Below are 57,671 nucleotides of genomic sequence, written 5' to 3' on the forward strand. Positions count from 1 at the left end.
ATCTGGGAGCAGGCTGGCGAGGTGGAATTTACCTCGGGAATCATTGATGATGTCTGGGTGGAGCCGGAATTCCGCAAAATGGGTATTTTCCGGGCTCTGCTGCACAGACTGGTGGCGTTCGCAGAGAGTCGCGGTGTCTATGAGTTGATTCTGGAGTACGCCGCATCCAACAAGGAGGCCAGGGTAGCGTGGACCCGTCTGGGTTTCAAAACCACCGGTATTCGCGCAGCGGCATTTACAGACACTGTGCGGGACGTACTGGGCGAACAGCAGTGAGCACGAGACACGCACGGCACCGAGAGCTAAACGCAACAGGGAGACTTCAGTGACAGGCGATCGAAAGGTGAATGTCTTTTTTGACAAAGTCATGCTGGGTCACAACCCCGAGGTGGATCTGCCCTTTGTTGCCAGTCGGGTAGAAAAGCGTGTCAGGCACCTTTTGCAAGGTCTGGATTTCAAATGGAGCTATCCGGAGCATCCTGGGCGACTGTCTGCGGTGAAGAAATATCTGGAGGAAAACCCAATACCCGGCGTGCGCTTCAAGGCAGGGAAAACCGCCACTTACAATCAGCTTGCGCGCGTCCATACTACCTCTTACCTTGATCACATTTTTTCCCTGGCCGGCAAGAGCGCCTGGCTGGACTCGGATACCACCGCCGTCTCACCTGAGAGTATCAAGGCCGCCAGGGCGGCTGCTGGCAATGCCATAGCGGCGGTGGAAAGCGTGGTTAATGGCGATTGTCATAGCGCCTTTGCCCTGGTTCGCCCGCCCGGTCATCATGCCGAGCCGGTGCGAGCGCGGGGCTTCTGCCTGTTGAACAACGTGGCGGTTGCTGCAGCCCACGCCCAGGCCAAACTGGGCTGTGAAAGGGTGCTGATAATCGACTGGGATGCCCATCATGGTAACGGTACCCAGGATATCTTTTGGGCTGATCCCGACGTGCTGTTCTTCGACACCCATTGTGCGGCGCCCTTTTATCCGGGGTCAGGTCATCTGGAAGAGGTAGGTGCCGGCTTCGGTGAGGGTTATACCATCAATGTGCCACTGCCGGAGGCTGCCGGCGATATAGCCTTCGAAAAAGTATTTCGGGAAATTCTGGTGCCCGCGGCGGAGCATTTTAAACCGGATCTGGTGCTGGTTTCTGCAGGCTTTGATGCGCACCGAAACGACATGGCCATGAACCTGAGCTATGACGGCTTCAAGGTGATCACCAGTATCGTTCAGGAAATTGCCGAGCGGCACTGCGCCGGCAGGCTGGCACTGGTGCTGGAAGGCGGTTATAACCTGACTTCCCTGGCCTGCGGGGTACATGCTGTGCTGGAGGTGCTTGCCGGCGGAGACGTACCGGAACTACTGGATACGGGCGTCAGGGAAGCCGCCGAGGCAGCGGAATTTCATCGCTCAGCCTTCAGTGCCGACGACGGGGATTGAGCGGTCTGGTCGGGCTCCCTAAACGGTTTCTGCGCCTTTTCCGTGCTATGGTGGTGAATCAATCAGGCGATTTGTCTGAATTTACCAGCACGGAGGACATCGTATGACGATAGCACCAAAAGGCAAGCTCCCCGCGGAGATTGAAGCCTGGAAGGACCCGACGCTGGATTCCGTTCGTGGCACGGAAACACCCAAAGATCCGAACAAGGGCTATATCGCGTTGCTCGGCTGGAGTGTCAATGCCATCAAGGCCGCCCAGAAATTTGATCGCCGTTATGTGGTGGTTGCGCCTGAATGGGCTGCCGATTTCTGTACGGCCAACAATATTCCGTTTATCCCCTGGGATTTTATCCGGCTCAATGACCGGTCGCTTGAAATTGCCGAAACGCTCAAGGCGAAAGGCGTGGACGTGGCATTGCCACTGTTCGAGGAGACTGTTGAATGGTCAGGTGCCATCAACTCTGTGTTGATGGATAACCCGCGCATGTACGGCCAGTCCATCCTGTTCCGTGACAAGGCATTGATGAAGCGCCGCGCGCAGCTTGGCGGCATTCGCGTGGGTATCTTCGAGGAAGCCCACGAAAAAGACGACATCATCCGCTTCATGAAACGGGTTAACCAGACGCTGCTCAAGCTTGACGGCGATCCGGATGACCCCATTCACGTGAAGGCTTTCGACAAGGCTGGCTGTCTTGGCCATCGCATGATCCGTAAAATAGACGAGATCGACAGCATCCCGGCGGAAGAGTATCCGCTGTTGATGGAGAGTCATCTGGACGGCTGGGAGTTTGCCGTCGAAGCGTGGATACATGATGGCAAGATCAAATTCCTCAATATCTCGGAATACGTAACGCTGGGGTATTCGGTGTTTGTCCCTGCCACAAAGGAACTGGAAAGCTGGCGCGATGCGATTACCAAACAGATCGAGAAACTGATCAAGACTTTCGACATCAAGTTCGGCCTGATTCATCCGGAGTATTTCGTGACTGCCGATGGCGAGATGTACTTTGGCGAAATTGCTTACCGGCCGCCTGGATTCAAGGCTTTTGAGCTGATCGAGCGTGCCTATGGGTTCAGCGCCTACCAGGCGTCCATGCTGGTGTTCGACCCCAAAAGTACGCAGGAGGAGGTGGATGCTTTCTTTCCACGCGAAGTGGTCGATGCCAAGGGTTATGCCGGTTGCTTTGGTGTGTATCCGCGCCGCCGGGTTGTCAGCAAGCTGGAAATGCCCAAAGAAACCGTTGAACATCCATACTTCGAGTCACACGAGTTGCGTGAACCTGCCGAGGAAACGGTTCCGGACCGGTCAGCCTTCGGCACACACTGGGGGCTGATATTCTTCTTTGGTGACGACCCCATCAAAATGCGGGACCTGCTCAAAGCCCAGGAGGAACTGGACTTCTATGTTTAACTAGCCCATTCAGTGGCTTAAACTCGCCAGACCTCGAAGGCACCATGCTGCCAGTCATCCTCCAACTTGCTTAAGCGGGGGGGATGGCTTATGCTTTCCAGGTCCTGATCCTGGCCTCATGCGACTGCCCGCTGATAAATTCAGTCGGCGCCAGAGGAGCCCAAAGGGGTGATCAACAAAGGGCCATCAGCACACGAGCGTAGCACAGCAAATGCTCGCATGGGACAAGAATTAAAGACTGAAACCGGGGAATTAAGAATGATAAAAACCAGAAGATTGATTTCGGCGTTCATTGTGAGTGCCGGCGCGATTACGTGTGCCTCACCGGCACTGAGCCAGTCCGGAACCGACGTTTATGCCGGCGACTGGCCTGATTACAACGGCAACATGGCTGCTCAGCGCTACTCGCCGCTGGATCAGATCAATGCAGATAACGTCGGCTCCCTGGAGATTGCCTGGCGCCTGCCAACGGCCATGTTCGGTTCGCAGCCCGAATTCAATGCCACCTTTACACCACTTGAAATTGATGGTGTGTTGTACACCACCATTGGCGCGCAGCGCGACATCGTCGCTCTGGATGCCGTGACCGGCCAATTGCTCTGGCAATGGCGCGCCCAGGAAGGCGAGCGCTTTGATGCCGCGCCCCGCAAAGGTTCTGGCCGTGGCGTTGCGTTCTGGAGCGACGGTGACAAACGCCGCATTCTGACCATTACCCCCGGTTTTTTCCTGGTGTCCCTGGACGCCGACACCGGCCTGCCGGACCCTGAATTTGGCAACAACGGCGTGATCGACATGCAGGAAGGCCTGCGTGTGGCGCCCAATCGGGATGATCTTGACATCGGTTCCTCCATGCCGCCATTTGTCATGAATGATGTGATTGTAGTGGGCCCGGCCATGGCCGTGTCCATGCGCCCGCCATCAATGGCCAACGTCAAAGGTGATGTCCGGGCTTACGATGCAAGCACCGGCGAACACCTTTGGACATTCCACACCATTCCGCGTCCCGGTGAGTTCGGTTACGACACCTGGTTGAACAACAGTGCTGACTATACCGGTAATACCGGTGTCTGGGCGCCGATGTCGGGTGACCCTGAACTGGGGCATGTGTATCTGCCTGTTGAGGCTGCTACCGGTGACCGTTACGGTGGCGATCGCCCCGGCGACAACCTGTTTTCAAGCAGCCTGGTGGCGGTCGATATCAAGACCGGTGAGCGTCAGTGGCACCAGCAGATGATTCATCACGATATCTGGGACTGGGATAACCCCGCTGCGCCGATTCTGGCAGACCTGCCCAACGGTCGTGAAATTGTCATGCAGGTGACCAAACAGTCTTTTGTATACACTTACGACCGTGCCACCGGCGAGCCAGTCTGGCCAATTGAAGAGCTGCCAGTGCCGGCCGGGGATGTTCCGGGCGAGTGGTACGCCCCGACCCAGCCGTTCCCGACCAAGCCAGCCGGCTTTGATCGACAGGGCATCACCGAAGATGACCTGGTTGATTTCACCCCGGAAATCTATGCCGCAGCGCTGGAAGCCATCAAACCCTTCCGGTTGGGCACTAACCTGTATTCACCCCCATCAGTAAAAGACGCACCGGACGGCACGCAGGGCACACTGAGCCTGCCGTCAGCCACCGGTGGCGCTAACTGGGAGGGTGCTGCCATGGATCCTGAGACCGGCATGCTGTACGTGCCCTCCAGGACAGTGGCGACCGTCCTGTCAGTGGACAAGGACCAGAATTCCGACATCGACTTCAGCATGGCGCTGGGTGTGCGTGTGCCGCGAGCCATGGGTCTTCCCATTGCCAAGCCGCCGTATGGTCGTATTACTGCGATCGACATGGTTGAGGGCGAGCATGAGTGGATGATGGCCAATGCCGATACGCCACCGGCCATTGCCAACAACCCGGCACTGGAAGGTGTGGACATTCCGCGCACCGGCGTTGAAACACGCTCAGGCCTGCTGCTTACCAAAACCCTGCTGTTTTCAGGCGAAGGCACAGGTGGCGGCCCCACACTGCGCGCTCATGACAAGCAGACCGGGGAAATCGTGGCCGAAATCGAAATGCCCGGCACCCAGACTGGCCAGCCGTTCACTTACGAACACGACGGCAAACAGTATATCGGCATGGTTGTCAGCGAACGCGGGAATCCGTCCGAGCTGGTGATTTACACGCTGCCGTGATGGCGCTGTGCTGACATTGATATCTAGGAGTAGAAGTAATGATGAGTAAACTATTTTCACAGGCGGCGCTTGCGCCGTTGATGTTGGCTGCCACTGTCTCTGCGCATGCAGCGACCTGGGAAATCGATCCCGAAGACTCGAAAGTAATTTTCAAGTATTCGTATTCGGACACGCCGTACCAGGGTGAATTCAGGAATGTACAGGCTACATTCGAAATTGATCCGCTGAGCCCGAGCAACTGTCAGATTGATGTTGTCATTCCAATCATCGATCTGGAAGTGGGTGACGAGGAAACCGAAAGTTACATGTTCGACATTGAGCTGTTTGATGTCGACCAATTCCCGACAGCTACCTTTACGGCCGATCAGTGCGAACTGACCGGAGTCGATTCATTCACCGCCAAAGGTATGTTGACGATTCGCGATCAAACCCAGCCAATTGATTTCCCGTTTGAGCTCAGCATCGATGGCGCGCGATTTAACCTGACCAGTGAAGTGACGGTGCAGCGCCTGGACTTTGGTGTTGGCCAGGGCTATTTTGCCAATACCTCAGCCATCCCGAACGAGGTGGTTGTCGAAGTCGATGTCTACGCTGACATGCTGCAATAATAAGAACCAGGACCAAGGAAACTTTCATGCTTTCAAGATTGTTTTGTAAATATCGCCAGGCTTTGCTGGTCATCGCCGGCTCGGCATTGCTGGTGTCATGTGATCGGCTGATTACACCGGACTTTAATACCAGTGTCGCCGAGCTTAGGGGCGGGCAGTACACGCTCGACAAAGAACACGCCACATTGTTGTGGAAAATCGACCATCTGGGTTTTTCACGTTACATCGGTCGTTTTAATGACTTTGATGCCACGCTGGATTTTGATCCCGAGAATGTCGAGAACTCCAGTCTGGAAGTGATCATTGATACAGCGACGCTGGATGTTAACAACGAGGCGTTTGCCGAAGACCTTCGCGGTGGCGACTGGTTTGATGTGGAAACCTTTCCCCAGGCTGTGTTCAGAACGACATCATTCGTTGAAGCCGTGGATGAAGATACCTTTATCTTTGAAGGCGACCTGACCCTGCTTGGCACGACCGGGCCGGTAACAATGACGGTGAACTTTAACGGCGGCGGTCGCAACTTCCTGACCCGTCGTTACACGCTCGGGTTCTCGGCCACGGCTGAGTTCCTGCGTTCCGATTTTGGTCTGGATAACATGGTGGCCTTTGGTGTTGGCGATGATATCCAGGTGGAAGTGCATGTTGAGTTCCAGGATGCCTCGCAGTAAATAGTAAGTCCCGTTCCGGGACGATTGTCATGTCGTCCCGGAGCCTTTTCCCTTTTTTTCGCTTCCTTTCCTTTCCCTTCCTTGAATTAATCAGATAGCTCCCGCCTGTATCCGTATACGCGTTTATACGCAGTTTTATTTATCACCTCAGTCATAGAGCGCATTCTCTGCCCCCGTTGCGCCTAACTGCGTATGTGCGCATTTTCCTAAGTATTCCAGCGTATTCTGCGAGATTTTGCTCTGGGTTATATTATCATTATTTTAGCCGCTATATTTTTTACCTATAAGTAATAAATGCTCTGTAAGCCCATAAAATAAAAAGACTTTTTTGCTTCGCGTGCACAATAATGTGATCTCCGTCTCATTTTGTGCCCCGAAATGAATCGTAAAAGAATTCGGATAATCAGTGAAAATTTTTAAGCGCATGATTTGTATTGATAAAATTTAATGGCACACAAATTGCTCCCCCTCCCCGGTAAGCCCTGATTAGTTGCATGCTCTGAGTAACGCACTCAACAAAATGCACCAAACCCAAGGGCAGATAAAACACAAAAACTGGAGCCAGATCTTGGCGGTCAACTGCTAGAAATACCGGGGGGTATGACACCTGATGAACACCAAACCACGTAAAGCCTTTACACGCAGTCGCTTGAACTACGCCATCGCCATTCTGGCGGGCGTCGCATCAACACCGTTCACTTACGCGCAAGAAGCCGATGCACCGGTCATTGAAGAGCTGGTTGTTACCGGCAGCCGGATTCAGCGGATCGACAACGCAACATCCACGCAGCCATTGTCAGTGATCAGCGCCGAAGACCTGTCGAGCTCGGCCGCGGTCGATATTGGCGAAATCCTTAACGAGAATCCTGCGCTGCTGTCATCAGTTACCAGCACCAACTCTATCGGCGGCACGGCGGCAAATAGCAGTCGATCCAGCAATGTCGGCGGTAGCGCACTGAATCTTCGGGGCCTAGGATCGCAGCGTACTTTGACGCTGGTTAACGGCCGCCGGCATGTGTCTGGCATCGAAGGCACGTCTTCCGTAGACGTGTCCACCATTCCATCCGGGCTGATTGAGCGCGTGGAAGTGCTTACCGGTGGCGCGTCCGCTGTATATGGTGCGGATGCGGTGACAGGTGTGGTGAACTTTGTACTGCGAAATGACTTTGAAGGAGTTGATATCGATTTCCGTACCGGCCTGGCTGAAGAAGGTGACGCCGGTACCGCCAGTCTACGGGCTTTGATTGGGCAGAATTTTGATGACAATCGCGGTAATTTCACAATCGCCCTGCAACATGATTCCAGTGATGGTCTGCGTGCCGGTGATCGCGAGGGACAGCGTAACGGTGGGCGTTATGGCAATGACGTCAACCCCGCATTGCGTTTCCAGAAGGGTGACATTACCGATTCCAATACACCGAACCTGGCGCAATACTACAATTTCAATAACACGGGGCTTTTCCCGTTCGGCCTGCGCATTCCGAACGCTGACACCTTTGTCAGCAATTACCAGAGTGAGTTTGGTACTGCCCCCAATCTGACAGCAGCCGAGCGGGCACTTTTTGATCGCGCCGCGACAGCAACCCCGCGGGCATTGCTGCCTGGTCGTACATTCAACGTCACCTCACCCTATGGCGTTATTGCATTGGGTGATTTTGGCACCGTGGTGCCGCTGGGTCAGGAGCCGGATCTTGATGGCAATGGTACCTCTGACTGCCTGGACAGTTTCACAGGTTACAATTCCAGCCTTGATGGCGCTGGTTCGTATGGCGCTGCGGGTGGCTGCTGGCTGGTCAACGAATCGGGACAACTGGTACCTTACAGCGATGGTCTTGTTGCCGGCAACTTCAACCAGTTTGGTGCTGCGGCCAGCTATATTGCGCCTAATCGGCCCTACATCATTCCCAAGGACGATAAGTACTCTATCAACCTCAATGGTCGTTACGAACTGAGCCCCACCATGGAGCTCTTCGCTGAAAGCAAGTATGTCTACCATGAGGTGGTTTTTGGCGGTGGCGGAAACCAGGCCACCGATTATCTTTACGGTGCGCCGGACAACCCCTTCCTGCCGGCTGCGCTTGCGCCGTTTGCCAATAACCCCGGTGTTGGTTTTGTCGGTCCAGGTGGACTGTATATCTCACGCGACTCCGATGACTGGGGTGACAACGAGTCCATCAACAGACGCACGACCTATCGTTTGGTCGGTGGACTTCGCGGCAGCCTTGATCAGTGGGGGCTGGATTATGAGGTGTCGGCCAACTACGGCAAATTCAACCGTCATTACAAATCACCCTTTACGCCCGTGACCGACCGGTTCTTTGCCGCGATTGACGTGGTCACGGATCCGGCCACTGGTCAGCCAGTGTGTCGTTCCGATCTGGACGCATCTGCCTATCCGCAGACGACTCCGTTCAACTTCCCGGCTTACCTGGGTGGCGGCGCGCAGTCTCCGTTCTTTACCTTCCAGCCCGGAGATGGTCAATGTAAACCCGCCAATATCTGGGGCGGCAAAAACTCCATCAGTCAGGAAGCCATCGACTTCTTCACTTACACGCGTACCGTCAAGGAAGAAATCGAGCAGTCGGTGATCAGTGGTTTTGTCAGCGGCAACAGCAGCGAGTTCTTCACGTTGCCAGCAGGTCCGGTGTCTTTTGCCTTCGGTGGTGAGTGGCGTGAAGAGAAAAGTGCCCAGGAATACGACAGCTACGATCAGGGTATTGTTTCGGTCAGCGGGATTACGCCTGATGGTGTTGAATTCCAGCCAGGTGACTGGTCAGGCGATGTGAGCAATGCCAAAAGTCTGGGTGGCTCGCCAGGTAACCGTGTCCTGAGCACCGGCTCAAGCTACGATGTCTGGGATATTTTTGGTGAATTTGAAATTCCGTTGCTGAGCAATCTGCCAATGATAGAAACGTTGACCCTGGACGGTGCATTCCGTCGGGCTGACTACTCGACATTCGGCGAAAGTGACACCTTCAAGGTCGGGGGTCTGTGGGCGCCCGTTGAAGACGTCCGTTTCCGGGCCAACTACAGCAAAGCAGTTCGTGTACCGAACCTGTTTGAATTGTATTCACCGGAACAGGGCCAAAACTTCCGCCCCAACGATCCATGTGACGTGTCACAGTTGAGCAGCGCGCCTAACCCGACGTTGCGTCAGTCCAACTGTGTCGCGGATCTGCAGTCCAAAGGTGTGTTGAACGAAAATATTTTTGATGCCAATGGTAACTACATTTTCGTCGATCCTTTGTCAGCAGGTTTCCCGGGTGCCATTGGTGGTAACCCTGATCTGCAGCCAGAAGAGGCCATTACCAAGACCTTTGGTGTGGTGATTCAGCCACGCTTTGTCGAAGGTCTGACAGTCAGCCTGGACTACTGGGACATCGTGATTGAAGACGCGATTTCGGAAATCTCTGCCCAGAACATCGTGACCAGCTGTTATGACTCACCATCACTGGACAACCCGTTCTGTGAGCTGCTGGATCGTAACCGCGAACCCACTTCTGCCCAGTCTGGTGGTTTTACCTTCCTGCGACAGGTTCAGTTGAACTTTGGTGAGGCACAGGCAACCGGTGTGGACCTGAACATCAACTATGCATTTAATCTGGGCGATTTCCAGATTGGCGTGGGAGGCGCGGTGACCAAGCAACTGGATCTGGCCTTCATAGAGCCATCCAACCCGGGTGAAGAAGCCGTGGTGGACGATGATCTGCTGGAAATGAATCGTCCTGAGTGGGCAGGTCAGTTGAACCTCAGTGTTGCAACTGGTCCGTTCAGTGTGTCGTTGCGATCTCAGTACCTGAGCGAAATGGCATTGACCGGTGCGATTGAAACCGCAGTGCAGAACTTTGGGCCGGATATCTTCACGGATGAGTTCATGTCACACAACCTGTCCGGCAACTGGGACTACAGCTCCAATGTGCGACTGTACGGCGGTATCAGTAACCTGACCGACGAAAAGCCTTACGTCACAGAGCGTAGCTATCCGGTGAGTCCGGTGGGTCGGGCCTACTACGTCGGTATCAACGTTGCATTGTGATACAGCCACAGTAGTTGAGTAATCAGTGCGTTGCCTCGTTCATCATCGTCTCGCCAGTGCCGGACGATGATGAGCGAGGCCTCGTCGCTTGCTGTTGAGCAGACAGTCTCTTAGAGGATTCACCATGAAAACAATAAAGAGCGAGAAGTCCCGTGGCGTCCTCGCTGCGCTGGCGCTACTTTTGTGCACCCTGTCCATGCCGCTGGTCGCACAGGATGACGATGAAGAAGAACGTGAACCAATAGAATTCCCGAGTTCGCTGGACGAGAAATTGTCCACACTCACCGAAGCAGAACTGACGTTTTTGCGAACCGGCCCGACGCGTCGGTTTGCCAGTACCCCTGAAGAATTGATTGCGGCCCTTGAGAAGCGTTCGGCGGAGCAGGTGCGCGCTTATGTTGACGCCATGATATGGGTGACCGAACAGGAAAAGTTTCAGGAAGGTGATGATCTGGACCACATCCCCCTCAATACAGACAGCCCCGATTTTAATGCCTATGCCGTGCGTCGTCCGCGCAGCTTTGACCCGGATCGTGAACCGGGCCCGATAGATTTGTCACGCTACGGCGGGCGAAGTGGCATCCCGACGTTCGCCGGTGCTCCTATCGCGCTGACCCCTGAAGACCTGATTGCCGGCGAAGTTGATGTCGCCATTGTCGGTGCACCTCTGAATATGGGATCAGGCTGGCGTGGTGCTCAACACGGTCCACTGGCCTTGCGCCTGATCGGTCGCGTGGGCGGCAATGATCAATATACGCAAATCAGCCCCAGCCGTGAGTTGAACATCGTTGATTACGGCGATATCGCCATTGATCAGGACAGCACCGAACGCAGCATGCAGCACGTGCGCGAGGTCGTGCGGGAGATTGCCGAAACCGGCGCGGTGCCCTTCATTGTTGGCGGCGACCATTCACTTGAATACCCCAATGTCGCTGCTTTGGTGGATGTCTACGGCGAAGACAACCTGAGTGTAATTCACTTTGATGCGCATTATGACGTGGGCCGTGACCGTGCTCACTTCATAGACCACGGCCAGCCCGTTTATCGCCTGCTCGCTGACGGCCACATCAAAGGTGACGACTACATCCAGGTAGGGCTCCGATCGGGCAGCCCCAGCGAAAGCGGATACAAATGGATGCGTGAACAAGGGTTCAAGTATCACTCGATGGCTGAAGTCGAGCGCTATGGCTGGGATTACGTCATGGAACGTGTCCTTAAAGAAGCCAAGGCAGACGGACGCAAGTTGCATATTTCCTTTGACGTGGATGTGCTGGATCCTTCCTACATTGCCGGCACGGGGACGCCGGTTTCCGGCGGCCTGACGCCGCGCGAAGCCATACCCATCATCCGCAAGCTGTGCGCACAGCAGGAAGTAGTGGGCTTTGATATTGTGGAGATTGCACCGGAAATTGATCCAACTTATGTGACCAATCTGCACAGCGCTGCGATTGTGCAGGCCTGCCTGATTGGGGTTGCCATGCGCAAACTGGGACATGATCCGGATTACCTGAATCCGGTGACCATTGATCACGCTCAGGACAACTACCACGAGGAGAATCAACAATGACACACAGGACCAAAAGTCACCTGATGTCAGCGCTGGCCTTGAGCCTGGTCGTTTCAGCGTATTCCTCACCGCTGTTGGCACAGGCTCGCATACCATCGAATGTCATGGCGAAACTGGAACTTTTGACGGAGGCGCAAATCGAGTTCCTGGGCACGGAGCAGCCGCTGCGTGTTATTCCGTCGCGCGAAAAGCTGTATCAGGACATTGAGCGCCGGACACCCGAGCAGGTAGAGCAATATGTCAGCGACATGATGGAAGCCGTTGCAGCACACGCCTATCGGCCCGGTATCGACATGGCAATGATTCCGCTGAACCCGGAAGCCAGTGGTTTTAATAGTTTCAAAGTCGTGCGGCCTGAGATCCTCAAGGAACGCTTGCGCGACCCGGGGCCGGTGAATGTGCATCGCTACATCAATCAATGGGCTGGCATTCCGACCTTTGCCGGCGCCCCTGTTGCGGTTACCCCGGAAGACCTGATTGCCGGTAATGTGGAAGTGGCCATCGCTGGCATCCCGCAGAGCATGAGCAGTGGCAGCCGTGACGGGCGCAATGCACCCAATGTGCTGCGCGCCATGCATGTCACCGGCAACCTCGATGTCTACTCAATGGTGGACCCTGGGGCAGTTCTGAACATCGTCGACTATGGTGATATTGCAGTTGATCGCATGAGTCTGCAGCGCGGGCTGGACCATGTCTATGACATGGTGCTGGAAATGGCCAACACCGGCGCTATTCCCTTTCTGGTAGGAGGGGATCATTCCCTGATGTACCCCAATGTGAAAGCGGTGCAGGCTTCGGATCCGGAGCAGGATCTGACCGTTGTGCATTTTGGTGCCAATTATAATGCCGAACCAACCCGTGCCCACCTGATATCCGATCGTGACGCCGTCTACCGACTGGTAACAGAAGGGGTAATTGACGGCAGTGACCTGATTCAGGTAGGGCTGCGGGGCTCTCAGGCCAGCAGGGAATCCTTTGAGTGGTTGCGCGAAAATGAAGTCAGGTATCACACGATGGCCGCTGTCGAAGCCAAAGGCTGGGACGAGGTGATGGAAAATGTTCTGGAAGAAGCCAGTGATGCCGGCAACCCGCTTTACCTGTCTCTGGATGTCAGTGTGCTGGACCCGGTGGAGTTGACGGCAGCGGGCAGAGCGGTGCCCGGCGGTCTGACCATACGTGAGATTACACCTCTGCTCAGGCGTCTGTGTGCAGAGAACGAAGTCGCCGGTGTCGAGTTGATGGATTTTGCGCCCATGCTGGATCTTAGTTATGTCAGTGCCATGAACGCCAACTATATGCTGAATGCGTGTCTGTCAGGTATCGCCATGCGCAAGCAGGGTATTACTGAGGAAAATTATCTCGACCCTACCACAGTGGAACATGGTCAGAACTGACAGTCGCATTGCGGTCCGCTAACAGGAATCTGGTATGAAAAACTATTCTAAAAAATTCAAAATGCTCTGGCTGATAATGGTCGTTACCCTTGGCGCCTATGCGCCTGCTACGTTTGCCCAGGAAGAAGGCGAAGAGGAGGATGCGCCCGTCGAATTTCCCGCATCGCTTGATGCCAAGCTGGCAGGTCTGAGTGAGGCGCAGCTTGCCTATCTGAAAGACAGCAGCAAGACCCGACGCTACGCATCCACCACCGAGGAGCTGATCGAGGCATTGGAGAAACGTTCGGCAGAACAGGTGGCCGCTTACGTTGATGCAATGATGTGGGTGGAGGACCAGACCGGTTTTGAGCAAGGCCGTGATATGGCATGGCTGCCGTTAAACACAGATTCGCCTGACTTTAACGCCTGGATGGTACGCAGGCCTCGCAGCTTTGATCCCGACCGGGAGCCGGGCCCGGTCAGCCTGGCGCGCGGTATCCCGACCTTCGCCGGTGCACCGGTAGCATTGACGCCGGAAGACCTGATCGCCGGTGAGGTTAATGTGGCGATCGTCGGCGCACCCCTGAACATGGGTTCGGGCTGGCGCGATGCTGGTTACGGACCACTGGTCATGCGAACTTCCGGTGGCATGGCGGGCAACGACCAATATACCCAGATCAGTCCCGGTCGAGAGCTGAATATCGTTGACTACGGTGATATTGCCATCGACAACGACAGCACGGAACGCAGCATGCAGCACGTGCGTGAGGTGGTGCGGGAAATTGCCGAGACCGGCGCCATTCCCTTCATTATTGGCGGTGATCACTCGTTGGAGTATCCCAATGTCGCGGCGCTGGTCGATGTTTATGGCAAAGGTAATGTGAGTGTCATCCACTTTGATGCGCACCATGACGTTGGCATGGGGGACAGTCCTCATCATATTTCCCACGGTCAGCCTATTTATCGTCTGATGCGTGACCGGCACATTACCGGCAGCGACTATATTCAGGTCGGTTTGCGTTCGGGCGGGCCCAGCGAAAGTGGGTATCGCTGGATGCGTGAACAGGGATTCAAATATCACTCAATGGCAGAAGTCGAACGTTATGGCTGGGAATATGTCATGGAGCGGGTGTTGGATGAGGCCCGGCGCGATGGTCGCAAACTGCATATCTCGTTTGATGTCGATGTGCTGGACCCATCCTATATTGTTGGTACCGGCACGCCGGTATCAGGCGGCATGACGCCGCGTGAAGCCATCCCGATTGTTCGTAAGCTTTGTGCCCAGCAGGAACTGGTCGGCTTTGACATTGTCGAGATTGCCCCTGCGCTGGATCCTGGATACACCACTGCGCTGCACAGCGCGGCCATCATCAAAGCCTGCCTGGTCGGTGTTGCCATGCGCAAACTGGGCCATGACATTGATTACCTCAACCCGGTGACCATAGATCATGCTCAGGATAATTACCACGAGGAGAACCCCCAATGACGGCAACCAAACGACGTCACCTGTTTGCGGGCTTCACACTTTGCTCGTTGCTGGCAGTGGCACCGACAGTCAATTTCGCCCAACAGGCTGAAGCGGATATACCCGCGGAGATCATGACAAAACTCAGCAGCCTGAGTGCCGAACAAATGGATTTTTTGCGCGGATTTCAGCCTCTGCGGATTATCCCGACCCGGGAAAAACTGAATCAGGAGCTGGATCGCCGCTCGCCGGAACAGATCGAGCAATTTGTCAGCGACATGATGATGGCAGTGGAAGCCATGGCATTTCGCCCCGGCGTTGACATGGCAGAGATTCCCCTGAACCCGGAGGCCAGTAGTTTTAATGGTTTCAAGGTAGTGCGACCACAGGCGTTGAACGAGTACCTGCGCGATCCCGGACCGTTCAGCGTGCATCGCTATATCCATCAGTGGGGCGGTATCCCGACCTTTGCCGGCGCTCTGGTCGCCGTTGATCAGGCTGATCTGATTGCCGGTGATGTTGACGTGGCCATTGTGGGTATTCCGCAGAGCATGAGCAGTGGATCGCGGGATTCCCGAAACGCCCCGGAAGCCATTCGCGCCATGCATATCCTCGGTGAGCGCGATATCTACTCAATGGTGGATCCTCTGGCAGCCCTCAATGTGGTCGACTATGGCGATATTTCTGTCGACCGCATGAGCGTTCATCGCGGTCTTGAACATGCCTACCAGCGCATTATGGAGATTGCCGAGACCGGTGCGGTGCCTTTTGTGGTGGGCGGTGATCACTCACTGATGTATCCGAACGTGAAGGCTGTGCAAGATATTGATGCAGGTGAGCCACTGACCGTGGTCCATTTTGGTGCGCATTACAACGCGGAGCCTACCCGCGCGCACCTTCTGTCCGATCGGGATGCGGTTTATCGCCTGATCACGGAAGAGGTGGTCGACGGCAACAATGTGATTCAGGTGGGTCTGCGCGGTTCACAGGCAACCCCGCAGGCGTTCCCATGGTTGCGAGAGCAGGGCGTCAAATACCACACCATGGCTGAAGTTGAGCGCCATGGCTGGGACGAGGTCGCCGAGCGGGTGATTGATGAAACCAGGTCCGCCACCGACCGCGTCTACATTTCTCTGGATGTCAGCGTCCTGGATCCATCCCAGTTGCGCGCTGCCGGTCGCGCTGCGCCAGGTGGTCTGACTGTTCGAGAGCTGGCACCTTTATTGCGTAGGCTTTGTGCTGAAACGCAGATTGCGGGATTCGAAATCATGGACCTGGCACCGATGCTGGACCTGAGTTATGTCAGTGCCATGAACGCAAATTACATGATGAATGCCTGTCTTAGCGGCATTGCCATGCGCAAGATGGGTCTTGATGACGAAAACTACCTGGATCCTATGACAACAGATCATGGCCAGAATTGACGGACAACTCGTTGCCGACCTGCTCTGACGGGTCGAATGAATAGCGCTAAAGGGGTGGAAAATGAGTGACGCGAATATCACAGCAAAAGCGAACAGACTTCTGACAGAACCTTTGTCGATCTTTGTGTTGGTAGCGGTTGTCATCTTTGGCTACAACGCGATGGCCGGTGGCAGTGATGTCAGTGAAGCGACCAACGATACTGATGTTGTTGTCATTGATGACAGCACGGTCGAGATGCTGACGGAAAATTTTGCCTGGCTGGAAGGCCGGGAGCCGACCGCAGAGGAAACACAAACGCTCATATCCCATTGGATTGATGAAGAGGTGTTGTTTCGTGAGGCGCTGGCGCAACAGATGCATTTAAGCGATAGCAAAATGCGGGCACATCTTATCGAGAAAGTCCGGATGCTGTGGGCAGGATCGCCGGAACCGGCTGATGAGGCCGAACTGCTGGACTTCTATATGGAAAACATGGAGTCGTACTATACCGAGCCAACACTGAGCTTCACGCAGGTCTACTTCGAGGAACTGCCGGCCGATACAGCAGATATTCTGGCACGGCTGCAGGCGGGCGAAGCAGTTGAGGGCGAGCCGTTCTGGCTGGGTCAGAATCTTAATAGCTACTCCGAGAGTATTCTGCGCAGCAGTTTTGGTGGCGAATTTTATGAAGAGTTGAAGGCTGCGCCGGTAAACCAGTGGATAGGGCCGGTTGAGTCCGCACGCGGCTATCATTTCGCGCAGGTGACCAGGCAGGGCGAACCAGAACTGATGCCGTATCAGGCTGTGCGGGAACGACTGGGTCAGGACTGGTCCGACTACCACCGTCGGCAGAATGTCTCCGCCCGCACCAAAACCATCAAGGAGCGGTTTACGATTGTGATGGAGTCCACTGGTGGCTAAGCATTTGCGGTGGCAGTTGGCTGCGGCCCTGCTTTTTCTGTTGTCTGTCCCGGTAGCCGTTGCACACTATCTGGACCTCGCTCAGTTCACATTGGTGCAGCAGAATGTTGAAGATGAGGGGAACTGGTTTCGTTTCGACGCGAATTTGCCGGTTAATCTGGATCCGGATTTACCGGTCACCTGGCCGAACGGCTGCTCTGTGCTGGAGCGGGATGAACGGCCGGATACCGGCAATACCGTCACTGTCAGCTTTGACGTTACCTGTGAAGAAAGCAGTGGTGGCCTGATACGCACTCGATGGGGCCGCGACGGTGGCATGCTGGAGTTGCACTTGCTTGACGGCAGCATCGCATCGACCATGCTGTCTGGCGGCCGTTTTGGCGCCGAATTCAGTCTTCCCGACTGGGAGGCCGCCGCCGCACAGGAGCCCGATGGTTTCCTGGAGACCGCCTGGCGCTACCTGGTGCTGGGTACGGGACATGTACTGATCGGTCTGGATCACCTGGCTTTTGTACTCTGCCTGGCGATGCTGGCGCGCGGTGTCAGTCTGTTGTGGCTGATATCGGCATTCACGCTGGGACACTCCATTTCTTTGGCGCTTGCCTACCTGGGCGTCGTCAACGTGCCCATCGTGCCAGTGGAAGCCATCATCGCCCTGTCCGTTGTGTTCATGGCGCGGGAGGCCCTGGTGTCACACAAGGCTGAGAACAGCCCTGGGTCGTCGGCGCAGCACAGCACCAGCAATTCTCTGCGCTGGCGCATGGGCATCACGGCTGGCTTTGGCCTGATTCATGGCCTTGGTTTCGCCAGTGTGCTCGGCGGTCTTGGTGTGTCCGCTGCGGACACGGTGGTCGCCTTGTTGTTTTTTAACGTCGGCGTTGAGGTCGGGCAGTTGATGTTTGTGAGTGCCGTGCTGCTGTTACTGGGCTTACTGCGGAAAATACAACTCGATCAAAAAATGATTCGCGCCAGTGCCTTCGCTGTTGGTGGTATGGGTCTGTTCTGGACAGTGGAACGGGTCATGGGAATTTGAGCTCATCTACGTCAAATGACGTAGATGTCATGGTTAATCGCCGACTTGTTGTTGGCCCGCCTGAATCTCCAGAATGAGATCAGATTTATCAAGGAGCTTGTCATGCGCAACACATCTTTTCTGTCACGCACACTGCTGACTGCAACAGCCTGTTTATTGAGCCTGGGCGCCTACGCGCAGGACACCATCAAGGTTGGCGTGCTGCACTCGCTGTCCGGCACCATGGCCATCAGTGAGACAACACTGAAAGATACCGTGCTGATGATGGTAGAAGAGCAGAATGCAAAAGGTGGCGTGCTCGGCAAACAGCTCGAGGCGGTCGTGGTGGATCCGGCTTCAGACTGGCCGCTGTTCGCTGAGAGAACACGACAGCTGTTATCCCAGGATAATGTTGATGTCATCTTTGGTGCCTGGACCTCCGTGTCTCGCAAGGCCATGTTGCCGGTGCTGGAGGAACTCAATGGCTTGCTGTTCTATCCGGTGCAGTACGAAGGTGAAGAGTCATCCAAGAATATTTTCTACACCGGCGCTGCGCCCAACCAGCAGGCGATTCCTGCGGTAGATTACCTGATGAATGATCTGGGTATTGAGCGCTGGGTGCTGGCGGGTACAGACTATGTGTATCCGCGTACCACCAACAGAATTCTGGAAGCCTACCTGAAAGCGCAGGGTGTCGCTGACGAAGATATCATGATCAATTATACGCCCTTCAGTCACTCAGACTGGCAGAGCATTGTGTCTGATATCAGTCGCTTTGGCAGTGCCGGCAAAGCCACCGCGGTGGTGTCCACCATCAACGGCGATGCTAACGTACCGTTTTATCGCGAATTGGGCAATCAGGGCATTTCGTCCCTGGATATCCCGGTGATTGCGTTTTCGGTAGGCGAAGAGGAACTGTCAGGTATTGATGCACGACCTCTTGTTGGTCACATGGCTGCCTGGAACTACTTTCAGAGCGTTGATACTGATGCCAATGCTGAGTTCATCGCCAGATGGCATGACTTCATCGGCAATACCGATCGTGTGACAAATGACCCGATGGAAGCGACTTACATCGGGTTCAACATGTGGGTTAAAGCCGTGGAGAAAGCGGGCACCACAGATGTGGATGCAGTAGAGCAAGCCATGATTGGCATCGAAACCCCCAACCTGTCCGGTGGCATGGCGGTCATGAACAGGAATCACCATTTGTCCAAGCCGGTGTTGATCGGTGAAATTCAGTCAGACGGGCAGTTCGAAGTGGTCTGGGAAACAGATGGCGTGGTGCCAGGAGATGCCTGGTCAGATTATCTCGACGGATCAAAGGACCTGATCTCCGACTGGACAGACCCGATCCGCTGCGGAAACTACAACACTGTCACCGAGTCCTGCTCCGGCTCCAGTCTCTGAGCATTGATCCAACTCTTGTTTCAACACTGTCGGGGTCCCCACGGCCCCCGCAGACATCCGACGACATTCTGTGTCATGGAGTAAGCGCGTGAGAACCCTCTTGTTGTTGATCTGCTGCTTCTTTTTTCAAATGGCGGCAGCGCAGCAAGCCCCTGATACAACTGTGTCGACCTCTGACAATGGCGACACGGTCCTGCCGTCACTGTTACTGGAACTGACCCACGCCAATCTGCGCCGCATGCCGGAACTGGTTGCAGAAATCGAGCAGGCCGGCGGCCGCGCTGTGCTGCCATTGCTTGCCGCTCTGCAGAATGGCGAACTCTATTATCAGGAAGATACCCGACAGCTGGTGCTACGCCGGGAAAGTGGTGGTGGCCGTATCACGGTCACCGATGTCTTCAGTGGCACTGACTTAGCCGGCGTCGACACCGATACCCTGGAAAGTGTGCGCATCAACAACCGGGTCCGGGGTGTCCTGCAGGCCACAATCGCCAGGATCCAGCTGTTTGAAGGCACGGCTGCTGAACGGGAACACGCGGCAAGCATCATGCTCAGCAATCTGGATGAGAGCAATATCGATGTGCTAAACGAGGCCATTGCCGATGAACAGGTAGCGTCGGTTGCGGCGATGATCAATGTGGCACTGGCCATGAACCTGCTGGTGACCGATGCGCCGCAAAGCGAACGTCTCGCCGCTGTTGAAACGTTGAGCGGAAATCTGGAAAGCCCGGTGCGTAACCTGTTGCGAAGTTTTCTTGATGAGCTTGGTCGCAATGAACAGGACCTTGAGGTGCGCGCCGCCATGGAGTCCGCATTGGCGGGTATCGAGCGCAAGGTCCGCTTTTATGAACTGGTGGAGCAGGCCTTCTACGGTTTGAGTCTGGGCTCGGTGCTGTTGTTGGCAGCCATCGGGCTGGCTGTGACCTTTGGTGTCATGGGTGTGATCAATATGGCGCATGGCGAGATGTTGATGCTGGGCGCCTATACCACCTATGTCGTGCAGTTGCTCATGCCGGAGTTCATCAACTATTCACTGTGGGTGGCCATTCCGGCGGCCTTCATCGTGTCCGGACTGGTCGGTATGTTCATACAGCGCTTTGTCATTCGTTACCTGAACGGACGACCGCTGGAAACCCTGCTGGCAACCTTTGGCATCAGTCTGATTCTGCAACAGGCGGTCCGGACAATTTTTTCCCCGTTGAACCGACGGGTGGTATCGCCTGACTGGATGAGCGGATCATGGGACATTAACCCGGTGTTGTCACTGACCAATAACCGCCTGTTTATCCTGCTGTTCTCTATCATCGTGTTTGTTATCTTGTTGTGGATACTAAAAAAGACGTCGCTTGGCCTGCAGGTGCGTGCAGTGTCTCAGAACAGGGACATGGCCAAAGCCATGGGTATACGCACCGACTGGGTGGATGCCATGACCTTTGGCCTGGGCTCGGGGGTTGCCGGTATCGGCGGGGTCGCCCTTAGTCAGTTGACGAATGTCGGACCCAACCTGGGGCAGGACTACATCATAGACTCCTTTATGGTGGTCGTTTTCGGTGGCGTTGGTAATTTATTGGGCACACTGGTCGGTGCATTTTCGCTTGGTGTTGCCAATATGTTCATGGAACCAATGACCGGCGCCGTGCTGGCGAAGATTATCACGCTGGTCTTTATTATCCTGTTTATTCAATTACGGCCCAAAGGTCTGTTCCCGCAAAAAGGGAGGGCAGCGGAATGAGCCAGTTCAGCAAAATATGGGGCGAGTTGCGCCAGGGCGGCAATACCATCTCCCTGTTTGTAGTCATTCTGTTTTTAGCTACCGTGCTTGCCTCGCTTTCCAACATGCTACTGCCCGAAACGTCGGCACTGCATGTCAGCACCTATACCATTACCTTGCTGGGCAAATATCTGTGTTATGCCATGCTGGCCCTGGCCGTTGATGTCATCTGGGGCTACTGCGGTATTTTGAGCCTGGGGCACGGTGCTTTTTTTGCACTGGGTGGGTATGCCATGGGCATGTACCTGATGCGTCAGATCGGTGATCGTGGTGTCTATGGCAACCCTGACCTGCCTGATTTCATGGTGTTTCTTAACTGGGACACCTTGCCCTGGTACTGGTTCGGCATGGATCAGTTCTGGTTCGCGATGGTGATGGTGGCTTTGGTGCCCGGCCTGCTGGCACTGGTGTTTGGCTGGCTGGCGTTCAGATCCAGGGTGACGGGTGTCTATCTGTCCATTATGACACAGGCACTCACCTATGCTTTGATGCTGGCGTTTTTTCGTAACGAGATGGGCTTTGGCGGCAACAACGGGCTCACTGACTTTAAAGAGATTGCAGGCTTTGATCTCAGCGCCGATGGTACCCGACTGGGCCTGTTTGTGATTACCGCTATTGTGCTCGCCGCGGTGTTTGTCAGCAGTCAGTTGATAATGCGTTCACGTCTGGGCCGAGTGCTGGTGTCAATCCGGGACAGCGAGGCCCGCGCCCGGTTTCTGGGATATCGGACCGATCATTTCAAGGTCTGGCTGTTTGTCTACTCAGCATTGATTGCCGCGTTAGCAGGCGCCCTGTATGTGCCTCAGGTAGGCATCATCAATCCAGGTGAGTTCAGTCCGGTTAATTCCATCGAAATAGTGGTCTGGGTCGCGGTGGGCGGGCGCGGCACTTTGTACGGCGCGGTCGTTGGCGCGATTCTGGTCAGTTATGCGAAAACCCGGTTCACCTCACTGGTACCTGAAAGCTGGATTTTCATGCTCGGTGCCCTGTTTGTGTTTGTGACCATATTCCTGCCCAAAGGACTGGCTGGTTTGCTGAAACAAAAGTACCGGCACGATGACACAGACAGCAATGGGTCGGGCACTGTTGCGACAAAAATGGCAGGAGGGAGCAGCACATGAAGTTGAACAAACTGGCTACTCCGGACGTCTCGCACAACGTCATTCTGTATATCGAAGGGCTTTCGGTCAGTTTTGACGGTTTCAAAGCGTTAAACAATCTGAATCTCTATATTAACGACGGCGAGTTGCGTTGTCTGATTGGTGCCAATGGTGCCGGTAAGACAACCTTGATGGACGTGGTTACTGGCAAGACCCGCTGCGACAGTGGTCAGGTGTATTTCGGTCAAACCGTCGACCTGCTCAGGCATGATGAGGCTGCCATCGCCAGGCTTGGTATCGGGCGCAAATTTCAGAAGCCCACTGTGTTCGAGGCGCTCAGTGTGTTCGAGAATCTTGAATTGTCGCTAAAGACTGGCAAGGGTGTCTGGTTCACCCTGATGGCGAAACTGGACTCCGCACAGCGTGATCGAATTGATGCCGTGCTGGCGACGATTGGTCTTTCTGCACTCAGGTCGAGGCCGGCAGGGGTATTGTCGCACGGGCAGAAGCAATGGCTGGAGATAGGCATGTTGCTGGTGTCCGACCCCAGACTGATGCTGATTGACGAGCCGGTTGCCGGCATGACCGCTCAAGAGACGGAAAAAACTGCTGAACTGCTCACCTCGCTTGCCGGTGAACGCACCGTTGTAGTGGTCGAACACGATATGGCGTTTGTTCGCAGTATTGCGCGCACCGTTTCGGTGCTTCATCAGGGCAGTGTGCTCGCAGAAGGCACAATGGATCAGGTACAAAATAATCCGGCCGTGGTGGAAGTCTATCTGGGGGAGGAACCATGATAGAAATCAGGCAGCTCAGTCAGCGTTATGGCGGTTCCCAGATCCTGTGGGATGTAGATCTGAGCATTGAACGCGGGTCCTGCACCTGCATCATGGGGCGCAACGGTGTCGGTAAAACCACCTTGCTCAAATGCCTGATGGGTTTGCTGCCCATTGCCGGGGGCGAAGTTTTGCTTGATGGCAAGGCCATCCACGGGGCGCCAGCTCATCAGCGCGCCCGCATGGGTCTGGGATTTGTGCCGCAGGGCCGGGATATTTTTTCGACGCTCACCGTTGAGGAAAATCTGCAGATTGGTCTGCCATGCCGCCGTGACGGCGTCAAAAAGATACCCGAGCGCATTTTCGAATTGTTTCCGGTTCTGGCAGAAATGTTGCATCGTCGTGGCGGTGACTTGTCGGGTGGTCAGCAGCAGCAACTGGCGATTGGCCGTGCTTTGGTAACCGACCCGCAGGTACTGGTGCTGGATGAGCCTAACGAGGGTATTCAGCCCAATATTGTCAGTCAAATCGGTGATGTGATCATGAGACTTAATGGGGAAGGGCTCACTGTTGTGCTGGTCGAGCAGAAACTGGGTTTTGCGCGCCGGGTCGGCAGCGAATTTCGGTTGATGGAAAAAGGGCGCGTGGTTGCCAGCGACGTGATGGCGAATCTGAGTGATGACCTGATCAAACGTCATCTGGCCGTATGAGCGCGGTACTTGCGGAACAGGCTGTGCCAATGGGCTTCGCACCGGGTGCGGGAGAGGCAAGTGAGTGGCATGCCAGCCTGGCACTACAGTTCAGACAGCAATCGCGTGGGTGCCGTCTGGTCAGCAACATTCACCATGGCCCTCTGTATGTGCAGAAACCCTTTTATCCGGAAGGAGCCGATCTGGCGCATGTGTATCTGCTGCATCCACCCGGGGGGCTGGTGTCCGGTGACCGGCTTGTTATCAATATCCGGCTGGATACCGCCGCCCGCGTTCTGGTGACAACGCCGGGCGCCGGTCGTGTTTACCGGGCGCGTAGCGACCGCAGTTTGCAGCAGCAGCACCAGCACTTCGGGTTGGCAGCTGACGCCGTGATGGAGTGGTTGCCGCAAGAGATGATTGTTTTCCCGGGCGCCTTTGGTCGTATGGACACGACGGTCGATATGAGTGCAGGCAGTACGTATCTGGGTTGGGAAATCTGTTGTCTGGGCTTGCCGGCCAGTGACCTGCCATTCACCCATGGCGAGCTGCACCAGCGTTTGTTGATTCGCTATGACGGCAGGCCGGTGCTGCTGGAAAATCTGCACCTGAATGCCACCAGCTTTGAACTGGCTACTGCCGCTGTTGGTATGAATGCCTGTCCGGTCAGCGGGGTTTTTGTTGCCGGCAAATTGAGCGGGAAGGTTGATGACGGGGCAATGGAGGCCCTCTTGGCCGGGCTCCGCGAGATGCTGGTCACCGTCAACGGCCCGGGCCAGGCAAACGTAACAGTCATGAATGACTTTGTTATTGGTCGTTACCTGGGGCACAGCGCCGAGGATGCCCGACGTGTATTTACCGGCATCTGGCAGATGGTGCGCCCTCTTCTGACGGGACGCGCCGCTTGCGCGCCGCGAATATGGGCGACCTGAGGTCAGACTGTGGCAAGAAAAATGCATGACTTAATACCATAAAAATCAACTGACATGATCGATTCGGAACCACATGGAATTACTACCCAGAGAGAAAGATAAACTGCTGCTGTTCACGGCCGCGCTGCTGGCTGAGCGTCGACTGGCCAGAGGCCTGAAGCTGAATTACCCGGAGGCTGTTGCCCTGATATCCATGGAGATCATGGAAGGTGCGCGCGATGGCAGGACGGTGGCCGAACTGATGAGTTACGGCAAAGAGATATTGACGGCGGGGCAGGTCATGGACGGGGTTGCCAGCATGATTAGCGAGGTTCAGGTGGAGGCAACCTTTCCTGACGGTACCAAGCTGGTCACGGTGCATGACCCAATCAATTAGGGTGAAAAAGTTTTATGAACACGACAGAAGAACGAGAGGCCGGCCTGATCCCGGGCGAGATCCGCACCGCTGAAGGCGACATTGAGCTCAATGCGGGTCGGCAAACAATCAGGCTTGCCGTTGAGAACACGGGCGACCGGCCAGTGCAGGTCGGGTCACATTACCATTTTGCCGAGGTCAATTCTGCCTTGCGTCTTGATCGGGACATGGCCCGCGGATTTCATCTGAATATTGCGGCCGGTACTGCGGTTCGTTTCGAACCCGGGCAGAGTCGTGAGGTTGAATTGGTAGCCTATGCTGGCGAGCGCCGGGTATTTGGTTTTCGCGGTGATGTGATGGGGCCGTTAGACTAGTCTGTATTCGGCAGGCAGGAGAGTTATTGTGGCAAATATGGATCGCGCAACTTACGCGCAGATGTTTGGACCGACCACCGGTGACCGTGTGCGCCTGGCGGACACTGATCTTTGGCTTCAGGTTGAAAAGGATTACACCCGCTACGGTGATGAGGTGAAGTTTGGCGGCGGCAAGGTGATTCGCGACGGCATGGGGCAAAGCCAGCGTGGCGATGCACAGAGCATGGATGTTGTCATTACCAATGCTTTGATTCTGGATCACTGGGGTGTGGTAAAAGCGGATGTCGGTATCAAGCATGGCCGTATCATGGCTATCGGCAAGGCGGGCAATCCGGATGTGCAGGACGGCGTGACCATCAACATTGGTCCGGGCACCGAGATCATTGCCGGCGAGGGTGAAATTCTCACCGCAGGTGGTATCGACTCTCACATCCATTTTGTCTGCCCGCAGCAGGTAGAAGAAGCAACCATGTCCGGTATCACCACGATGCTGGGCGGGGGCACAGGGCCCGCGACCGGCACCAAAGCGACGACCTGTACACCGGGCATCTGGAACATTGGCAAAATGCTGCAGGCAACCGATGCCATGCCCATGAACTTTGGTTTTATGGGCAAAGGCAACGGCAGTTTGCCTGAACCGCTAATTGAACAATTGTTGGCGGGTGCTTGCGGTCTCAAGTTGCATGAGGACTGGGGCACAACACCGGCGTCAATCAACAACTGCCTGAACGTTGCTGACTATTATGATGTTCAGGTCGCTATTCATACTGACACCCTGAATGAGTCGGGTTTCGTAGATGACACCCTGGCCGCGTTCAAGGACCGGGCGATTCATACCTACCATACTGAAGGCGCCGGTGGTGGTCATGCACCCGATATCATCAAGGCCTGTTCGGTTGCCAATGTGCTGCCGTCATCGACCAATCCGACACGGCCTTACACTGTCAATACCGTTGATGAGCATCTGGACATGTTGATGGTCTGCCATCATCTGGATGCCGCGATACCTGAGGACGTGGCCTTTGCCGATTCACGTATCCGCAAGGAAACCATCGCAGCGGAAGATATTCTGCACGACCTGGGTGCTTTCAGCATGATCGCATCAGATTCACAGGCCATGGGCCGGGTCGGGGAGGTCATCACCCGAACCTGGCAAACCGCACACAAGATGAAAATTCAGCGTGGCCGCTTGGCGGAAGATACCGCTGAATCAGACAACTTCCGCGCTCGTCGCTATGTCGCCAAGTATACGATCAACCCTGCGATTACTCACGGCATTGCCCACGAAGTCGGCTCCATCGAGCCGGGCAAACTGGCAGACCTGGTGTTATGGAAACCGGCATTTTTTGGCATCAAACCATCACTTATCATCAAGTCGGGCATGATCGCTGCGGCGCCCATGGGTGATCCGAACGCCTCAATCCCGACGCCGCAGCCTTCGCATTATCGGCCCATGTTTGGCTCCTTTGGTGGTGCCGCGGCCGCGCTGTCGGTGACTTTCACCAGTCAGCTGGCGCTGGAGGCCGGAATGCTGAGCAAACTTCACCTGGCTCGCAAATTGGTTGCCTGCCGCAACACGCGATCAATTCGTAAACAGGACATGATTCTGAACGACTGGTTACCTGTGATCGAAGTCGATGCCCAGACCTATGAGGTCAGGGCCAATGGTGAACTGTTGACATGCGAGCCGGCGAGCGTCTTGCCCTTGGCGCAGCGCTACAGCCTGTTTTAACAACTGAACAGAGGAATAAGCATGTTGGAAGTGCATGAACGACTGGGCACGCAGTGCAAGGCGCCAGTAGATGTCCGGGTCATACTCACGCATGAACAGCGAGATCGCGGTCGCATGCGAATTTTTTCCACGGAGGGAGAAGAGGTCAGATTGTTTCTGGCGCGTGGCACACCGCTGCAGGTTGGCGAATACCTGCGCAGCCAATGCGGTCGGCTGGTGCTGGTGGAGGGTGCCATAGAGCCCGTGGTCATCGCTTCCTGCGACGACTGGGAAGTATTCAGCCGGGCCTGCTACCACCTGGGTAACCGACATGTGAAAGTGCAGGTGGGTTCGCGCACACTCCGCATTCTGCCCGACCATGTGCTTGAGGAAATGCTGGTGCTGCTGGGTTTGACCTTGCAGCATGCGCATCACGTTTTTGTGCCAGAGCAGGGTGCCTACACGGCTCACAGCGGGTCGGGGCATGGCGGGCATTCGCATGCACATGAGCAACCCGATCAACCGAAGGCTGGTCTGATTGCGGCGCTGGAAGTCTCGGGCAAACATGATCACCACTGACCTTGCCTTGTTGCGGCTATTGCACCTGAGCAGTGCCGGTTTGCCTGTGGGCGCGTATGCGTTCTCACACGGACTGGAGTACGCCATTGAGGCCGCCTGGCTTAAAACCGATGCAGATATCGAAACCTGGTTGAGCATGCAGCTTCGCTTTAGTCTGGCCGCTGTGGATCTGCCCGTGTTGTTCCGTCTGGACACAGCACTGGCGAATTCAGATCACGATGCGCTTCGGTATTGGAATGACCTCATACTCGCCAGCCGCGAAACCCGGGAGCTGCAATTAACCGATACTGCCACAGGCCTGGCATTGCAAAAACTGTTACCCGAGCTCGGTGTGCCAATCATTGATATGCACGGACCCGTAAGTTTTGTGACAGCCTTTGCCCAGGCAGCCCGGCATTGGCAGATCAGCGCCGAGACAGGTGGTCTGGGTTTGTGCTGGTCCTGGATCGAGAACCAGGTAAATGCTGCAACCAAGTTGTTGCCGCTTGGGCAGACCAGGGCGCAGCGCATGATGCATGCATTGCACGCCGAAGTGCCGGCGGCAATAGCGGCCGCTGCGCTTGTGCAGGATGACAATATCGGTGCCAGCCTGCCCGCGCTCAGCCTCGCCAGCATGCACCATGAAACACAATACTCAAGGCTGTTCCGGTCCTGACCGCAACAGCCGGTTTTTATGCACTAGATGCTTTGTTAGCCAAGAGGATGTCACTATGACGAATGATAAATCCGGTCAGACCCTGAGAGTGGGCGTTGGTGGTCCGGTTGGTTCCGGCAAGACCGCGCTGCTGCGTGCCCTGTGCAGCGCACTGCGTGATTATTATGATATTGCCGTGGTAACCAACGACATTTACACCAAGGAGGATGCCAACTTCCTGACCCGCCATGAAGCGCTGAGTGCTGATCGCATCATCGGTGTGGAGACGGGCGGTTGCCCGCATACGGCTATCCGCGAAGATGCCTCGATGAACCTGGCGGCCATTGATGAGTTGATTGCGCGTCACGGACAACTGGAAATAATATTTGTCGAAAGCGGCGGGGACAACCTGAGTGCCACTTTCAGTCCGGAGCTGTCCGATCTGACCATTTATGTCATTGACGTGTCGGCCGGCGACAAGATTCCTCGTAAGGGTGGACCGGGCATTACCCGTTCTGACCTGTTGATCATCAACAAGACAGATCTGGCACCGTTGGTTGGTGCGTCATTGGACGTGATGCGAGAAGATGCCACCCGTATGAGGGGAGAGCGACCATTTGTATTCAGTAACCTGAAATCCGGCAGCGGGTTGCCGGAGATTATCGATTTCATTATCGAGCATGGCATGTTGCCTGCCCGATTGGCGGACGGCATAGTTGCCAGTGGCGATGCGTTTGCAAACTCAGAAATATCCGGACCAGGAAGGAGCACACAATGAATTTCAAGAACTGTTTGGTAGCCGTTATTCTATTGTCAGCGCTGCCGGGATTGGCGTGGTCGCACCCCGGCCATGGTCTGGATGGTTTATGGATACACGATTTTCTGCATGCTGCGACCGCTGGTTTGGTTATAGCGCTGGTCGTGATGCTGTCCATACGCTTCATTCGCAGAAAACGAAGTCGGCGCAGTTGAGACGCTGACAGGTTGTTAGGCTGGCTGAGAGGTTGATAGGTTGATAGGTTGACAGTGCGGCCATCAGCCTCCCCGAGCGCGCCGGGCCGCCAAGGCCTCAGTCGCGCTCCAGGATGCTGATGGCTATGCGTGCAGCCGCTGTCCTGTTCTGCACATTGAGTTTCTTGAATATCTGCTCCAGATGTTTGTTGACCGTGCGTGGGCTCATTTGCAGAATCTGTGCAGTCTCCCAGTTCGTTTTGCCCTGACTGATCCAGGTCAGCACTTCCGATTCCCGTTTGGTCAGGTCAAGCTTTTCCCGCAACAGATCCTCACCCGTGCCTTCATTTGTTTCTGACAGTTTGAGTAGTTTTTCGTCAGGATTTATATGCCGGACAAATGTAACTGTCAGTCTTTTTTCCTGCGTTAAAGGACCGTTCTTGCTGCTCACGGTCAACGCAAGGGTCTGGTCAGCCTGTCGTTGTCTGGGCGACGGTGGCGAAAGCCATTCGTTCAGCGCGGAAACCAGCTCGGTTTTCTGCCAGCTTTCGCTGGCCCCTGCGCGCGCAAACAGGGCCAGTGTCTGTGGTGTTGCCCAAAGAATATTGCCCTGGGTGTTCACGGAGAACAGATGCTGTCCGGCGGAGTCCAGTGCGTTATAGGCACTGCTGGTGAGTCTGGCATTGCTGAGATGTACGGTCATGCGGGCGAGCAGTTCGTCCGGATTGATGGGTTTGGTCAGGTAGTCGACGCCGCCCGCTTCAAGGCCCCGCACCACGCTGCCTGAATCAGTCAGGCCGGTCATGAAAATGACTGGTATCGAGGCCAGCTCGGGAATGGCTCGCAGTTCCCGGCAGGTATCGAAGCCATCCTTGTGCGGCATGATCGCATCCATCAGAATCATGTCGGGGCGGATGCGCCTGGCTATGGTGAGCGCCTGCTTTCCTTCCAGTGCCACCAGCACGTCGTAGCCTGCCTCTTCCAGCGTGTCGTTGACAAAGCTCAGTGATTCCGGAGAATCATCGACGACCAGGATAACATTGGAATACGCTTTTTTGTTCATAGGTTTCTCGTAAATTCTCTGTAGTTCTGGCATATTCTTCTCACTCTGCATTGAACGCTTTTGCCAGCGCTGAAAACTGCATGGCGTTGGCAAGTTGCTGACAGTATGTCAGCGTGTTTTCGTCTATCAGACCGCTGTCGTTAAGCTCTTCAAGCTTGTTGTTCACCCCGCGCTTGTAACCCAGGTTGGCGTAGGTGATCAGTTCCCGCACCAGTACATGATCTGCGATTGCAATCAGTCTGGGATGGTAAATTGCTGCCTGATCAAAAACATGAACATGTGCTGTGTCGTTGCTCCGGACCCAGTTCAGCGACAGCAAACTGCCGATGCTTTCCAGCAATTGCTGATTGTTTATGGGTTTGACAAGGTATTCGTCATGCGAACTTGGTGATTGGGAGCCGCGATGCCGTTCATGAGCATCCGCCGAGATCATGATGATGGGCTGCTGGAAACCCTTTGTTCGCAAGATTTCAGCCAGTGCCAGGCCGTCGATGCCGGGCATGCTCACATCCAGCAGGAAAAGGTCAGGTGTCACGTTTCTGAGCGCATCCAGGCAATCATGCGCATCCCGTGCTTCAAAGGTCGTCAGTCCCAGCGGATGCAAAAGATCACCCATCAGTCCGCGATGAATCGGGTCGTCGTCCACAACCATTATTATTTTGCGTTGGCCACTGTAGCCGCTGATCAGGCGTTGGGGGGGCGTTTCTACCACGGGCTCACCGATACGGGAAAGCATCAAGGATACTTTGAAACAGCTACCCTCACCGGGTGTGCTGGTTATATCCAGTTCCCCACCCATGATCTCAGTGAGCAGCCGCACAATAGTCAATCCCAGGCCCGTCCCGGGCACGTTCGGGGCATTGGCATTTCTTACCCGTTCGAAGGGGTCGAGAATACGATTGAGGTCTTTTTCATTGATGCCTACGCCGGTGTCGATGACTGCGAATTCAGCGACTTCGCTGCGGTAGTGAATATGAAATTCGACGCTGCCGTAATGAGTGTACTTGATTGCGTTGGACAGTAGATTGATGAGTATCTGGCGTAATCGCTTTTCGTCAGTGGTGACGTAGTCCGGCAATCTGTTGTGGATGTGACAGCTGAATTCAATACCTTTTTCCAACGCCATGGTACGGAACATTTGAATCATCTGATCGATCAGGTCTGGCAGTTTTACCCGGTTGCGATAGATCTCCAGGCGTCCGGCTTCGATCTTGGAAATATCCAGCAGGCCTTCGATCAGGCCGGCCAGGTGTTCGCCGCTGCGTTTGATGATCTGGATGGCATTACGGTGTTTTTCAGGCATGTCGGCGCGCTGCGTCAACAACTGCGCGTATCCCAGAATAGCCTGCAAGGGTGTGCGCAGCTCGTGACTGATGCCTGACAGGTATCGGCTTTTGGCGTCATTGGCACGCTCAGCCAGGTCTTTGGCTTTTTGCAGTTCCATGTCAGTCAGGTTATGAGCTTCGATTTCCTGCAACAGGCGACTGGTCTGACGCGCCGATTCCTGCTGCGCAACTTCCCGGCTTTCGCTGGCCAGCAGGTGCAACCAGCACACAACGCCAAGGATGATCAGCAGAATAAAAAACAGCGTCCACAATGACTGCTGCAGCAGCGCAATTTCACCTGATGTTACCGGTTGCATCTGGTAGTAAACCACGGCCAACAAGGCGGCGCTGAAAAGATTGGCCGTGGTGAACATCACCGCGTACCTCACCATGCGCCGATTGACGGTGGTAAAGATGGCTGCCGGCAGCAGCGGGCGCAGCCACTGTTCCATTTGATTACTGAGGCGCCCATCGGGTTTGCAGAGATCCATACAGCGCGAGTCGAGGGAACAACACAGTGAGCAGATGGCGCCCTGGTATGCCGGACAATAAGCGATATCATTGCGCTCAAAACGGTTTTCGCAAATGCAGCACTCCAGTGTATTGTCGGTATCCTGGGCCTGCAGCAGATCATCAATCTGCGGTGACTGACGGGCCAGATAGAAGCGGCCACGGGTAATCAATGCGAGTGTTGGTACCGAGATAAAACATATGCCAAGGCTTATGAAATGCGCAAGATGTCTGGGTACATCGCCAAAAAGTCCCATGTAGCACAGAATGCCGGTAGCAGAGGCGATGATGACAGAGCCGGTACCAACGGGATTGATGTCATACAGGTGTGCGCGTTTGAACTCGACATAGGATGGACTCAGGCCCAGTGGTTTGTTGATCAGCAGATCCGCCGACAATGATCCCAGCCAGCTCAGGGTGACAATGGCAAACAGGCCAAGGATTGCTTCCAATGCCCGGTACATGCCCAGCTCCATCAACAGCAGCGCAATAGCGACGTTGAACACCAGCCAGACGACACGTCCGGGGTGACTGTGTGTCAGGCGCGAGAAGAAGTTGGACCAGGCAATTGAGCCAGCGTAGGCGTTGGTCACATTGATCTTCATCTGTGACACAACTACCATCAAGGCGGCGAGTACCAGCGACAGCGTAGGTGACTGGGTGACGTAGTTGAATACCATCTGGTACATGTAGGTGGGATCCGCCGCGCGCTCGGGTGTTTCACCGGCGGTGATGGCCAGATACGCGAGGAATGAACCCAGCAGCATTTTGATGATACCGATAAATATCCAACCCGGGCCTGCCAGCAACAACCAGAACCACCAGCGCCGACGGTTGTCCCGGGTTTTTTCCGGCATAAAGCGCAGGTAATCGACCTGTTCGCCGATCTGGGCAACCAGGGAGAACATGATTGCCACTGACGAACCAAACAGTGCCAGACTAAAGCCGTTGCTGTTGCTGGCGCCCGGGGTCACATCTTCCGGCATGTAGGCAGTCCAGTCGCTGACCCGGGCAAATTCGAACCAGGTGATTACCGCCAGTGCCGTGCATTGCAGCAACAACCAGAAAGTCTGGGTACCGACCTGAAACTTACTGATAATGGTGATGCCGTGGGTAACAATAGGTATCACAGCAACGGCACAGATGATGTAGCCGAGCCACAGGGGGATGCCGAGCAGGGCCTGCAATGCTGCCGCCAGAATGGCGCCTTCGATGGCAAAAAAGATAAATGTGAACGATGCGTAGATCAGCGAGGTGATGGTAGACCCCAGATAACCAAAACCGGCGCCACGCGTTAACAGATCTATGTCCAATCCGTATTTGGCGGCATTGTAGGCAATGGGGAATCCGGTCAACAGAATGACTATGCCAACTGCGACCATGGCAGCAATGGCATTGACCGTGCCATAGCTTATGGTCACAGCGGCAGCGATAGCTTCGAGGGCCAGGAAGGCCGTGGCACCCAGGGCAGTCTTGGCGACGTGTTCTATACTCCAGCGTCGCGCCTTGATCGCGGTGAAGCGCAGTGCATAGTCTTCCAGTGTTTCATTTCCGACCCAGACGTTGTATTTACGTCTGACCCTGAAAATATGTTGTGTTGCTTTCATCAGCCGCTTGTCCCGCAACAGCCATGTTTTGCTGTCCGTGCCTCATGACGGTTCATTCAAGTAGATCGCTGACCAAAACAGTTCGCTGTATATTTTTTGCCTGTTTTTGGCGCGCGCAAGATGCCGTCGCCCCGTTCCGGCGCATAACAAGCACAAAAAATCCGTTTTTAGGCGCTAAATGACCGGTTTGGCTGTGATATGGGCTGGCAAGGAGTACTACAGCAAGTTTCATACCGTTGTTGCAGGCAAAAAAAAGCCCCGCTCAGATGAGCAGGGCTTTTTTTTGGAGCATGTTACTTTTGTTTAGAACTGCTTGCGCACGCCTATTTCAAAAGTACGGCCCAGCGGGTTGCCGATACGTGGATCGTAGCCCAGTTCCTGACGAGATGCCGGTGGCATTTCGTCGAAGACGTTGACGATCGATGCTGTCAGCGTGGTTTCTGCTGGCAGGTCCACAGTGTAGTGGAAGTCAGCAACAATCCAGTCGTCACCATCAATACCGTAGGTGCTTGGACCAAACGGTGTGCGTGTGCCGGGCTGGAAACCAGCTGGCGTCAGTGCTGCATCACCTACGCGTGAGCCGTCTTCGTTGTAGAAACGCTCGTCTTTCACGCCGCTGACGTACTGCACAGAAAGGCGGAAGTTGTGAATGCCCTGTGAGTAGTTGGTGGTGAAATTACCGCGCCAATCGGATATTGCGTTGGCAATGGTTTCGTAGTTCAGGAAGCCCAGACGGTCACGTGCAGGTGCGACTTCAAAGCCGTCCAGCAGTGTTGGTGTGAACTTGAATTCCTGTACCTTGGTTGCCGTCAGCCGGAACTCCAGGTCGCCTGAAAATGCTGGCATACCATAACTGGTCTGGATGTCGAAACCTTTGGTTTGCTGGCCAGGACCGTTACCGAAGTCAGTGCGGATTTCGGCGAAATCAGAGGCAGTAGAAACGCCCTGTACACAAGGACCGCCGTTGAAGATAACACGGCCGATCAATGGGTGTGCGCAGTCAGCCAGTGCTGTTCCGTCGTTAGGCACAGCGCCTGAGCCAGTTGGCGGGATGCTGAACACGGAATTGGCGATCAGGTTTACGTTGGCCAGCAGACCCAGCTCTTTCTCCACTTCAATATCGAAATAGTCGACGATGAACTGGAAGTCGCTGCCCGGCGTGAAGCCTTCTGACTGCCAGATCGCACCCACGCTGGCTACCGTTGCCTCTTCAGGCTCGATGTCCGAACGGGTAAAGGTCTGCGAACCACGCCATGCGCCACCTGCGCGAGTGTAGTTAGTGGTGCCACTGGCAACCTCACCCGGGTTGATGTCGGCACCAGGCGCCTGATAGTTGGTGCCATAGGAACCACGGAGCGCAATATTTTCAGTTGCATCCCACTTGCCTGATACTTTGTAAACAGTCGCGTCCAGGTCGCCGGAGAACTGTTCATAGCGAACAGCGGCAGCCATGTACAGGGTGTCCAGGATAGGCAGGTTGAATTCCGTGAACACGGATTCCTGAGTCTGCTTGTTGGCATCCGGTACGTTGGTGTCAAAGAACTGGAACGGGCCCGGTGCATCCGGCGTACAGCCATCGAAGTTTGGCGCTTCCGGTGAGTTGGGTTCCTGCTCTGGCCATGCGCAAGGCTGGCTGCCGTTATAGAACGAGCTGGGCACAGTTTCGCGCTCTTTGGTATTACGCCATTGGGCACCCGCACCCCATGACACCATGCCGCCCGGCAGTTCGATTGGCGTTTCACCGCTGAATACGAGGTCAGCTGTCACGTTCCAGTTCACAGTTTCCTGGTAACGGTCATCAAACAACCAGCGAACCAGTTCGTCCGGGTTCTCGGCGCCCGGTACATAACTCGGGTTGGCCAGGCCGTAGACCGGTTGACCGGCGAAGTTGGACGCAAACGGGTTGTACCACATGCAGCCATTGGTGCCGGCGGCAGCAGGGTTCTGGGTACCAAATCGATCTGTACTCAGGTCGGTTGCGTTACAGTTTGGACCACCAAAACCGTTCAATGCTTCCTGTACACGGTACAGGGCGATATCGGGGTTGTCGTCCGTGGTGTGCGACTGGTTATAGGTCAGCGCCGCATCGTAAAAAATACCGCTGCCTATGTTCAGTTCGCCGTCAAAACCGGCGGTCAGATGCAGGAAGCGGTTGTCGATTTCACGCGGTGTGCTGTGACGGCCAGGTTCCGCAAACAAATCCAGGCCACCGTGAGCGAAAGCACGGTAGGTGATAGGCGTGAAACCCTGAGTTACAGCATACAGCGGGTTGTTGGCAAAACCGGTGCGCTGAGCGAACTCGTCTACGAACGGGTTGGCTTTCGGCACATACAGCTGGTAAGTCGCGCCTGAGGCTCGGGCGGGACCACGGATAACCGGCTGAGAAGGTGAGCCGTATGCATTGGGTGTGTGTACCTGAGAATAGGCTGCACGCGCAGTGAAGCTGTGCTGAGCGCTGATCTCGGTTTTTACCTGACCAAACAGACGGTATATGTCGTTGTCAGCAACCAGGTCATAGAAGGGAATGTAATTGTACTTACACGTGGTATAGGACGTGACGTTAACGATACCGCCGACTGCATTACAGGATTGGTCGGTGAAGTCGTTGGCCAGGCCGTAAACGGGGCCCCATTCGCTGTTTGCGGTGTTGCCGGGTGTTGCGGGCAGTGGGCCGCGGGCAATCCAGGCGCCCAGGTTGGTCAGATCTGACCAGGGAGCGGGGTTGACAGAGTACGGCTGGCTCGAAAAATCGCGCTCAGTGGTGTCCATCTGTGAGCGATGGTCCCATTGTGCGGCCCAGATGACGTCAGTGGTATCGCCGCCAAACCCGCCGATGATGCCGACATTGAAGTCGCCGTCGGAGCCATCAATGGCTTTGAATGAGCCTTGTACTTCAACGCCTTCGAAGTTGTCGCGGCTGATAAAGTTAACCACACCGCCGGTAGCGTCAGCACCGTAGGTTACGGCAGCGCCGTCCTTCAGAATCTCGGTACGCGCCAAAGCGATAGATGGGATGACGGAAGTGTTCTGCGTGACGCGGCGGCCATTGAACAGGGACAGTGTCTTGTCCGCACCGATGCCACGCAGGTTGTAGTTTACGCTACCGGTCAGCGCTGCGCCGCCGAAGTAGTAGGATTCACCGGAGGTGGCGCCGGAGATACTCAGGCTTTTGGCGAATTCCAGAGCTGAAGGCGAGCCGGACAGCTCCATGTCAGCAGCGGTGTATGTTTCCACCGGCAGTGCATCGTCTACGGGTGTGCCACGGATCAAGGAACCGGTGACGACAACCTCTTCGATTTCAGGTTGTTGCTGCGCAAAAACCAGCGTGGGTGCGACCAGTGATACGCAAGCGATGCACCGGTATAGTTCTTTTAATCTCATCGGGTTTCCCCCCCTTAATACTTATTATTACAGCGGTTAGATTGTTGCCTGCCAATTGATCAAAATCAGACATGCATAAAAAAACCACATAACTCCCCTGTGCTGCGGAATAGCAATACTTAGCTCTATTTCGTCTGCGTTCAGGAGCCAGGTGTGGCTCTCTTCATCAGTTTTGATTTTTCTTATTGGGTCAGACGTACTTCACATGTAGTTCGACTATTTTTGTCTCACACGTTTGATGTATCACACTTTCAAAGGCAGGTACTGCTGGAAAGTGTTACCAATCTTCACAGAATGAGCGGTATGTTACTTTTCATAACACTTTGTTTTGCCGCTACTTTCTAAGCGATCGATCGCTCGCAGCATAAACCATGCGTTTTCTCTGAGTCAAATATTTAATTGCAAATTATCTCTATTCGTTGCAAACATAAACGGGCAAGGTGAGTGATTCACCGGATCATGGGCAAATCGGGAGCAAAAAGCATGGGGTTAAAGCTTGTTCGCAGATTGACGTGGAGCTCGGCAATATTGACATTGCTGCTGATGGGTGGCCAGACAAGTGCGCAGACATTAATGCGCGCGGCCCCGAAAGACGCTGGGTTGGCGCCGGACAAACTGGCACTGGCAACAGACGCATTACAGGCGCAGATTGACGCGGGCGATATTGCCGGGGTGGTTGCGGCAGTGGTCAAAGATGGCAAGCTCGTGTACCACGAAGCCCTGGGTCATATGAATATTGAGACTGGTGCCGCCATGTCTTTCGACGCGCTGTTTCGCACCTATTCCATGACGCGGCCGATCACGGCGCTGGGCATATTGATGCTGCACGATGACGGCCTGCTTGACGTCAATGACCCCGTACAGAAGTACCTGCCACAATTTGCCGGTCAGCAGGTCCTGCAGGATGCCAGTGAGCCAGATGTGGCTGCTACGCGTCCGCGGGAAGGCGATATTACGTTGGCGCAATTGCTGACCCATACTTCTGGTATTGGCAGCCGCAGCAGTGCGTTTTATCGCGCCCACAACGTGCACGGTTATGATCAGACACTGACACAGGTGGTTGATAATGTTGCTGCCTTGCCGCTGTTTGAAGACCCCGGGACGCGCTATCGCTACGGCATGCATTCGGAGATTCTGGGTCGGGTGGTTGAAGTGGTGTCCGGCATGGATATCCTGACGTTTTATCAGCAGCGTATCTTCGCGCCGCTGGGTATGACTGACACCGTGTTCTATGTTGATGCGGCGCGCCAGAATCGTCTGGCAACTGTGTACCGACCTGATGACAATGGGCAGCTGCAGCCGATTGAAATGGAAACCATTCCGGTCACCGAGCCGCGTGCCCTGACCAGTACGGGTGTCGGGCTGGTGTCTTCAACCATGGACTTCCTGCGTTTTTCACAGCTGTTTCTGGACAATGGCCGGATTAATGGCGAGCAGCTTGTCAGCGCTGACGTTGTCCGCATGATGGCAGAGAATGCCGTGCCCGACGCGTTGCTGCCAATTGGCGGTTCCGGCTATTGGCTTGGTTCGGGCTGGAGTCTGGGCGGCATGGCGGTGGTCATGGATGCGACGACGTACAACCACCGCGTGAATCAGGGTGAGTACTGGTGGGATGGGTCGGCGGGTACCCGATTCTGGATAGACCCGCAGGAAAACATGATAACCATCATCATGGCCCAGGTGTCACCGGCCAGCGGCAATGGTTTTCGTGAACGTTTCAAAACACTGGTATATGACGCTATCGATTAGAGGTCTGTGCGATAAAATCTCAGTCGGCATCGCTCAATGCTGCGTAGCTGGCGCCGGTCAGTGCAGCCAGGTCGTCAGGGCTTAATTCGATCTCCAGGCCTCGGCGTCCGGCACTGACAAAGATGGTGTCGAAGCGGCGCGCAGATTCGTCGATGAAGGTGGGCAGGGCTTTTTTCTGTCCCAGTGGGCTAACGCCGCCCAGCACGTAACCGGTGCTGCGCTGAACATCGGGGGCAGCCGCCATGCTGGCTCGCTTGGCGCCAGCAGCGCGTGCGATCTGTTTCATATTGAGCATCGCCGACACCGGCAGCACGGCAACGGCCAGCGCTTTGGTCTCCAGCGCCACCACCAGCGTCTTGAATACCTGCTGTGGCATCACGCCCATTTTTTCAGCTGCCTCCAGGCCATAGGACTGAGCGCCGGCGTCGTGGCTGTACTCGTGGATGCGATGGCTCACCCCGGCTTTTTTGGCAATATTGATGCCTGGCGTCATGGCCCTGGTACAACCTGTTGACGCAGCTCGCCCAGCCCATCAATGCCGATGCGAATGGTATCACCCACCTTGAGGTATCTGGGCGGGGTAAAACCATCACCGACCCCCTCAGGTGTGCCGGTATAGATCAGGTCGCCCGGCATCAATGTCATGAACTGACTCAAATAGCTGACAATATCGGCCACGCCGAACACCATCTGGCTGGTGTTGCCCTGCTGGCGCATCTCGCCGTTGATCTCCGACCAGACAGACAGGTTCTGGATATCATCGACACTGGCGCGAGTGACCAGCCAGGGGCCGAATGGCGCGAATGAGTCGGCGCTTTTGCCTTTGACAAACTGCCCGGCACGTTCGCGCTGGAAGGCACGCTCAGAGACGTCGTTGCCCACGCTGTAACCGGCCACATGGTCAAGCGCATCGCGTACGTCAACATACTGGGCACGTTTGCCTATCACCACCACCAGTTCAGCCTCGTAGTCGAGTTTGGTGGCACCGCGAGGCGACACGACCGGGTCAAACGGATTGCTCAGCGCAGAGACCGCTTTCATGAATATTAATGGTTCCTCCGGCACTTCCACAGCCATCTCCGCGGCGTGGTCGATGTAGTTGAAGCCGATGGCGATGATCTTGCTGACCCCGGTGACCGGTGCGGCAAGTCGGACGTCAGCGCTGACCTGTGGCAGGCTGTCAGCGTCGAGGGCTGCAATGCGAGCCAGGTTATCGTCCGATAACTGATCGGGCGCGATGTCGTTCATATGGGCAGACAGATCCCGGATCTGTCCCTGGGCATCAATCAGTCCCGGCTTTTCCTGCCCCTCGGGGCCAAATCGGACCAGGGTCAGTTCCGCCGCCTGCAGTGGTGTGCTCAGCAGGAGGGCGCAGCCAAGAACTGCAATTGCGTAGTGGACTGTCCGGAAGGTTTTGCGGGTGGCGTGCATGGCAGCGTGTATCCTTGTTTATGATTGTTGTCGGAGCAGTATAACGTACCAAATCAAGCGTATACCAACCCTGATGTTAACGGTACACTTGCCAGAATGAGATTCAATAACACTGATCCGGAAACCCAGTTATGTTTTTTACAAATCGAACCCTGCGCCGCAGCCTGTTAGTTGCTTCAAGCCTGTTTGTTCTTCTGTCCTCAACGTTGACCGCGCAAACCACACTGCTGACCAACGTAAATGGTTACACCATGCTCGACGGCGACGGACCTGGCAGTGCCCGGGAGCGCATGACGTTCAGCGCCATCCAGTTTACCGGTGACACCATCGACCGCGTGTTCACTGACAGCGATGAATTGCCCGATGATGACAACATCACGGTGGTGGATGGAGAAGGTAAAACCCTGCTGCCGGGTTTGATTGATGCACATGGTCATGTGCTCAGTTATGGCCTTAGCCTCCTGCGCGTGGACATGACCGGCACCCGCTCCGAACAGGAAGCGGTTGCACGCGTGATGGCGTTTCAGGAAGCCAATCCGGGGCTGGAGTGGATTCAGGGGCGCGGCTGGAATCAGGTGTTGTGGGACAGCAATGAATTCCCCAGTGCGGACACACTGGCGCAGGCACAGTCGGATACACCCATGTGGTTCAGCCGCGTTGATGGCCATGCAGGCTGGGCCAACCAGGCCGCCATGGAGCTGGCGGGGATTGATGCCAGCACGCCTGATCCTGACGGCGGCATGATCATTCGTGATTCGGAAGGCCGTCCAACAGGCACGTTTGTTGACACCGCCATGGACTATATTACGCAGCATATTCCGGCGCTGAGTATTGACGATCAGAAAATGGCATTGCGGCGCGCAATGCTGGCGCTGGCCGAACAGGGCCTGACCAGCGTGCACGATGCCGGTGTCTCCAGTGCGACTCTGCAGGCCTACAAAGAATTGCTGGAAGAGGGACCGCTGCCGATTCGGGTCTATGTCATGCTGGCTGGTGGTGATGAGCAACTGGCGGAGCGATTGGCCGAGGGCCATTTTATCAGCGACGACAATACGCTGGTCGTGCGCAGTGTGAAGATTTCCGCCGATGGCGCGCTGGGCAGTCGCGGTGCCTACCTCAATGAGGACTACTCCGACATGCCTGGCCACCAGGGGTTGTTGTTGCTGTCTCCTGAGCGCCTGACGCAGTTAATGGACATGTCGATGCAGGCGGATTTTCAGGTCAATGTGCATGCGATTGGTGATGGCGCCAACATGATTGTGCTGGATAACTATGAAGCGCTGATTCAGCGCACTGGCACTCGTGAACAAAGGCACCGCATCGAACACGCGCAGGTGCTGCGCTACGAGGATATTCTGCGCTTCAACGAGCTTAACGTCATTCCTTCCATGCAGGCGACGCATGCAACCAGCGACAAGAACATGGCGCAGGACAGGCTGGGTGAAGTTCGCATCCAGGGTGCTTATGCCTGGCGCAAATTGATGGAGGCGGGTGCCATCATTGCCAATGGCTCGGACTTTCCGGTGGAATCCCCCAATCCCTTTTTTGGCCTGCACGCAGCGGTGACACGTCAGGATCAGCAGAACGAACCGCCCGGCGGCTGGTTCCCCGAGGAGCGCATGACACTGGGCGAAGCCTTGACCAGTTTTACTCTGGACGCGGCTTACGCAGCGCACCAGGAAGAACTGCTCGGTTCTCTGGAAGCAGGCCGGCTGGCCGATTTTATCCTGGTAGAACAGGACGTGTTTGACATCGATCCGTCACAGTTGTGGCAGGTTGAGGTTGTGCAGACCTGGGTGGGCGGACGTCGTATTGGCGAATAATTGGCCGCTGACAGGCGACTAAAGGGGGTAACGATGAGCAATGTGCAATCGCGGCGCCGGTTTCTGCGCACCTCAGGGGCCCTGCTGCTGGGCGCGGCCAGTGTGCAGGTCAAACTGGCGCAGGCACAACAGGATATTTCAGAGATTTTCGCTGCTGGCAGCGGGGAGGACTATTGGCTGAGCGTCCGTAACCAGTTCTCCTTTGCCGACGATGCCGTGCCGATGAATGCTGCCAATCTTTGTCCGTCTTTTCGCATTGTTGCCCAGCATGTTGCGGCGATGACAGCGGATATAGATCAGGACTGCTCATTTAATAACCGGGCCAGATTTTCCGGTTTTCTGGAAGATGCGCGCAGCCGTGTGGCAGCGCAGTTGAATATCAGCGCAGATGAAGTAGCGCTGGTGCGCAATACCAGTGAAGCCAATAATATTGTCAATAACGGACTGGCGCTTGAGCGCGGCGATGAAGTCGTTGTCTGGGACGAGAACCATCCCACCAATAATGTTGCCTGGGACGTGCGTGCGGCGCGTTTCGGTTTTGTTGTTAAAAAAGTGGCAACGCCAGCGCACATTGATCCCGGGCAACTGGTCGATGCTTTTGTCCGCCAGTTTACTGATCGCACCCGGGTACTGGCACTGACCCATGTGTCCAATGTCAGTGGTATAAAACTTCCGGTTGCCGAACTTGTTGCTGCGGCTCATAAGCGTGGTATTTTTGTTCATCTTGATGGTGCGCAAACCTGGGGCGCTATGGATCTCGATTTGCAGGCGCTGGGTGTTGATGCGTTCACGGCCAGTGCTCACAAGTGGTTTATGGGTCCCAAAGAGGTCGGCCTGCTTTACGTGAAGTCGCAGCAACAGGCGCGTATCTGGCCAGGCGTGGTGGCATCGGGCTGGGGCAGCGGGGTCGAAACCGGGCAGCCGGGTGCGCGCAAATTTGAATCTCTTGGTCAGCGCGATGATGCGGCGCTGGCAGGCCTGGAGCTGACCGCCCGTATCCATGACAGTATCGGCGCAGCGCGGATCGAGCGGCGTATCACCGCCTTGTCACAGCGTCTGAAAACCGGCGTTCAGGCGCTGGGGTTGCCGCTGGTTACGCCGATTGACCCAGCCTTGAGTTTCGGTGTCTGCATTGTAGCGGTGCCGGATGGGCAGGCAGGTATGCTGGCCGACCGTTTATACTCTGAATATGGCATTGCGGGGGCGGGAACCGGTGGTCTGCGTCTTTGTCCGGGCATATACAACACAGAGGCGCATGTTGATCGTGCTGTAGCAGCGGTCAGAGAGCTGTTGCGAGCCTGATCCGGATAAGCCGCGCCAGGCTGAACTTATTCGGTTTTCAGTGATACTTCCAGCAGACCATCGCGACGCAGAACACCATGACTGATGGCGAATCCTTTGAGCATGGAGGCGACTCTGGCTTGCGGGCGAGGCCAGCTGGCAAGTGAACCATGATGACCGGGACGCATGGCCAGCTGATCCTGCGCCTGTATACCATATTCCCGATTCATTACCTGGTTGTCGTCTTTAAGCTGGATCAGGCCATGCCCCAGGGTTTCCTTGCGGATGTAGGGATGCAGTACCTCAAAGAAAGCTTTAAGGGCCAGGTCATCCATGTAGTTGAAAGAGTCCCAGAACAGGCACAGATCGAAGCGCGTATCTTCCGGAAAATCGAGAACACTGCGAAACCGATCACGCCAGGCCGTGAGCAGGTTTTCCTGGCGTATGGATTCATCTATCAGCTTGCCTGTTTTTTGGGCGGGCGGCGCCAGAGTCGGGGGCGACTGCAAGGCATCAGGCAAGCCGCAGAAGTGCAGCTTGCAGCGCCGGTTGCCAAAATGAGCCACGGTTTCATGCACGCCAAAACCCACGTCCAGCACCATCAATGTCGACTCACCTGCAATTTTCTGCAGAATGTCGGGCATTAAACGACTGGGCAGCGTCTCGGTCACTGTCACTGTTAATTGCTCTGCCAGGTTCACGTTTTAGCTGGTTTTGTCGGTTGGGGTGCCTGATTTAAAAGACGTCACTGACGAATTACCATTGGCATGGCCGGGATCAATGTCGATAGTGCCTTTGAAACGCGCGCCTTCTTCCAGTGTCATTTTCGGCGTAACAATATTGCCCTTGATATTGCTGGTACTGGAAACAAAAACCTTTTCCTTGCCGGCAATATCTCCATGAACCTCACCGTCAATACGGATCACTTTGGCAGTAACGTCAGCGTGAACTTTGCCTGATTTGCCGACAGTGAGTTCGTGCGACGCCAGATTCACGGTGCCCTCAACCTGACCTTCGATCAGCAGATTTTCGTCACCGCTGATATCGCCCTTGACCTTGATGGTGGCGCCCAGTGTGGCCGACTTGCCTGAGCTGCCTGCCGCTGAAGGCCGCGGCGCGCTGCTGTAACTTGATTCCACCGCCGGTGCGGCCGAGGAGGATTCGGGTTTGTCCTGTTGTTTGTCTTTGTTCCGGTCAAACATAAGTATCACCAATGACTTTGTGGTTATCGCTTCGGACTTTAGCAAGTAAGGCCGGATCTGACAATGGTCTGTGTGCTAAATTACTGATGGTTGATGCACTCCGCAAAACCCGCAATATAGGTCATGGGCAAGCGTCGCCGGGTGCGGCAGGTTATCATGATGGTTCCATCGCGCTCAGAGTAAAAGCATGTGTATCGTAAGGAAGGTTTTATGACTACGGCGCAAACAGCGCGGGTCAGCAGCTTGCTGCCCGTTGCCGTGATCGGTGCGGGGCCGGCGGGACTGATGGCCGCCGAGCAATTGACGTTGGCCGGGTACAGGGTTGATCTGTTCGATGCCATGCCAGCGGTCGGACGCAAGTTTTTGCGGGCGGGCGTGGGCGGGCTCAACCTGACTCATTCAGAGGATTTTGATGCCTTTGCCACGCGCTACAGCGATGCCGCGATGGTTCTGCCCTGGTTAAACTCATTCGGTCCGGCACACTTGCGGGAATGGGTCAGGGGGCTTGGCATCGAGACCTTTACCGGAAGCTCCGGGCGAGTGTTCCCGGTGCAAAAGAAAGCCTCGCCGCTGCTGCGTGCGTGGTTGCATCGTCTGCAGGAACATGGGGTCAAGATCCACACCAGGCACCGCTGGGTAGCGTGGCAACCGCAACCTGATGGTCACCAGTTAACGTTTTCGGTGGTGACGCCGGAGCGCGGAGATTGCACGGTGGCAATTGCGGCGCAGTCAGTGGTATTAGCCCTGGGTGGCGGCAGTTGGTCACGTTTGGGCTCGGACGGGCAGTGGCTACAGATGCTGGCGCGAGCCGATGTTGAGGCTGCGCCGTTCCGGCCTTCGAACAGTGGTTTCGATTATCCCTGGAGCCCGTACATGCGAGAACGCTTCGCCGGCCAACCGCTTAAATCGGTGGCGCTGTCGTTGGAGGCCGGTTCGCCTCACTGGCGTCAGGGTGAAGCCATGATCAGCCGGCATGGTGTGCAAGGCGGCCTGATCTATCATGCGTCACGTGACATCTTGCAGCGCATTGAACGCGATGGCTTTGCGCAAATCTACTGGGATTTGATGCCGGACCGGTCGATAGAGGACATCCGGCGGATACTGGCGCTACCCAGAGGCAAGCAGTCGCAAGCCAATTTCCTGCGCAAACGCCTCGCCTTCAGCGGCGCCAGGGCAGCACTGCTGCATGAACTGGCGCCATTGTCGGGTCGTGACCCGGAAGCACTGGCGAGGGCCATTAAATGTTTGCCGCAACGGTTGCACTCGGCGCGTCCGCTGGATGAGGCGATCAGCACCGGCGGCGGTATTGTTGCTGCCGAGTTGACCGATGAGTTGATGTTGAGGCGTCATCCGGGCGTGTTCTGCGCTGGCGAAATGCTGGATTGGGATGCGCCCACGGGTGGTTATCTGATAAATGCCTGTCTTGCCAGCGGTCGTGTGGCGGGCCAGGGTGCGGTTTCCTATCTGCGGAATGTTGGCTCGCCATCGTGATGCCCAACACAGTTCCGGGGCGGTGATGCTGTTGATAATTGACCTTTTTCCGGAAACGTGTAGTCTGGAAATGCCGGTTTAATCCGGCCAGATGTGACGTCCACAGAATCACAACGACAAGGGCGCACGGCATCGATGATCAGGAACACTACACAATGCGTCGATCCAGGGTTTTAAAGGTCATTATTGCGGTTGCTCTGATCACCGCGATCGGGCCTGTGGTCACTGCAATTTATCTGTCTCAGCAACAAGGGCTGGCGGCTGAATTTGACCGGGTGACCAGCTACGCCCGTTCCGTGGCGGCACGCTCCGATCGCGCCGTTGAGCAAATGCAGGAAGCCATTGATGTTCTTGTCGCCGCAAACATCGGTGATCCTTGCTCCGATGCCATGCTCACCCGGATGCGGCAACTGGGTGTCAGCATGGAGTTCATGAAAGTTGCCGGTGCTGTCAGTGGCGAACTCATGCTGTGTTCCACGCTGGGGTTGCATGAGAGCGGACTGGCTCTGGGCCCGCCGGACAGCCTGACGCCGTCGGGGACTCGCTTGCGCCTGACAGCGCCGGTGCCGTTTGCGTCGGAAACACCCTATATTTCTCTTGAACGTGATGGCTTTATCGCCATGGCGCACCGGAATCAGGCTGTGGACCTTGTGGTTGATCAGGAGGGCGTGATTTTTGCGACATTTGACCCGTCCACGGGAGACATCAGAACAGTAAGCGGTGAGGCAGACCCTCGTTGGGTAGAGGCGGTAAATGATGTGCCCGAAGCAGCGTTTGTCGACAATGGGTATATCGTTGGCATTGTGCGCTCTGACCAGGTGGCACAGACGGGTGCCATTGCTGCAATTCCGTCCGGTTATCTGGATGAGCGAATACTGGCGTTTATCTGGGTTTTATTGCCAATTGGAATAGTGACTGCGGTTGTATTGACCGGGTCAGTTGTCTATTTTGCCCGCCTGCAGGTTTCTCTGCCCACGCAGATTCGACAGGGTTTGCGCCGCAACGAGTTTTATCTGGATTATCAGCCTGTGGTAGAGCTGGCCAGCGGACGATGGGTGGGGGCAGAGGCCTTGTTGCGCTGGCGCCACAGGGACGGTCGGGTTATGCAGCCGGACGACTTTATCCCCGTTGCCGAACACAGCGGCCTCATCGGTATGTTGACAGAGCAGGTCATTGAGATTGCAGGCCGGGACATGGGGGCAGCACTGCGCGCCGATCCGGACTTTTTCCTGACCATCAACTTGTCCGCCAAAGACCTGCAATCGGGCAAAACCCTGGATAAACTGATGGCGATGGTACGTGCCAGTGGCGCCGGTTCAGGGCAGATCGTCGCTGAACTGACTGAACGCATGCTGGTTGATGCCAGTGCCGCGAAGGGCGTTATCGAGGCTATGCGCAAACAGGGGGTCCGGGTGGCAATAGATGATTTTGGTACCGGATACTGCAGCCTTTCCTATCTGGAGACCATGCAGTTCGACTGTCTTAAAATAGATCGTCTGTTTGTGGAAGCCATCGACACCGAGGCCGCGACTAATCGCGTTGTATTACATATCATAAAAATGGCGCGAACTTTGAATCTGAAGTTGGTTGCCGAGGGTGTCGAAACCGAAGCGCAGGCTCAATACCTCAACAAACAGGGTGTGGAGTATGCGCAAGGCTGGCTGTTCAGTCGCGCCATAGCGCCAGGTGACCTGATTAAAGGACTGGCCCGACATCAAGCCTGAAGTACCAGTAACGCACAGAGATGAAATCATAATGAGCAAAGCAGCACCGCGTCTTTATCCGGCAATCGAACCATTCGCGTCCGGGTGCCTGCCGGTTTCCGAACGTCATAGTCTGTATTACGAACAGGTCGGCAATCCTGCAGGCAAACCGGTCGTTTTCCTGCATGGCGGGCCCGGCGGTGGCGTGATGCCGGACTATCGCCGCTATTTTGACCCGGACAAGTGGCATGTTGTGCTGTTTGATCAGCGTGGCTGCGGCCGTAGCACTCCTTTTGCCGATATTGAGGAGAACACCACCTGGGATCTGGTGGCGGACATCGAAAAAATACGCGTGCATCTGGGGCTGTCGCGCTGGGCTGTTTTTGGTGGTTCCTGGGGTTCCACGCTGGCGTTGTGCTATTCGATTGCGCATCCGGACGTGTGCACCGATCTGTTTCTACGCGGCATTTTCCTGCTCAGGAAACAGGAAATCGACTGGTTTTATCAGCAAGGGTGCTCAAGGCTGTTTCCCGACCTGTGGCAATCGTACCTTGAACCCATTCCGGAAGGTGAACGTGGTGACCTGGTGGCAGCATACTACCGGCGACTGACGTCAACCGATCCTGTGGTCCGCCAACAGGCGGCCAAGGCCTGGTCGATATGGGAGGGGTCGACTTCAAAATTGATGTTTGACCCGGCCTCTGTCGGCAAATTTGGCAATGACCAGTTCGCCGATGCCTTTGCACGTATCGAGTGTCACTATTTCACCAACAAGGGCTTTTTGCCGGAAGACAATTACCTGTTAAACAATGCTGATGCGATAAAAAACATCCGAACAGTTATTGTTCATGGCCGCTATGACGTAATATGTCCTGTAGAAAATGCCTGGCAACTACATAAGGCTCTGCCGCAATCTGAATTGCATATTATCGCGGATGCCGGTCACGCATTGTCGGAATCGGGCATTACCGCAAAAATGATTGAATACACCGATAAATGGTCTGATTGATGTGGGCAGTTCCCCGCGGAGCGCAATAACGCAGACATGGTACCTCTTGATACTATTACTCTAAGCATAACGTTGGCACTGGTGTCCGTCACTTCGGTCCTGGTGTTGTTTATTTTCTGGCGCATCAACGAGAAGTTGCCGGGTGTTTTACACTGGACGATTGGCGGTTTTTTGATCTCGTTGTCGTTTCTGACAGTATTCATGGCAACGCTGCTTGGCGCGCCCTGGAATCTGGCGCCGTTTCTGAGTAACTCCATGAGTCTGTCTGCGGTACTTTTTACCATTGAAGGCTGCCTGCGCTTCCGGGGTTATCATTCCCGGCGGCGTTGGCGCCTGATGTTGCTTGCGATGCCGGTCCTGGTTTTGATAGCGTGGGTAAACAAGGATTATCCGCAGGCACGTTTCCTGTTTCACGATGCTTTTGCAGCAATTGGTATGTGTCTGGTGGGTGTAATTCTGTGCTGGCGCACCACTGACCGGTACGAGTTGCGTGCCAACACCCTGGCAGCCTGTTCAGCGATTATGATGAGTGTTCCGTTTGCGGTGCGCTGGCAGTACGCACTGCTGGCGCCCGAAGTATCCGCCAGGCCGATGGACGTGTCCGCGAATCAGGGCCTCGTCCTGGCCCTGATTGTGTTTAGTATCGGCTGGACCTATGGTTTGGGTGTTGCCTGTTATTTCCGCTCCAATCGCCAGGTTATGCAACTGGCACGTGAGGATGCCTTAACCGGCTTGCCCAATCGCCGCAGTATTGACGAGAGTCTGGGCGATACTCTGATCGCCAGCCGCCGCACCAAAGCGCCGTTTGCGGTGATGCTGATTGATGTGAACGACTTTAAGCTGGTCAATGACAGGTTCGGCCACAGTGCCGGCGATGAACTGCTGGCGGGCATCGCCAGACGCCTGGAAGGGGCGATTCGGAGCGCAGATTTTACCGGACGCCTGGGCGGCGACGAGTTTGTCGTTATTGCCCGGGGAATGGAAAGCGAGGGTGATACGGATGAGTCGGAGGTCAGGCTTGGAGAGTTTCTGCAGCGTTTGCGCGATGGGCTGAATGGCCCCATGCCGGTGCGCAACCGGAATGTTGATGTTGTTGTCAGCATAGGGGTCGCGCTGTGGCCGGTTGATGGTGACAGCTCTGACGAATTGCTGGGGCGTGCTGACACTCTGATGTACCAGGACAAGTCCAGAACGTCAGACGGTGTCGTGCGGGCCAGCGCTGAAACAGGGGGCTGCTCAGCAGGGGAGGCGTCCGGAGAGGCCGTCCTGGAGAGCCCGATTAGATCCGAAAACTGATATCGTCGCGGATAACGACCGGCAGGTCTGGCTCATAGTCCGGGTTAAGCCAGACAATCAGGGAGGCATAACCGCAGGATTCTGCGTCCTCGGGGATATAGTCGGGCATCACGCCAAAGTAGCTGAAACCTTCGCGCAACTGAAAGCTCAGTACCGGGTCGTTAAAATCTCCCCAGATTACTTTGCGCACGTAGAATTCAGCGCTCATATCGGCAGCGTGCTCCCGGTATCCTGGCAGTCGGCCACAAGCGATAATGCGTTTCAGGTTCATGGCCCGGCACAACTGGCGTCGACCTTCGTACAGCAAATGTCCGACACCCTGTCCCTGCGATTCAGGATCAACAAAAACCTCTACCCCGTACAGGGTGCGGCCGTCGGGGTTGTGATTGTCAAACGTCCCGGCGCTGGTGATATCGTACCAGCTGTGCTCGTCGGTCCAGTCATCCCACATGACCATGATGGAGCTGGCGCAGCCCAGCAGACCGGATTCGTCCTCGGCGACAATCTGGCCTTGCGGGAACTTTTCCAACTGGGTCAAAAGGTCGAGTTTGTTCCACGGCGGTATGGTGGGATAGATGCGGGTCTGCAAGGCTATCAGTGCGGGGATGTCTTCGCGCCGGGTCTGGCGTACTCTGATGTTGCTCAAGGTGTGTTTCCTGTGTCGTGCTCATCTGTTTCTGCAGCGAATGCAGGCGGTGCTACGCCGGTGCGCGGCGCTCCGGGTGCCGTGCTGGTCGCCGGTTCAGGGGCCTGTGGCTGGCGAACCTCGTTTTCCGGTGGCGCTGTGCTGATTGTCTCTCGTGTCGGGTCAGTCAGGTGTATGAAAACGACGGCCAATGCGACCAGGAGAACCACGCCCGTAAGCGCGGCAGCGACGAATTTTAGAATGAGGCTATTTTTCATCACGGGTGCTCATCACGGCTGCTCATCACTGGCAACCTGCTACTTCGCCAAGCAGCTTGATCAATGGCTTGTCGGTATGCTGCCGAAGTGTCGCCAGCAACTGCTGCTGGGAGCCAAACCTGCTTTCATCGTAACGGTGTTTGAGCAAGGAGGACGCTTCACTGTCGGAGGGGCGGCGCGCAGGGCTGTTAATCCGCTCAGGGCTGTTTATGGGCTCAAGGCTGTTCACAGGCTCAGGGCTGTTTATGGGCTCAGGGCTGCCCGTCTTCTGTGCGACGGGCCGGGCGTCAGGATACATCCGCAGAGCCGCTTTGTTCAGCTCCTCAATCAGTGCGGTGAGTTCCTGCGCGGTTACGTCGCCCTGTGCAATCAGGGTCAGCAGGCGGGTGCGCAATTTGCTAAGCGGCTCGCGCTGTATTGCTCCTGTCACCTGGGTGTCGGCGTTTTTTGATGTTACCGGGCGTTTGTCTTTGCCTGACGTTGCTGCCGACACTTGGGCCGGGTTTTGCCGCCGATACTGACTTTGCCAGTATGCGCTGAATGATGCCTTCGGCGTAAGCGTTCCCAATGTGTCTGTAAGTGCTTGACCCAGGCGGAAAAAATTTTTGCATGATGGGTCGGTTTCAGGGAAAAGCGTCACCGGGGACTGCATGGTGACCGCTGCGCGCAGGCTTTCATCCTGGAGAATGAAGCCAAGATAGTTCAGTTTTACACCGATGTATTTTTCCACCGCCCCGGCGAAACGTTGAAAAACCTCACGCGCCTGTTTGGTGCTGTGACACATGTTAACAACGACATGGAAATGGCTTTTTTTGCCGCGCCTGCGCAACAGTTTAATCATGGAAAAAGCATCGGTCAGAGAGGTCGGCTCAGTCGTCACAACGATAATGGTCTGCTGCGCCGCCCGCACAAAGTCCATGGTGTCATCACCAATGCCTGCAGCTGTATCGACCAGCAGATAATCGTATTCACCCTCCACGGTGGCCAGTTGTCGGGTCAATTGCATGTGCTGCCGGGGTTGCAGCTTGATGCATTCAACGATGCCATTGGCGCCGGGGATGACCTTCAGCCCGTGCGGGCCGTCCAGCATGACATCGGCGATGGATTTGTTGCCAAACAGTACGTGTTCAAGGCTGAGCCTGGGTGTCAGGCCGAGCAGGATATTGATATTTGCCAGACCAGTGTCGGCGTCAAGCAGGCAGACTTTGTGTCCCATGCGTGACAGGGCAATGCCCAGATTGACGGAGATACTGGATTTGCCGACGCCACCTTTGCCGCTGGTGACTGCAATTACGTGGGGGGCAGTTGTGCGGGCCTGGGACAGGCTTTTTTTGGCAACGCTATTCAGTGGCAGATCGACGGTAGCCATCAGCTTCCCGTAGTGATGATTTTTGCGTTTTTGTACCGATTTTGATGGTTTGCTATCGAGCGTTTACACAACTACCGAAGCATAATGGGACATCAGCCCGCGTGCAACAAGAATTTCCATAATAATGACAGGCTTGCAGTGGCCAGCGGGCGCGTCATTGAGTATACTCGGCGCAGGCTTCGTCAGCCAGGTAGCGATATCCGACTTCAAGGACACTTACAATAACGCTGGATCTGCGGACACGGTTGAGCCCATGACGGTGGAAAAACAACGAGTACCCACCCATCTGACCCTGAACAAGCTTCCCAGTATGCCCCAAGTGCTGGTTCGTATCCTTGACGCTGTCAGTCAGGAATCCGCCGATTTTCAGCATCTCTCCGATATCATCCGCCAGGACAGCGCCATGTCAGCACGGCTGATTGCCGTTGCCAATTCCAGTTATTACCGTCGCCAGTACAGTTGTGACACAGTCGATCGAGCCCTGATGTGTCTGGGCCTGGAAACCGTCAGGACGCTTGTTATCACAGCGGCGGTCAAACAGTATTTCAGCCACTTTGACAAAAACCATCAACAATTCATGCGCCAGTTCTGGCGTCGTTCTCTGGTGTCGGCGCATTGTGCACAAACAGTGGCCAGTCTCACCGGTTATCAGGCGTTGCCACAGGCGTATCTGTGTGGCCTGCTGATGGATGTGGGCCAGTTGTGCCTGCTGGCAGAAAACGACAGTGTGTATTTGCCAATACTGGCCTCGGCTGGCGGCGATGACCAGCAATTGCTTGATGCCGAGCGCAGCGCGTTAGAGACCACGCACCCGGAGCTGGGTGCGGCTCTGCTCGACAGCTGGCAGCTGGATAACTTCATGGCAGATGCTTTGCGTTATCACCATGCCGGGGGTGTTGATATCAAACATGCTCACCACCTGGTTAAAATCGTCAATCTCAGCAGTCTGATGAGCAGTCAGGCTGAACCGGATGACAAAACCCTGACCCGTGCCAGTGATCTGTTTGGTTTTAACGAAGATTTGTTGCGAGAGCTGCATGCTCGCATCGCCGCGGATGTCCAGCGCATTGCCGGTGGCCTTGGCGTGGCATCCGGCGAGGCAGAAGACCCTGAACAGGCGCAGCAGGCAAATCGTGAATTGGGCGAGAAACTGGGCCAGTTGGCGCAGTTGCAGGCCTTGCGACAGACCCTGCCGCGGGATGCTGTTGACGTGCCGGAACATGACGCTGTCGGACGCGCGCTGTATCTGAGTTTCGGTTTCGAAAAGTACGTGATTTTCAGGCTGCGCGAAGAGCAAGGGACACTGGAGGCAAGTCTGGGAGAAACCGGATCAGGCCCAGGTTCAGGCTCAAACATGGGTGCTGAGCCGGGTGTAGCCGATTTTGTCGTGGACACACTGGCGGAGGATAACCTGGTTCAGCGTAGCTTCAGCAGACAGCAGATCCAGACCAGCAACCTGCCTGACGGTGACAGGCTGAGCCTGCTCGATGAGCAATTGCTGCGTTATTGCCGCCAACCGGCTTTGATATACCTGCCATTTGCGGCGAAACATCAGCGCGGGATACTGGTAGCAGGTGCAAACCCGGTAACACTGGCCCAGCAGCAACAAAACGCTGGTTTGTGGCAAACGCTGCTGAACGAAATCACCGTGTTATTTGATCGTGCTCCGGCGGTTCCCGGGCAGCAGGTACGGGACAGTGAATCAGCGCGCATCAGTGAGGCGGTACATGAAGTCAGCAACCCACTCAGCGTGATTAACAATTACCTGGAAATTCTGCGCCTGAAGCTGGGCGACAGCAAAGATGCAGATAAAGAATTTGCGATACTGCGGGAAGAAATTGACCGTGTGGGTAAAATACTGCTCAGGCTGAACAAACCGGGTGAGTATCCGGAAACAGAGTCGGTGGATGTCAACGCCGTGGTTGACGACCTGGGCAGGATCTTTCGGGAATCCATGTGTGCCGCGCGTGACGTCAGGGTGAAGCTGGAACTCGACAGTTCCCTGCAGCCAGTGTTGCTGAACAAAGTTGAGTTGAAGCAGGTATTGACCAATCTCATCAAGAACGCGGTGGAGGCTATGCCCTCTGGCGGCACCCTGACGTTGCGATCGGAAGGACGTGTCATGGTAAATGGTCATGCCCATCTGACGCTGACCATTGCGGATACCGGTGCCGGTATACCCGAGCGGGTCATGTCCCGATTGTTTGTTCCCGGTGTGACCAGTAAGGGTGATGCTCATGGCGGCCTGGGCCTGAGCGTCGTTAAAAAATTGATGGATGCCATGAAGGCCCAGATCGTTTGCAGCAGCAGTGACCAGGGCACCCAGTTCCGTTTGCTGTTTCCGGTTACGCGAAGCAGCAGTCCGCAGGAGAGTTGAGTGAGCGCAGTCTTGAAACCCAGCAATCGTAACAGCGCCGCTGAGGGCTCTGGCAAGAAGCCTGGCGAGACCCGACAGGGACGCATTCTGGTGGTTGATGATGACCAGCGGCTGGCGGAAAGCCTGCACAGCCTCCTGTCTATGCGCGGATATGTGGTTGAAATGGTTTTTGGTGGACAGGCGGCCATTCGCAAGCTGGGCGCCACGGTTTATGACGTCGTATTGCTTGACCTCGTCATGCCCGATGTGGACGGTCATCAGGTGTTGCAACACATACACTCGGCCAAACTCAACACGCTGGCGATAGTGGTCAGTGGAGAAAGCGCCATTGACCATGTCAGCCAGGCGCTGCGCCAGGGTGCGCACGACTACATTAAAAAGCCCTATGTCGCTGACGAATTGCTGACCACGATCAGTAATGCGATACGCAAGAAACGCCTGGAAGACAGTCACGGCGAGATGCAGAAACGCCTGACAAGATCCGAGCGATTGCACCGGTTTCTGGTCAACAATTCGCCGGATATCATCTTTATTCTCGATCACAATGGCTGCTTCAGCTTTATCAACAATAAAGTGGAAAGTCTGCTGGGTTACACGCGCAGCGATCTGCTGGGGAAACCTGTGACTGCGATCGTCGATGCTGAGGACCAGGAAAAGGCCCGGTATTTTTTTGAACATGCACACACATCCAACGATAGTGAACGTGCTATCAACATGGCGCTTGTCAGTCAGTCGCCAAACACCGGCGAGTCGCGTAGACGACATTTCGAATTGACCATGTCCACGATAAGCGATGATGTGCTTGAATCTGATGGAAGTGAACGCTACGAAATTTATGGGACGGCAAGAGACATCAGCGATCAGATAGAAGCCGAGGAATTCATCAATTTCCAGGCCTACCATGACATTCTCACGCGCTTGCCCAACCGTGCGCTGTTCAAGGATCGTTTGAGCGTGGCAATTACCCAGGCGCATCGCAACCAGGAAAAACTGGCGGTGATGTTTATCGACCTGGATCGCTTTAAGGTCATCAACGATTCGCTTGGCCACACCATGGGCGACCGCTTATTGCAGTCGGTGAGTCAGCGTTTGCTGTCCTGCGTGCGCAAGGGGGATACCCTGTCACGTTTTGGCGGCGATGAGTTCACACTTTTGCTGCCGGACATAAAAAACGAAAGCACAGCATTGCAGGTCGCAGAGAAGATGCTGGAGTCGATCAAAACGCCGTTCGATATTGCCGGGCATGAAATTTATATTGGTGCCAGTATCGGTATTGCCGTCTACCCGGATGCCGGTGATGATATAGAAGCACTGATCAAAAACGCCGATATTGCGATGTATCGCATCAAAAGTAGCGGCAAAAACGGTTCAATCCTGTTCAATGCCGAGATGAACGGAAGTGTTACGCGTCGTCATTCGCTGGAGCAGGATCTGCGTCGGGCACTGCAAAACAATGAGCTGGAAATCTGTTATCAGCCGCTGGTGGATACAGTGAACACAAACCTCTACGGTGTAGAGGCGCTGATTCGCTGGAATCACCCGCGCTACGGCCGATTGTCGCCGGCGGAGTTTATTCCGATTGCAGAGGATAGTCGCCTGATCGTGGAAATCGATCGTCAAACCATGCGTGAAGCCTGTCTGCACGTAGGCGCTCTGCATCAAAAAGGCCACCCGGGTCTGCGTTTGTCTATCAACCTTTCCCCGGTGATGGTTGAGCGTGAAGACTTTGTGCAGCAGATTTTTGACACATTGGAAGCCACGGCATTCCCGCCGGAGAATTTACAGCTGGAGATTACCGAAGGTCTTTTGTTAAATGATCGTCGGGATATCGTGGACAAGTTGTTGCACCTGACTCAGACGGGTATCACGTTGGCCATTGATGATTTTGGCACGGGTTTCTCATCGCTGAGTTATTTGCACAAGTTCCCGATAAAAACGCTGAAAATCGATCGCAGCTTTGTGCAGAAACTGCACCACGACGCCGACGATGCCTGCATTGTCAGTGCCATTGTGTCTATGGCCCAAGGCCTGAAAATGAATATTGTTGCCGAAGGCGTAGAGCACATGTTTCAGTTCAATTACCTGCGCTCGCTGGGATGTAATATTGTGCAGGGCTATCTGTTTGGTGAGGCGACATCGCTGAACGATGTTGTGATTCGCTACCCTTACGGCAAACGCCTGGCTGCCGGTGAATCTCAAGCCAATGGCCCAGGCTGATCAATACTTGCCGGCATTCTGGCTGCCGCGGCCCGACAACATTGCCTCCAGTCCGTTGAGTTTGATCTCGTACATCAGCGCGAGCTGGCGTCCCAGTCTGGTGTTGGGAAAACCCTGACGATGAAACCAAACCAGATAGGGTTCTGGGAGGTTAATCAGCTTCTGTCCCTTGTACCTGCCAAACGGCATGGTCTGGGTCAAGGCTTCGGCAAGTATTTCCTCATTCATGGCGTTTTCCGGATCCCTGCGGGGGAGAGTTCACAATATCAAAACCGGGAGGTTCCTGAAACGACTTATTACATGCTAGATTGTGCAATGCCTGCAACAGGAAAAAGAAAGCAGGCTGCTATGGAGCCTGCATGAAGAAGGTATTTCTCCTGGCCAATGTTCTGGTGGCATTGGTACTGTGCATTATAATCACACGCAGTGCCCTGGTTGACCGTGCGCAGGTCATCGAGGCGGCATACAACGAGCTTGAAAATGTCACCGCTGCCCTGGCTGAGCACACGCAGCAGACGTTGATGGCGCTTGACCTGGGTCTGGTCGCGGTTGCCCTGGTCGGCCAGGA

47 protein-coding genes (1 of these 47 running past the window's edge) are annotated in these 57,671 nt (G+C 55.3%); 36 read left to right on the forward strand and 11 right to left on the reverse strand.

The features are described 5' to 3' along the window. The 26 genes from WD071_RS13525 to WD071_RS13650 all read left to right on the forward strand — a co-directional run. The coding region (locus WD071_RS13525) for a GNAT family N-acetyltransferase (protein WP_368048918.1) at nt 1-276 on the forward strand (276 nt) is incomplete at its 5' end. Between the two features lie 49 nt (nt 277-325). Further along, entirely contained in the window at nt 326-1,432 is a 1,107-nt protein-coding gene (locus WD071_RS13530; RefSeq protein ID WP_368048919.1) for a histone deacetylase, read from the forward strand. A 103-nt stretch (nt 1,433-1,535) separates the two neighbouring features. Continuing rightward, nucleotides 1,536-2,843, forward strand: coding sequence for a carboxylate--amine ligase (locus WD071_RS13535; protein WP_368048920.1), 1,308 nt, complete (start codon nt 1,536-1,538; stop codon nt 2,841-2,843). 258 nt (nt 2,844-3,101) lie between these two features. Further along, nucleotides 3,102-5,027, forward strand: coding sequence for a hypothetical protein (locus WD071_RS13540; RefSeq protein ID WP_368048921.1), 1,926 nt, complete (start codon nt 3,102-3,104; stop codon nt 5,025-5,027). 38 nt (nt 5,028-5,065) lie between these two features. Continuing rightward, on the forward strand, nt 5,066-5,635 hold the full coding sequence (locus WD071_RS13545; RefSeq protein WP_368048922.1) for a YceI family protein: 570 nt from the start codon (nt 5,066-5,068) through the stop codon (nt 5,633-5,635). Nucleotides 5,636-5,661: 26 nt separating this feature from the next. After that, nucleotides 5,662-6,306, forward strand: a complete 645-nt coding sequence (locus WD071_RS13550) for a YceI family protein (protein ID WP_368048923.1) — start codon at nt 5,662-5,664, stop codon at nt 6,304-6,306. 610 nt (nt 6,307-6,916) lie between these two features. Then, entirely contained in the window at nt 6,917-10,342 is a 3,426-nt protein-coding gene (locus tag WD071_RS13555; RefSeq protein ID WP_368048924.1) for a TonB-dependent receptor, read from the forward strand. A gap of 124 nt (nt 10,343-10,466) precedes the next feature. After that, the gene (locus WD071_RS13560; RefSeq protein ID WP_368048925.1) at nt 10,467-11,909 is read left to right on the forward strand and encodes an agmatinase family protein; all 1,443 of its coding nucleotides are present in this window, start codon (nt 10,467-10,469) and stop codon (nt 11,907-11,909) included. After that, a complete protein-coding gene (locus WD071_RS13565; protein ID WP_368048926.1) occupies nt 11,906-13,303 on the forward strand; it encodes an agmatinase family protein in 1,398 nt (465 codons plus the stop codon). Before WD071_RS13560 ends, WD071_RS13565 begins: the two co-directional genes overlap by 4 nt. A 34-nt stretch (nt 13,304-13,337) precedes the next feature. Next, nucleotides 13,338-14,768: an agmatinase family protein gene (locus WD071_RS13570; protein ID WP_368048927.1), complete on the forward strand. Its 1,431-nt coding sequence runs from the start codon at nt 13,338-13,340 to the stop codon at nt 14,766-14,768. Then, a complete protein-coding gene (locus tag WD071_RS13575; protein WP_368048928.1) occupies nt 14,765-16,171 on the forward strand; it encodes an agmatinase family protein in 1,407 nt (468 codons plus the stop codon). The genes WD071_RS13570 and WD071_RS13575 overlap by 4 nt, the downstream gene beginning before the upstream one ends. Nucleotides 16,172-16,232: 61 nt before the next feature. Then, the gene (locus WD071_RS13580; RefSeq protein WP_368048929.1) at nt 16,233-17,072 is read left to right on the forward strand and encodes a peptidyl-prolyl cis-trans isomerase; all 840 of its coding nucleotides are present in this window, start codon (nt 16,233-16,235) and stop codon (nt 17,070-17,072) included. After that, complete coding sequence (locus WD071_RS13585) at nt 17,065-18,105, forward strand: HupE/UreJ family protein (RefSeq protein ID WP_368048930.1); 1,041 nt, start codon at nt 17,065-17,067, stop codon at nt 18,103-18,105. Before WD071_RS13580 ends, WD071_RS13585 begins: the two co-directional genes overlap by 8 nt. Before the next feature lie 102 nt (nt 18,106-18,207). Next, nucleotides 18,208-19,494, forward strand: coding sequence for an urea ABC transporter substrate-binding protein (urtA, locus tag WD071_RS13590; RefSeq protein ID WP_368048931.1), 1,287 nt, complete (start codon nt 18,208-18,210; stop codon nt 19,492-19,494). 88 nt (nt 19,495-19,582) lie between these two features. Then, a complete protein-coding gene (gene urtB / locus WD071_RS13595) occupies nt 19,583-21,226 on the forward strand; it encodes an urea ABC transporter permease subunit UrtB (RefSeq protein WP_368048932.1) in 1,644 nt (547 codons plus the stop codon). Next, nucleotides 21,223-22,386: an urea ABC transporter permease subunit UrtC gene (urtC, locus tag WD071_RS13600; RefSeq protein ID WP_368048933.1), complete on the forward strand. Its 1,164-nt coding sequence runs from the start codon at nt 21,223-21,225 to the stop codon at nt 22,384-22,386. Before urtB ends, urtC begins: the two co-directional genes overlap by 4 nt. Next, nucleotides 22,383-23,162 (forward strand): urea ABC transporter ATP-binding protein UrtD, encoded by a 780-nt coding sequence (gene urtD / locus WD071_RS13605; protein WP_368048934.1) that lies wholly within the window; start codon nt 22,383-22,385, stop codon nt 23,160-23,162. The genes urtC and urtD overlap by 4 nt, the downstream gene beginning before the upstream one ends. Beyond that, nucleotides 23,159-23,851 carry an urea ABC transporter ATP-binding subunit UrtE gene (urtE, locus tag WD071_RS13610; protein WP_368048935.1) on the forward strand — a complete coding sequence of 231 codons (693 nt, stop codon included), beginning with the start codon at nt 23,159-23,161 and terminating at the stop codon, nt 23,849-23,851. Before urtD ends, urtE begins: the two co-directional genes overlap by 4 nt. Next, on the forward strand, nt 23,848-24,762 hold the full coding sequence (locus WD071_RS13615; RefSeq protein WP_368048936.1) for an urease accessory protein UreD: 915 nt from the start codon (nt 23,848-23,850) through the stop codon (nt 24,760-24,762). Before urtE ends, WD071_RS13615 begins: the two co-directional genes overlap by 4 nt. A gap of 73 nt (nt 24,763-24,835) precedes the next feature. Continuing rightward, nucleotides 24,836-25,138, forward strand: a complete 303-nt coding sequence (locus tag WD071_RS13620; protein WP_368048937.1) for an urease subunit gamma — start codon at nt 24,836-24,838, stop codon at nt 25,136-25,138. 44 nt (nt 25,139-25,182) lie between these two features. Then, on the forward strand, nt 25,183-25,491 hold the full coding sequence (locus WD071_RS13625; RefSeq protein WP_368049058.1) for an urease subunit beta: 309 nt from the start codon (nt 25,183-25,185) through the stop codon (nt 25,489-25,491). Nucleotides 25,492-25,528: 37 nt separating this feature from the next. Next, complete coding sequence (gene ureC, locus WD071_RS13630; protein WP_368049059.1) at nt 25,529-27,223, forward strand: urease subunit alpha; 1,695 nt, start codon at nt 25,529-25,531, stop codon at nt 27,221-27,223. Between the two features lie 21 nt (nt 27,224-27,244). After that, entirely contained in the window at nt 27,245-27,781 is a 537-nt protein-coding gene (locus WD071_RS13635) for an urease accessory protein UreE (RefSeq protein ID WP_368048938.1), read from the forward strand. Next, nucleotides 27,768-28,436: an urease accessory protein UreF gene (locus WD071_RS13640; protein ID WP_368048939.1), complete on the forward strand. Its 669-nt coding sequence runs from the start codon at nt 27,768-27,770 to the stop codon at nt 28,434-28,436. Before WD071_RS13635 ends, WD071_RS13640 begins: the two co-directional genes overlap by 14 nt. Before the next feature lie 55 nt (nt 28,437-28,491). Continuing rightward, nucleotides 28,492-29,193: an urease accessory protein UreG gene (gene ureG, locus WD071_RS13645; RefSeq protein ID WP_368048940.1), complete on the forward strand. Its 702-nt coding sequence runs from the start codon at nt 28,492-28,494 to the stop codon at nt 29,191-29,193. Further along, nucleotides 29,190-29,387, forward strand: coding sequence for a hypothetical protein (locus WD071_RS13650; RefSeq protein WP_368048941.1), 198 nt, complete (start codon nt 29,190-29,192; stop codon nt 29,385-29,387). Before ureG ends, WD071_RS13650 begins: the two co-directional genes overlap by 4 nt. Nucleotides 29,388-29,484: 97 nt before the next feature. Here the strand turns inward: WD071_RS13650 and WD071_RS13655 are convergent, their stop codons facing one another. The 3 genes from WD071_RS13655 to WD071_RS13665 all read right to left on the reverse strand — a co-directional run bounded on the left by WD071_RS13655 (nt 29,485) and on the right by WD071_RS13665 (nt 37,252). After that, nucleotides 29,485-30,429: a response regulator gene (locus tag WD071_RS13655; RefSeq protein ID WP_368048942.1), complete on the reverse strand. Its 945-nt coding sequence runs from the start codon at nt 30,427-30,429 to the stop codon at nt 29,485-29,487. 40 nt (nt 30,430-30,469) lie between these two features. Next, entirely contained in the window at nt 30,470-33,871 is a 3,402-nt protein-coding gene (locus WD071_RS13660) for an ATP-binding protein (RefSeq protein ID WP_368048943.1), read from the reverse strand. Nucleotides 33,872-34,174: 303 nt separating this feature from the next. Continuing rightward, on the reverse strand, nt 34,175-37,252 hold the full coding sequence (locus WD071_RS13665; protein ID WP_368048944.1) for a TonB-dependent receptor: 3,078 nt from the start codon (nt 37,250-37,252) through the stop codon (nt 34,175-34,177). Nucleotides 37,253-37,735: 483 nt separating this feature from the next. Between WD071_RS13665 and WD071_RS13670 the strand changes: the two genes are divergently transcribed. Further along, nucleotides 37,736-39,001: a serine hydrolase domain-containing protein gene (locus WD071_RS13670; protein ID WP_368048946.1), complete on the forward strand. Its 1,266-nt coding sequence runs from the start codon at nt 37,736-37,738 to the stop codon at nt 38,999-39,001. Nucleotides 39,002-39,020: 19 nt separating this feature from the next. Here the strand turns inward: WD071_RS13670 and ybaK are convergent, their stop codons facing one another. Both ybaK and WD071_RS13680 read right to left on the reverse strand, forming a co-directional pair. Continuing rightward, nucleotides 39,021-39,494 (reverse strand): Cys-tRNA(Pro) deacylase, encoded by a 474-nt coding sequence (gene ybaK, locus WD071_RS13675; RefSeq protein WP_368048947.1) that lies wholly within the window; start codon nt 39,492-39,494, stop codon nt 39,021-39,023. Continuing rightward, nucleotides 39,491-40,336 carry a fumarylacetoacetate hydrolase family protein gene (locus WD071_RS13680; protein WP_368049060.1) on the reverse strand — a complete coding sequence of 282 codons (846 nt, stop codon included), beginning with the start codon at nt 40,334-40,336 and terminating at the stop codon, nt 39,491-39,493. The genes ybaK and WD071_RS13680 overlap by 4 nt, the downstream gene beginning before the upstream one ends. 227 nt (nt 40,337-40,563) lie before the next feature. Between WD071_RS13680 and WD071_RS13685 the strand changes: the two genes are divergently transcribed. Both WD071_RS13685 and WD071_RS13690 read left to right on the forward strand, forming a co-directional pair. Then, on the forward strand, nt 40,564-42,255 hold the full coding sequence (locus tag WD071_RS13685; protein WP_368048948.1) for an amidohydrolase: 1,692 nt from the start codon (nt 40,564-40,566) through the stop codon (nt 42,253-42,255). A 33-nt stretch (nt 42,256-42,288) separates the two neighbouring features. After that, nucleotides 42,289-43,557 (forward strand): aminotransferase class V-fold PLP-dependent enzyme, encoded by a 1,269-nt coding sequence (locus tag WD071_RS13690; protein ID WP_368048949.1) that lies wholly within the window; start codon nt 42,289-42,291, stop codon nt 43,555-43,557. A gap of 26 nt (nt 43,558-43,583) precedes the next feature. On the opposite strand, the gene WD071_RS13695 is transcribed toward WD071_RS13690, so the two are convergent. Then, on the reverse strand, nt 43,584-44,213 hold the full coding sequence (locus tag WD071_RS13695; protein WP_368048950.1) for a hypothetical protein: 630 nt from the start codon (nt 44,211-44,213) through the stop codon (nt 43,584-43,586). A gap of 27 nt (nt 44,214-44,240) precedes the next feature. After that, the gene (locus WD071_RS13700; RefSeq protein ID WP_368048951.1) at nt 44,241-44,738 is read right to left on the reverse strand and encodes a polymer-forming cytoskeletal protein; all 498 of its coding nucleotides are present in this window, start codon (nt 44,736-44,738) and stop codon (nt 44,241-44,243) included. A gap of 210 nt (nt 44,739-44,948) precedes the next feature. Between WD071_RS13700 and WD071_RS13705 the strand changes: the two genes are divergently transcribed. From WD071_RS13705 to WD071_RS13720, 4 genes are all read left to right on the forward strand, one after another. Continuing rightward, nucleotides 44,949-46,229 carry an NAD(P)/FAD-dependent oxidoreductase gene (locus tag WD071_RS13705; protein WP_368048952.1) on the forward strand — a complete coding sequence of 427 codons (1,281 nt, stop codon included), beginning with the start codon at nt 44,949-44,951 and terminating at the stop codon, nt 46,227-46,229. 155 nt (nt 46,230-46,384) lie between these two features. Next, complete coding sequence (locus tag WD071_RS13710; RefSeq protein ID WP_368048953.1) at nt 46,385-47,953, forward strand: EAL domain-containing protein; 1,569 nt, start codon at nt 46,385-46,387, stop codon at nt 47,951-47,953. Nucleotides 47,954-47,984: 31 nt separating this feature from the next. Then, nucleotides 47,985-48,941 carry a prolyl aminopeptidase gene (gene pip, locus WD071_RS13715; protein WP_368048954.1) on the forward strand — a complete coding sequence of 319 codons (957 nt, stop codon included), beginning with the start codon at nt 47,985-47,987 and terminating at the stop codon, nt 48,939-48,941. 36 nt (nt 48,942-48,977) lie between these two features. Then, nucleotides 48,978-50,237: a GGDEF domain-containing protein gene (locus WD071_RS13720; RefSeq protein ID WP_368048955.1), complete on the forward strand. Its 1,260-nt coding sequence runs from the start codon at nt 48,978-48,980 to the stop codon at nt 50,235-50,237. Here the strand turns inward: WD071_RS13720 and WD071_RS13725 are convergent. Genes WD071_RS13725 through WD071_RS13735 form a run of 3 tightly spaced genes read right to left on the reverse strand, consistent with a single transcriptional unit; the run spans nt 50,221 to nt 52,509 of the window. Next, nucleotides 50,221-50,883 carry a GNAT family N-acetyltransferase gene (locus WD071_RS13725; RefSeq protein ID WP_368048956.1) on the reverse strand — a complete coding sequence of 221 codons (663 nt, stop codon included), beginning with the start codon at nt 50,881-50,883 and terminating at the stop codon, nt 50,221-50,223. The two genes, WD071_RS13720 and WD071_RS13725, sit on opposite strands and share 17 nt — an antisense overlap. Further along, nucleotides 50,880-51,140, reverse strand: coding sequence for a hypothetical protein (locus WD071_RS13730; RefSeq protein ID WP_368048957.1), 261 nt, complete (start codon nt 51,138-51,140; stop codon nt 50,880-50,882). The genes WD071_RS13725 and WD071_RS13730 overlap by 4 nt, the downstream gene beginning before the upstream one ends. A gap of 25 nt (nt 51,141-51,165) precedes the next feature. Then, entirely contained in the window at nt 51,166-52,509 is a 1,344-nt protein-coding gene (locus tag WD071_RS13735; protein ID WP_368048958.1) for a MinD/ParA family protein, read from the reverse strand. A 157-nt stretch (nt 52,510-52,666) separates the two neighbouring features. Between WD071_RS13735 and WD071_RS13740 the strand changes: the two genes are divergently transcribed. Together WD071_RS13740 and WD071_RS13745 are read left to right on the forward strand one after the other, a co-directional pair. Further along, nucleotides 52,667-54,886, forward strand: a complete 2,220-nt coding sequence (locus tag WD071_RS13740) for an HDOD domain-containing protein (RefSeq protein WP_368048959.1) — start codon at nt 52,667-52,669, stop codon at nt 54,884-54,886. Next, complete coding sequence (locus tag WD071_RS13745; protein WP_368048960.1) at nt 54,887-57,103, forward strand: putative bifunctional diguanylate cyclase/phosphodiesterase; 2,217 nt, start codon at nt 54,887-54,889, stop codon at nt 57,101-57,103. On the opposite strand, the gene WD071_RS13750 is transcribed toward WD071_RS13745, so the two are convergent. Further along, on the reverse strand, nt 57,104-57,331 hold the full coding sequence (locus tag WD071_RS13750) for a DUF3820 family protein (protein ID WP_368048961.1): 228 nt from the start codon (nt 57,329-57,331) through the stop codon (nt 57,104-57,106). 131 nt (nt 57,332-57,462) lie between these two features. On the opposite strand from WD071_RS13750, the gene WD071_RS13755 reads away from it, so the two are divergent. Beyond that, a protein-coding gene (locus tag WD071_RS13755; RefSeq protein ID WP_368048962.1) for an ATP-binding protein crosses the window boundary here: on the forward strand, nt 57,463-57,671 show its 5' portion. It continues 2,266 nt past the right edge of the window; 209 of the gene's 2,475 nt are visible here — the first part of the coding sequence; the start codon lies at nt 57,463-57,465; its stop codon lies beyond the right edge, outside the window.

The organism is Pseudohongiella sp. (genome assembly GCF_040877505.1).
Lineage (GTDB): Bacteria > Pseudomonadota > Gammaproteobacteria > Pseudomonadales > Pseudohongiellaceae > Pseudohongiella.

Coding starts and splice junctions, on each gene's coding strand:
- WD071_RS13535 (WP_368048920.1), top strand. CDS start 1,536: ATGACGATAGCACCAAAAGGCAAGCTCCCCGCGGAGATTGAAGCCTGG.
- WD071_RS13540 (WP_368048921.1), top strand. CDS start 3,102: ATGATAAAAACCAGAAGATTGATTTCGGCGTTCATTGTGAGTGCCGGC.
- WD071_RS13545 (WP_368048922.1), top strand. CDS start 5,066: ATGATGAGTAAACTATTTTCACAGGCGGCGCTTGCGCCGTTGATGTTG.
- WD071_RS13550 (WP_368048923.1), top strand. CDS start 5,662: ATGCTTTCAAGATTGTTTTGTAAATATCGCCAGGCTTTGCTGGTCATC.
- WD071_RS13555 (WP_368048924.1), top strand. CDS start 6,917: ATGAACACCAAACCACGTAAAGCCTTTACACGCAGTCGCTTGAACTAC.
- WD071_RS13560 (WP_368048925.1), top strand. CDS start 10,467: ATGAAAACAATAAAGAGCGAGAAGTCCCGTGGCGTCCTCGCTGCGCTG.
- WD071_RS13565 (WP_368048926.1), top strand. CDS start 11,906: ATGACACACAGGACCAAAAGTCACCTGATGTCAGCGCTGGCCTTGAGC.
- WD071_RS13570 (WP_368048927.1), top strand. CDS start 13,338: ATGAAAAACTATTCTAAAAAATTCAAAATGCTCTGGCTGATAATGGTC.
- WD071_RS13575 (WP_368048928.1), top strand. CDS start 14,765: ATGACGGCAACCAAACGACGTCACCTGTTTGCGGGCTTCACACTTTGC.
- WD071_RS13580 (WP_368048929.1), top strand. CDS start 16,233: ATGAGTGACGCGAATATCACAGCAAAAGCGAACAGACTTCTGACAGAA.
- urtA (WP_368048931.1), top strand. CDS start 18,208: ATGCGCAACACATCTTTTCTGTCACGCACACTGCTGACTGCAACAGCC.
- urtC (WP_368048933.1), top strand. CDS start 21,223: ATGAGCCAGTTCAGCAAAATATGGGGCGAGTTGCGCCAGGGCGGCAAT.
- urtD (WP_368048934.1), top strand. CDS start 22,383: ATGAAGTTGAACAAACTGGCTACTCCGGACGTCTCGCACAACGTCATT.
- urtE (WP_368048935.1), top strand. CDS start 23,159: ATGATAGAAATCAGGCAGCTCAGTCAGCGTTATGGCGGTTCCCAGATC.
- WD071_RS13615 (WP_368048936.1), top strand. CDS start 23,848: ATGAGCGCGGTACTTGCGGAACAGGCTGTGCCAATGGGCTTCGCACCG.
- WD071_RS13620 (WP_368048937.1), top strand. CDS start 24,836: ATGGAATTACTACCCAGAGAGAAAGATAAACTGCTGCTGTTCACGGCC.
- ureC (WP_368049059.1), top strand. CDS start 25,529: ATGGATCGCGCAACTTACGCGCAGATGTTTGGACCGACCACCGGTGAC.
- WD071_RS13635 (WP_368048938.1), top strand. CDS start 27,245: ATGTTGGAAGTGCATGAACGACTGGGCACGCAGTGCAAGGCGCCAGTA.
- WD071_RS13640 (WP_368048939.1), top strand. CDS start 27,768: ATGATCACCACTGACCTTGCCTTGTTGCGGCTATTGCACCTGAGCAGT.
- ureG (WP_368048940.1), top strand. CDS start 28,492: ATGACGAATGATAAATCCGGTCAGACCCTGAGAGTGGGCGTTGGTGGT.
- WD071_RS13650 (WP_368048941.1), top strand. CDS start 29,190: ATGAATTTCAAGAACTGTTTGGTAGCCGTTATTCTATTGTCAGCGCTG.
- WD071_RS13655 (WP_368048942.1), bottom strand. CDS start 30,429: ATGAACAAAAAAGCGTATTCCAATGTTATCCTGGTCGTCGATGATTCT.
- WD071_RS13660 (WP_368048943.1), bottom strand. CDS start 33,871: ATGAAAGCAACACAACATATTTTCAGGGTCAGACGTAAATACAACGTC.
- WD071_RS13665 (WP_368048944.1), bottom strand. CDS start 37,252: ATGAGATTAAAAGAACTATACCGGTGCATCGCTTGCGTATCACTGGTC.
- WD071_RS13670 (WP_368048946.1), top strand. CDS start 37,736: ATGGGGTTAAAGCTTGTTCGCAGATTGACGTGGAGCTCGGCAATATTG.
- ybaK (WP_368048947.1), bottom strand. CDS start 39,494: ATGACGCCAGGCATCAATATTGCCAAAAAAGCCGGGGTGAGCCATCGC.
- WD071_RS13685 (WP_368048948.1), top strand. CDS start 40,564: ATGTTTTTTACAAATCGAACCCTGCGCCGCAGCCTGTTAGTTGCTTCA.
- WD071_RS13690 (WP_368048949.1), top strand. CDS start 42,289: ATGAGCAATGTGCAATCGCGGCGCCGGTTTCTGCGCACCTCAGGGGCC.
- WD071_RS13700 (WP_368048951.1), bottom strand. CDS start 44,738: ATGTTTGACCGGAACAAAGACAAACAACAGGACAAACCCGAATCCTCC.
- WD071_RS13705 (WP_368048952.1), top strand. CDS start 44,949: ATGACTACGGCGCAAACAGCGCGGGTCAGCAGCTTGCTGCCCGTTGCC.
- WD071_RS13710 (WP_368048953.1), top strand. CDS start 46,385: ATGCGTCGATCCAGGGTTTTAAAGGTCATTATTGCGGTTGCTCTGATC.
- pip (WP_368048954.1), top strand. CDS start 47,985: ATGAGCAAAGCAGCACCGCGTCTTTATCCGGCAATCGAACCATTCGCG.
- WD071_RS13720 (WP_368048955.1), top strand. CDS start 48,978: ATGGTACCTCTTGATACTATTACTCTAAGCATAACGTTGGCACTGGTG.
- WD071_RS13730 (WP_368048957.1), bottom strand. CDS start 51,140: ATGAAAAATAGCCTCATTCTAAAATTCGTCGCTGCCGCGCTTACGGGC.
- WD071_RS13735 (WP_368048958.1), bottom strand. CDS start 52,509: ATGGCTACCGTCGATCTGCCACTGAATAGCGTTGCCAAAAAAAGCCTG.
- WD071_RS13750 (WP_368048961.1), bottom strand. CDS start 57,331: ATGAATGAGGAAATACTTGCCGAAGCCTTGACCCAGACCATGCCGTTT.